The sequence below is a fragment of the Allobosea sp. 10N428 genome (genome assembly GCF_056394545.1).
In genome coordinates this window covers 110361-164214 of record NZ_JBFTIC010000007.1, presented here as the reverse complement: position 1 = coordinate 164214, position 53854 = coordinate 110361, and the positions used below count along the sequence as shown (strand labels likewise).

General features: G+C 66.9%; 57 protein-coding genes and 1 other RNA gene (2 of these 58 only partly in view). 35 read left to right on the top strand and 23 right to left on the bottom strand.

Annotated elements, in window-relative coordinates; translation table 11 throughout:
* The 5 genes from yidC to AC1DDA_RS20920 all read right to left on the bottom strand — a co-directional run.
* A protein-coding gene (yidC, locus tag AC1DDA_RS20940; protein WP_476797265.1) for a membrane protein insertase YidC crosses the window boundary here: on the bottom strand, positions 1-1838 show its 5' portion. 31 nt of this gene lie to the left of the window's left edge; only the first 1838 of its 1869 coding nucleotides appear in the window; it begins with the start codon at positions 1836-1838; its stop codon lies off the left edge, out of view.
* 50 nt (positions 1839-1888) lie between these two features.
* Positions 1889-2290 (bottom strand): ribonuclease P protein component, encoded by a 402-nt coding sequence (gene rnpA / locus AC1DDA_RS20935; RefSeq protein ID WP_441510021.1) that lies wholly within the window; start codon positions 2288-2290, stop codon positions 1889-1891.
* A gap of 54 nt (positions 2291-2344) precedes the next feature.
* The gene (rpmH, locus tag AC1DDA_RS20930) at positions 2345-2479 is read right to left on the bottom strand and encodes a 50S ribosomal protein L34 (RefSeq protein WP_038364779.1); all 135 of its coding nucleotides are present in this window, start codon (positions 2477-2479) and stop codon (positions 2345-2347) included.
* A gap of 197 nt (positions 2480-2676) precedes the next feature.
* Positions 2677-2892: a hypothetical protein gene (locus AC1DDA_RS20925; RefSeq protein ID WP_476797214.1), complete on the bottom strand. Its 216-nt coding sequence runs from the start codon at positions 2890-2892 to the stop codon at positions 2677-2679.
* Positions 2889-3635: a COG4280 domain-containing protein gene (locus AC1DDA_RS20920; RefSeq protein ID WP_476797213.1), complete on the bottom strand. Its 747-nt coding sequence runs from the start codon at positions 3633-3635 to the stop codon at positions 2889-2891. The genes AC1DDA_RS20925 and AC1DDA_RS20920 overlap by 4 nt, the downstream gene beginning before the upstream one ends.
* Before the next feature lie 126 nt (positions 3636-3761).
* Here AC1DDA_RS20920 and AC1DDA_RS20915 point away from each other — a divergent pair, with 126 nt between their 5' ends.
* From AC1DDA_RS20915 to recR, 5 genes are all read left to right on the top strand, one after another.
* Positions 3762-4328, top strand: a complete 567-nt coding sequence (locus AC1DDA_RS20915; RefSeq protein ID WP_476797212.1) for a Chromate resistance protein ChrB — start codon at positions 3762-3764, stop codon at positions 4326-4328.
* Between the two features lie 64 nt (positions 4329-4392).
* Positions 4393-4489, top strand: an RNA gene (gene ffs / locus AC1DDA_RS20910) — signal recognition particle sRNA small type.
* A gap of 121 nt (positions 4490-4610) precedes the next feature.
* Complete coding sequence (locus AC1DDA_RS20905; protein ID WP_476797211.1) at positions 4611-6476, top strand: DNA polymerase III subunit gamma/tau; 1866 nt, start codon at positions 4611-4613, stop codon at positions 6474-6476.
* 21 nt (positions 6477-6497) lie between these two features.
* Positions 6498-6818, top strand: a complete 321-nt coding sequence (locus AC1DDA_RS20900) for a YbaB/EbfC family nucleoid-associated protein (protein WP_441471122.1) — start codon at positions 6498-6500, stop codon at positions 6816-6818.
* 106 nt (positions 6819-6924) lie between these two features.
* The gene (gene recR / locus AC1DDA_RS20895; RefSeq protein WP_441510016.1) at positions 6925-7530 is read left to right on the top strand and encodes a recombination mediator RecR; all 606 of its coding nucleotides are present in this window, start codon (positions 6925-6927) and stop codon (positions 7528-7530) included.
* A gap of 130 nt (positions 7531-7660) precedes the next feature.
* On the opposite strand, the gene AC1DDA_RS20890 is transcribed toward recR, so the two are convergent.
* The gene (locus AC1DDA_RS20890; RefSeq protein WP_476797210.1) at positions 7661-8359 is read right to left on the bottom strand and encodes an outer membrane protein; all 699 of its coding nucleotides are present in this window, start codon (positions 8357-8359) and stop codon (positions 7661-7663) included.
* Positions 8360-8535: 176 nt separating this feature from the next.
* Here AC1DDA_RS20890 and AC1DDA_RS20885 point away from each other — a divergent pair, with 176 nt between their 5' ends.
* The 3 genes from AC1DDA_RS20885 to AC1DDA_RS20875 all read left to right on the top strand — a co-directional run bounded on the left by AC1DDA_RS20885 (position 8536) and on the right by AC1DDA_RS20875 (position 11807).
* Positions 8536-9585 (top strand): YihY/virulence factor BrkB family protein, encoded by a 1050-nt coding sequence (locus tag AC1DDA_RS20885; RefSeq protein ID WP_441510014.1) that lies wholly within the window; start codon positions 8536-8538, stop codon positions 9583-9585.
* Positions 9585-10820 carry an NAD(P)/FAD-dependent oxidoreductase gene (locus tag AC1DDA_RS20880; RefSeq protein ID WP_476797209.1) on the top strand — a complete coding sequence of 412 codons (1236 nt, stop codon included), beginning with the start codon at positions 9585-9587 and terminating at the stop codon, positions 10818-10820. The genes AC1DDA_RS20885 and AC1DDA_RS20880 overlap by 1 nt, the downstream gene beginning before the upstream one ends.
* A 117-nt stretch (positions 10821-10937) precedes the next feature.
* Entirely contained in the window at positions 10938-11807 is an 870-nt protein-coding gene (locus AC1DDA_RS20875; RefSeq protein WP_476797208.1) for a VOC family protein, read from the top strand.
* Positions 11808-11813: 6 nt separating this feature from the next.
* Here the strand turns inward: AC1DDA_RS20875 and AC1DDA_RS20870 are convergent, their stop codons facing one another.
* The 6 genes from AC1DDA_RS20870 to AC1DDA_RS20845 all read right to left on the bottom strand — a co-directional run bounded on the left by AC1DDA_RS20870 (position 11814) and on the right by AC1DDA_RS20845 (position 16075).
* Positions 11814-12266 (bottom strand): GNAT family N-acetyltransferase, encoded by a 453-nt coding sequence (locus AC1DDA_RS20870; protein ID WP_476780150.1) that lies wholly within the window; start codon positions 12264-12266, stop codon positions 11814-11816.
* A complete protein-coding gene (cysK, locus tag AC1DDA_RS20865; RefSeq protein WP_476797207.1) occupies positions 12263-13225 on the bottom strand; it encodes a cysteine synthase A in 963 nt (320 codons plus the stop codon). The genes AC1DDA_RS20870 and cysK overlap by 4 nt, the downstream gene beginning before the upstream one ends.
* A gap of 83 nt (positions 13226-13308) precedes the next feature.
* Complete coding sequence (locus AC1DDA_RS20860) at positions 13309-13761, bottom strand: RrF2 family transcriptional regulator (protein WP_441471129.1); 453 nt, start codon at positions 13759-13761, stop codon at positions 13309-13311.
* Positions 13758-14231, bottom strand: a complete 474-nt coding sequence (gene dut, locus AC1DDA_RS20855; RefSeq protein WP_476797206.1) for a dUTP diphosphatase — start codon at positions 14229-14231, stop codon at positions 13758-13760. The genes AC1DDA_RS20860 and dut overlap by 4 nt, the downstream gene beginning before the upstream one ends.
* 5 nt (positions 14232-14236) lie before the next feature.
* Entirely contained in the window at positions 14237-15514 is a 1278-nt protein-coding gene (locus AC1DDA_RS20850; RefSeq protein WP_476797205.1) for a phosphopantothenoylcysteine decarboxylase domain-containing protein, read from the bottom strand.
* A 93-nt stretch (positions 15515-15607) separates the two neighbouring features.
* On the bottom strand, positions 15608-16075 hold the full coding sequence (locus tag AC1DDA_RS20845; protein ID WP_149131741.1) for an Lrp/AsnC family transcriptional regulator: 468 nt from the start codon (positions 16073-16075) through the stop codon (positions 15608-15610).
* A 158-nt stretch (positions 16076-16233) separates the two neighbouring features.
* Between AC1DDA_RS20845 and AC1DDA_RS20840 the strand changes: the two genes are divergently transcribed.
* The 3 genes from AC1DDA_RS20840 to AC1DDA_RS20830 all read left to right on the top strand — a co-directional run bounded on the left by AC1DDA_RS20840 (position 16234) and on the right by AC1DDA_RS20830 (position 18771).
* Entirely contained in the window at positions 16234-17262 is a 1029-nt protein-coding gene (locus AC1DDA_RS20840; RefSeq protein ID WP_476797204.1) for an ABC transporter substrate-binding protein, read from the top strand.
* 73 nt (positions 17263-17335) lie between these two features.
* Positions 17336-18019, top strand: a complete 684-nt coding sequence (locus AC1DDA_RS20835; RefSeq protein WP_441510120.1) for an ABC transporter permease — start codon at positions 17336-17338, stop codon at positions 18017-18019.
* Positions 17995-18771 (top strand): ABC transporter ATP-binding protein, encoded by a 777-nt coding sequence (locus AC1DDA_RS20830; protein ID WP_476797203.1) that lies wholly within the window; start codon positions 17995-17997, stop codon positions 18769-18771. Before AC1DDA_RS20835 ends, AC1DDA_RS20830 begins: the two co-directional genes overlap by 25 nt.
* A gap of 13 nt (positions 18772-18784) precedes the next feature.
* Here AC1DDA_RS20830 and AC1DDA_RS20825 read toward each other — a convergent pair whose 3' ends face one another.
* Positions 18785-19633, bottom strand: a complete 849-nt coding sequence (locus AC1DDA_RS20825) for an SDR family NAD(P)-dependent oxidoreductase (RefSeq protein WP_476797202.1) — start codon at positions 19631-19633, stop codon at positions 18785-18787.
* 182 nt (positions 19634-19815) lie between these two features.
* Between AC1DDA_RS20825 and AC1DDA_RS20820 the strand changes: the two genes are divergently transcribed.
* Together AC1DDA_RS20820 and AC1DDA_RS20815 are read left to right on the top strand one after the other, a co-directional pair.
* On the top strand, positions 19816-21984 hold the full coding sequence (locus tag AC1DDA_RS20820) for a protein-disulfide reductase DsbD family protein (RefSeq protein ID WP_476797201.1): 2169 nt from the start codon (positions 19816-19818) through the stop codon (positions 21982-21984).
* A 29-nt stretch (positions 21985-22013) separates the two neighbouring features.
* The gene (locus tag AC1DDA_RS20815) at positions 22014-22649 is read left to right on the top strand and encodes a thioredoxin family protein (protein ID WP_476797200.1); all 636 of its coding nucleotides are present in this window, start codon (positions 22014-22016) and stop codon (positions 22647-22649) included.
* Positions 22650-22752: 103 nt separating this feature from the next.
* Here AC1DDA_RS20815 and AC1DDA_RS20810 read toward each other — a convergent pair whose 3' ends face one another.
* Entirely contained in the window at positions 22753-23949 is a 1197-nt protein-coding gene (locus AC1DDA_RS20810) for a penicillin-binding protein activator (protein ID WP_476797199.1), read from the bottom strand.
* A 183-nt stretch (positions 23950-24132) separates the two neighbouring features.
* On the opposite strand from AC1DDA_RS20810, the gene rsmI reads away from it, so the two are divergent.
* The 3 genes from rsmI to gshB all read left to right on the top strand — a co-directional run bounded on the left by rsmI (position 24133) and on the right by gshB (position 26556).
* Positions 24133-25041, top strand: coding sequence for a 16S rRNA (cytidine(1402)-2'-O)-methyltransferase (rsmI, locus tag AC1DDA_RS20805; protein ID WP_476797264.1), 909 nt, complete (start codon positions 24133-24135; stop codon positions 25039-25041).
* Positions 25038-25433 (top strand): YraN family protein, encoded by a 396-nt coding sequence (locus tag AC1DDA_RS20800; protein WP_476797198.1) that lies wholly within the window; start codon positions 25038-25040, stop codon positions 25431-25433. Before rsmI ends, AC1DDA_RS20800 begins: the two co-directional genes overlap by 4 nt.
* Before the next feature lie 184 nt (positions 25434-25617).
* Positions 25618-26556, top strand: coding sequence for a glutathione synthase (gene gshB / locus AC1DDA_RS20795; RefSeq protein WP_441509999.1), 939 nt, complete (start codon positions 25618-25620; stop codon positions 26554-26556).
* Positions 26557-26716: 160 nt separating this feature from the next.
* On the opposite strand, the gene AC1DDA_RS20790 is transcribed toward gshB, so the two are convergent.
* Positions 26717-27499 (bottom strand): HesA/MoeB/ThiF family protein, encoded by a 783-nt coding sequence (locus AC1DDA_RS20790; RefSeq protein ID WP_476780208.1) that lies wholly within the window; start codon positions 27497-27499, stop codon positions 26717-26719.
* A gap of 161 nt (positions 27500-27660) precedes the next feature.
* Here AC1DDA_RS20790 and AC1DDA_RS20785 point away from each other — a divergent pair, with 161 nt between their 5' ends.
* The 12 genes from AC1DDA_RS20785 to AC1DDA_RS20730 all read left to right on the top strand — a co-directional run bounded on the left by AC1DDA_RS20785 (position 27661) and on the right by AC1DDA_RS20730 (position 39341).
* On the top strand, positions 27661-28662 hold the full coding sequence (locus AC1DDA_RS20785; protein WP_476797197.1) for a BMP family lipoprotein: 1002 nt from the start codon (positions 27661-27663) through the stop codon (positions 28660-28662).
* 195 nt (positions 28663-28857) lie between these two features.
* A complete protein-coding gene (locus tag AC1DDA_RS20780) occupies positions 28858-30393 on the top strand; it encodes an ABC transporter ATP-binding protein (protein ID WP_476797196.1) in 1536 nt (511 codons plus the stop codon).
* Complete coding sequence (locus AC1DDA_RS20775; protein ID WP_476797195.1) at positions 30390-30818, top strand: VOC family protein; 429 nt, start codon at positions 30390-30392, stop codon at positions 30816-30818. Before AC1DDA_RS20780 ends, AC1DDA_RS20775 begins: the two co-directional genes overlap by 4 nt.
* Complete coding sequence (locus AC1DDA_RS20770; protein ID WP_476797194.1) at positions 30815-31918, top strand: ABC transporter permease; 1104 nt, start codon at positions 30815-30817, stop codon at positions 31916-31918. The genes AC1DDA_RS20775 and AC1DDA_RS20770 overlap by 4 nt, the downstream gene beginning before the upstream one ends.
* Entirely contained in the window at positions 31918-32892 is a 975-nt protein-coding gene (locus AC1DDA_RS20765) for an ABC transporter permease (RefSeq protein WP_476797193.1), read from the top strand. Before AC1DDA_RS20770 ends, AC1DDA_RS20765 begins: the two co-directional genes overlap by 1 nt.
* A gap of 1 nt (position 32893) precedes the next feature.
* Entirely contained in the window at positions 32894-33304 is a 411-nt protein-coding gene (locus tag AC1DDA_RS20760; RefSeq protein WP_476797192.1) for a cytidine deaminase, read from the top strand.
* Positions 33305-33342: 38 nt separating this feature from the next.
* Positions 33343-34152, top strand: coding sequence for a purine-nucleoside phosphorylase (locus AC1DDA_RS20755; RefSeq protein ID WP_476797191.1), 810 nt, complete (start codon positions 33343-33345; stop codon positions 34150-34152).
* Between the two features lie 3 nt (positions 34153-34155).
* The gene (gene deoC, locus AC1DDA_RS20750) at positions 34156-34917 is read left to right on the top strand and encodes a deoxyribose-phosphate aldolase (protein WP_476797190.1); all 762 of its coding nucleotides are present in this window, start codon (positions 34156-34158) and stop codon (positions 34915-34917) included.
* The gene (gene deoA / locus AC1DDA_RS20745) at positions 34918-36243 is read left to right on the top strand and encodes a thymidine phosphorylase (protein WP_476797189.1); all 1326 of its coding nucleotides are present in this window, start codon (positions 34918-34920) and stop codon (positions 36241-36243) included.
* Positions 36240-37184: a 2-hydroxyacid dehydrogenase gene (locus AC1DDA_RS20740; protein ID WP_476797188.1), complete on the top strand. Its 945-nt coding sequence runs from the start codon at positions 36240-36242 to the stop codon at positions 37182-37184. Before deoA ends, AC1DDA_RS20740 begins: the two co-directional genes overlap by 4 nt.
* Positions 37185-37424: 240 nt before the next feature.
* Complete coding sequence (locus AC1DDA_RS20735; protein WP_476797187.1) at positions 37425-38783, top strand: esterase-like activity of phytase family protein; 1359 nt, start codon at positions 37425-37427, stop codon at positions 38781-38783.
* Between the two features lie 195 nt (positions 38784-38978).
* Entirely contained in the window at positions 38979-39341 is a 363-nt protein-coding gene (locus AC1DDA_RS20730) for an SPW repeat protein (protein ID WP_476797186.1), read from the top strand.
* 44 nt (positions 39342-39385) lie between these two features.
* Here AC1DDA_RS20730 and AC1DDA_RS20725 read toward each other — a convergent pair whose 3' ends face one another.
* From AC1DDA_RS20725 to nth, 4 genes are all read right to left on the bottom strand, one after another.
* Positions 39386-40204: an ATP-binding cassette domain-containing protein gene (locus tag AC1DDA_RS20725; RefSeq protein WP_476797185.1), complete on the bottom strand. Its 819-nt coding sequence runs from the start codon at positions 40202-40204 to the stop codon at positions 39386-39388.
* A 10-nt stretch (positions 40205-40214) separates the two neighbouring features.
* Positions 40215-41543 (bottom strand): sugar ABC transporter permease, encoded by a 1329-nt coding sequence (locus AC1DDA_RS20720; protein WP_476797184.1) that lies wholly within the window; start codon positions 41541-41543, stop codon positions 40215-40217.
* Between the two features lie 84 nt (positions 41544-41627).
* Entirely contained in the window at positions 41628-42674 is a 1047-nt protein-coding gene (xylF, locus tag AC1DDA_RS20715) for a D-xylose ABC transporter substrate-binding protein (protein WP_476780126.1), read from the bottom strand.
* Between the two features lie 130 nt (positions 42675-42804).
* The gene (gene nth, locus AC1DDA_RS20710; protein WP_476797183.1) at positions 42805-43506 is read right to left on the bottom strand and encodes an endonuclease III; all 702 of its coding nucleotides are present in this window, start codon (positions 43504-43506) and stop codon (positions 42805-42807) included.
* A 20-nt stretch (positions 43507-43526) separates the two neighbouring features.
* Here nth and AC1DDA_RS20705 point away from each other — a divergent pair, with 20 nt between their 5' ends.
* Positions 43527-44069: a DUF2244 domain-containing protein gene (locus tag AC1DDA_RS20705; RefSeq protein ID WP_441509982.1), complete on the top strand. Its 543-nt coding sequence runs from the start codon at positions 43527-43529 to the stop codon at positions 44067-44069.
* Between the two features lie 5 nt (positions 44070-44074).
* Here the strand turns inward: AC1DDA_RS20705 and AC1DDA_RS20700 are convergent, their stop codons facing one another.
* Entirely contained in the window at positions 44075-44677 is a 603-nt protein-coding gene (locus tag AC1DDA_RS20700) for a class I SAM-dependent DNA methyltransferase (protein ID WP_476797182.1), read from the bottom strand.
* Positions 44678-44896: 219 nt separating this feature from the next.
* Here AC1DDA_RS20700 and AC1DDA_RS20695 point away from each other — a divergent pair, with 219 nt between their 5' ends.
* On the top strand, positions 44897-45793 hold the full coding sequence (locus AC1DDA_RS20695; protein ID WP_476797263.1) for a methylated-DNA--[protein]-cysteine S-methyltransferase: 897 nt from the start codon (positions 44897-44899) through the stop codon (positions 45791-45793).
* 76 nt (positions 45794-45869) lie between these two features.
* Here AC1DDA_RS20695 and AC1DDA_RS20690 read toward each other — a convergent pair whose 3' ends face one another.
* Positions 45870-47048 carry a fumarylacetoacetate hydrolase family protein gene (locus tag AC1DDA_RS20690; protein WP_476797181.1) on the bottom strand — a complete coding sequence of 393 codons (1179 nt, stop codon included), beginning with the start codon at positions 47046-47048 and terminating at the stop codon, positions 45870-45872.
* A 195-nt stretch (positions 47049-47243) separates the two neighbouring features.
* Between AC1DDA_RS20690 and ugpB the strand changes: the two genes are divergently transcribed.
* The 5 genes from ugpB to AC1DDA_RS20665 all read left to right on the top strand — a co-directional run bounded on the left by ugpB (position 47244) and on the right by AC1DDA_RS20665 (position 52208).
* Positions 47244-48569, top strand: a complete 1326-nt coding sequence (gene ugpB / locus AC1DDA_RS20685) for a sn-glycerol-3-phosphate ABC transporter substrate-binding protein UgpB (protein WP_441509979.1) — start codon at positions 47244-47246, stop codon at positions 48567-48569.
* A gap of 73 nt (positions 48570-48642) precedes the next feature.
* A complete protein-coding gene (ugpA, locus tag AC1DDA_RS20680) occupies positions 48643-49524 on the top strand; it encodes a sn-glycerol-3-phosphate ABC transporter permease UgpA (RefSeq protein WP_476797180.1) in 882 nt (293 codons plus the stop codon).
* Complete coding sequence (locus tag AC1DDA_RS20675; protein ID WP_441509977.1) at positions 49524-50273, top strand: creatininase family protein; 750 nt, start codon at positions 49524-49526, stop codon at positions 50271-50273. The genes ugpA and AC1DDA_RS20675 overlap by 1 nt, the downstream gene beginning before the upstream one ends.
* A complete protein-coding gene (gene ugpE / locus AC1DDA_RS20670) occupies positions 50273-51121 on the top strand; it encodes a sn-glycerol-3-phosphate ABC transporter permease UgpE (RefSeq protein ID WP_441509976.1) in 849 nt (282 codons plus the stop codon). The genes AC1DDA_RS20675 and ugpE overlap by 1 nt, the downstream gene beginning before the upstream one ends.
* A gap of 7 nt (positions 51122-51128) precedes the next feature.
* Positions 51129-52208 carry a sn-glycerol-3-phosphate import ATP-binding protein UgpC gene (locus tag AC1DDA_RS20665; protein ID WP_476797179.1) on the top strand — a complete coding sequence of 360 codons (1080 nt, stop codon included), beginning with the start codon at positions 51129-51131 and terminating at the stop codon, positions 52206-52208.
* Positions 52209-52365: 157 nt separating this feature from the next.
* Here the strand turns inward: AC1DDA_RS20665 and hemW are convergent, their stop codons facing one another.
* Together hemW and rdgB are read right to left on the bottom strand one after the other, a co-directional pair.
* A complete protein-coding gene (hemW, locus tag AC1DDA_RS20660) occupies positions 52366-53565 on the bottom strand; it encodes a radical SAM family heme chaperone HemW (RefSeq protein ID WP_476797178.1) in 1200 nt (399 codons plus the stop codon).
* On the bottom strand, positions 53562-53854 hold the final stretch of the coding sequence (gene rdgB / locus AC1DDA_RS20655; protein WP_476797262.1) for an RdgB/HAM1 family non-canonical purine NTP pyrophosphatase. The gene runs 355 nt beyond the window's last position; the window shows 293 of its 648 coding nt (coding positions 356-648); its start codon lies beyond the right edge, outside the window; its stop codon occupies positions 53562-53564. The genes hemW and rdgB overlap by 4 nt, the downstream gene beginning before the upstream one ends.

The following is a 53854-nucleotide window of genomic DNA, read 5'->3' as shown; positions in this document are numbered from 1 at the left end:
GGCGCCGGTGCGGCGGGCGCTGCAGCCTGCTTCTTGCCGAACATGCCCTTGATGTTATCGAACAATTCGATCTTCACCCCGTTCTTGCGCATGATGAAGCCCTGCTGGGTCACCGAGAGCAGGTTGTTCCAGCTCCAGTAGATCACCAGGCCAGCCGGGAACGAGCCGAGCAGGAAGGTGAAGAACACCGGCATCCAGGTGAACATCATCTTCTGCACCGGGTCCGGCGGCTCCGGGTTCATCTTCATCTGGATGAACATCGTGATGCCCATGATGATCGGCCAGATGCCGAGATGCAGATAGCTCGTCATGGCCGCTGGCAGGAAGAAGAAGATGTTCGTCGGATCGGGCGCGGCGAGATCGTGGATCCAGCCGAAGAACGGCGCGTGCCGCATCTCGATGGTGATGAACAGGATCTTGTAGAGCGCGAAGAACACCGGGATCTGCAGCAGCACCGGCCAGCAGCCGGCCACCGGGTTGATCTTCTGCGTCTTGTAAAGCTCCATCAGCACTTGCTGCTGCTTCATCTTGTCGTCGGCGTAGCGCTCGCGGATCGCCGTCATTTCCGGCTGCAGCGCCTTCATCTTCGCCATCGAGGCGTAGGACTTGTTGGCGAGCGGGAAGAACAGCGCCTTGAGCAGCACCGTGACGATCAGGATCGCGACGCCGAAATTGCCGACATGCTTGTAGATCCAGTCGAGCAGCAGGAACATCGGCTTGGTAATGAAATAGAACCAGCCCCAGTCGATCAGCAGGTCGAAGCGCGTGATCTGAAGATCGCGCTCATAGCCATTGATCGCCGCGACTTCCTTTGCTCCGGCGAAAAGCTTCGACTGCGACGCAGCACTCGCGCCCGGCGCCACCGCCACGGCTTCGCCGAGGAAGTCGGCCTGGTAGGTGCGCTCCGAACCGGTCTGGACCGAAGAAAAACGGCCTTCGAACTTGCGCTTCTGGTCGGGGATGACGGTAGCCGCCCAATATTTGTCGGTGATACCGACCCAGCCGCCGACAGCATCCTTCCAGTTCCGGCCGACGGTTCCGGGCGACAGCGCCGGCTCTTTATCGAGCTTATCGTAGGTCCATTCCTGCAGGCCGTGGTCGCCAACATAGCCGACGAGGCCTTCGTGGAGAACGTAATAGCCCAGCGTGTGCGGTCGGCCCTGACGGACGACCTGGCCGTACGGGAAGAGCGTGACCGCGGTGGCGCCCTTGTTCTCGACCTCGTCTTGGATCGTGAACATAGCGTTGTTGTCGACGCTGATAATGCGCTTGAAAATCAGGCCCTGGCCGTTGTCCCAGCTCAGCGTGACCGGCGTGGTCTGCGTCAGGGTCTGGTTATCCGCAGTCCAAACGGTTTTTGCGTTGGGCACCGCTACCGAGCTGCCGGGCGCTGCGACCCAACCGAAATCCGAATAATAGGCGTTGGGGCCGCCGGCGGGCGAAAGCAGGACGATGATCGGGCTATTGGGATCTACCGTCTCGCGGAATGCCTTGAGCGAGACGTCGTCCACGCGAGCGCCAGTGAGCGAGATCGAGCCAGCGATCCGGGGCGTGTCGATCTTGACGCGCGGGCTGGCGGCCAGTGCCTGCTCGCGCGTGCCGACGGCCTGCGTCGCGGGAGCGCCGGGCGCGGCGGAGCCGCCGGGCTGGCCCGGCGTGGCGGGCGTCGGGGTCGAGCCGGAAGCTGCGGGCGCCTGCTGGCTCTGGGCCTGCTGGTTCTGCCGCGCGGCCTCCTGCTGCTTCTCCATCTGCGGCTTGGCATAGAAGAACTGCCAGCCGAGCAGGATGACCACGGACATGACGATCGCGAGAAGCAGATTGCGGTTGTCTTCTTTCATCATGATCGGAAACGAATCTCGCTTGGTCCGGCAGGGGGCGGCGTGTCTGGTCAGCCTCGCGGCGCCGCATCGCGCTTCATGCGCGAGCGGTGCCGGTCAGCATGCGGCTTTTGAGGCTTCGCCCGGTCGATGGCAATGGACAGATCGGCCACGAGTGCGTGAAAATCTGCCTTCAGCACTTCGGAGCGGGCAACGACCACGATGTCGCAGGGCTTCGCGGTCTGGTCACGCAGCGCCTTGGCGGCGGCTGCGCGCAGGCGGCGGCGGATGCGGTTGCGCTTCACGGCATTGCCGGTCTTGCGCGAGGCGGTGAGCCCGAGCCTGAGCCCGTCCCGCTCTTCCTCGGGCATGCAGTCGCGCACCTGTGCCATGAAGGCAGGCGAACGAAAACGGCGGCCGTGGTCGGCCGCCGCCAGAAATTCTTTGCGTTGCGTCAGACGGGCGAGGCGCATGGCGGTTGGCCAGTCTTCCGGAACGGGCGCGCTATGGTCACGCGCCAGTGCTTGTCAGGCCGACAGGCGCTTGCGGCCGTGCGCGCGGCGAGCAGCGATGACCTTGCGGCCACCCTTGGTCGCCATGCGAGCGCGATAGCCGTGGCGGCGCTTGCGAACCAGCTTGCTGGGTTGATAGGTTCTCTTCACGGTCCGTCTCCGGGGCCTTTATGAGCACGACGGCCGCGGCTTTCCGGGGAAAGCATGGCCAACCGAGCCTGTCATGCGATAAGGGTCGGCGCGGCCTTTCGGCTGCGCAGGTGGCGGGCTTATGACGGATGGACGACACCGAGTCAATGCCGAATGATCCGCGAAGCCGCCATCTGCGGCGAAGCTCCGCGCATCATTCAGCGCGGCCGGCGCTTCGTGCCCTGGCGGACGCTGAAGGCCAGAACCAGGATGGAGCCGCCCGTCAGAGCCGCGGCCACGCCGGTCGGGCTGGCGTGCAGGCCGAAAGCGAGGCAGGCGCATAGCCCGACCAGTACAAGGATGGCGAGGGCGAGCCGTTCGTCATCGATGAACAGAGCGGCAATTTCGCGCAGGATCATGCCGATCGTCTTCATGCTGCGGTCTCCATGGAGTTCCGGCGAAAGGTTGCGGCGAGGGTGAGTCCGCTCGCCAGCAGGAGCGCCGCCAGCGCCGGGATCGCGATGTCGCCGCCAGGCCAATCGACGCCCAGCCCTTCCCCCGTCCAGTAGATACCGAAGGCCGATATCATCACGCCGACGGCGAATTTCAGGGTGTTCTCGGGAACGCGGGCGAGTGGCTTGCGCAGGGCGAGGCCGAGCGCCAGCACGAGCGCGCAGGCCGCGAGCGCCCCCAGGCTGGCGGGCCAGAGGAGGCCCCGGCCGGCGCCGACGGCGAGCACGATGAAGACGACCTCGATGCCTTCGAGCATGACGGCTTTGAAGGCGGTGAGCCCCGCTATCCAGTCGTGATGACCTGCCGTTCCGGCATCGCCGGCCTGCAAGGCCCCTGTTTCCTTGATGAAGGCTGCTTCCTCATCATGGAGCGCGATAAAGCCGGTGGCCCGCAGGATGGCCTTTCGCAGCCAGCGCAGGCCGAACATCATGAGCAGCACGCCGATGACGAGCTGAAGGGCTTGCAGTGGCACCCGTGTCAGGGCCGAGCCGAGCAGCAGCACCAGCAATGCGAGCACGGCCAGCGCGCAGCCCGTGCCGATGAGCGCCGGCCGCCAGCCGCGGACGGTCCCGACTGCGAGGACGATGGTAAAGGCTTCGACGACCTCGACCAGCGAGGCGAGGAAGGCAGCGGAAAGCGCTGGAGCGGCCATGGTCCACGTCATGAGCGACCTCTTGTGAATGGTCTGGTTGGCAGGCGACAATGGCGGCTTCTGCTGTCACTGCCGCTTCGGCCTTGAATAGCTATGATAAGATGCTATTTGTAACAGCGGTAACATTCAAGAGGTTCCATGGCGTCGCTCGAATGGTTGTTGCTGACCTACAAGGTTCCGGCCGAACCGGCGCGCAAGCGGGTCTCGATCTGGCGCAAGCTCAAGGGCATGGGCGCGGTCTATCTGCAGGGCGGCGTCTGCCTGCTGCCGAAGACCGACGACCATCTGCGGCGTCTCAAGATGCTCGAGAACGAGATCGCCGAGGCGGAGGGCGAGGCGCTGCTGCTGGCGACGGTCGGCCTCGATCAGAAGCAGCAGGAGAAGGTCGTCGCGCGCTTCAATGCCGATCGCGACGACGAGTACAAGGAGTTCATCGAGAAGTGTCTCGCCTTCGAGACCGAGATCGACGAGGAGACGCGGGTCTCGCATTTCACCTTCGCCGAGCTCGAGGAGAACGAGCAGGAGCTGATGAAATTCCGCAACTGGATCGAAAAGATCCGCAAGCTGGATTTCTACGGCGCCCCCCGTGCCGGCGAGGCGGCCGAGCGCCTGCAGCGTTCCGAAGCGATCCTCGACGCCTACGCGCACAATGTTTTCGCGGCGCAGGAGGAGAATCGCGCTCCCGAGGCGCCGAAGCGACCGTGACCGCGCTGGCGGATCTGGTGCCGGCAGGCTTGCGCTTCGCGCCGACATCCCCGATATAGCGCCCGGGAGGTTGGCGAGGGACGTCTCACTCGCCAACCGGGTCAGGTCCGGAAGGAAGCAGCCCTAACGAGACCGAACGGGTCTTCGTCCAGCCTCCCACCTCATGCGCCGCGTGAAAGCGCCGTGCACCCGCGCCATGCCTGGGCCGAGGTCGAACGGCGCGGCGCGCAAGTTGGCATAGCGCCATTGACCCTCGCCTCCCGATTGGCGAAACCAGTTTCCATGACCGACCAGATCGACGCCGCCTCTGCTGACGAACCGGGTTTCGCCGGTTTCGATCCGGCGCCTGCGCCGCAGGCGGCGTCCGGCGCGGCGCCGGCGCCCTATCGCGTGCTCGCCCGCAAGTATCGGCCGGCGCATTTCGGCGATCTAATCGGCCAGGAAGCGATGGTGCGCACGCTCACCAACGCCTTCGCCGCGGGCCGTATTCCGCAGGCCTGGATGCTGACCGGCGTGCGCGGTGTCGGCAAGACCACGACCGCCCGCATTCTGGCGCGTGCGCTCAACTTCCAGACGCCCGACGGACAGGGCGGCCCGACCACCGATTTGCGCGAATTCGGCGTGCATTGCCGCGAGATCATCGAGGGCCGCCATATCGACGTGATGGAGATCGACGCCGCCTCGAACAACAGCGTCGACAACATCCGCCAGATCAACGACGCCGTGCGCTATGCCCCGGTCTCGGCGCGCTACAAGGTCTATATCGTCGACGAGGTGCACATGCTCTCGACCGGCGCCTTCAACGCATTCCTGAAGACTCTGGAAGAGCCGCCGCCGCACGCGAAGTTCATCTTCGCGACCACCGAGATTCGCAAGGTGCCGATTACGGTGCTGTCGCGCTGCCAGCGCTTCGATCTGCGCCGAGTCGAGGCCGATGTGCTGGTCGGTCACCTCGCCGGCATCTGCAAGGCCGAGGGCGTCGATGCCGAGCAGGAGGCGCTCGCGGCCGTAGCCCGCGCAGCCGAGGGCTCGGTGCGCGATTCGCTTTCGATCCTCGACCAGGCGATCGCCCATGCGGCCGGGCGGATCACGCTCGACGACATCCGTTTCATGCTCGGCCTCGCCGACCGGGCGCGCGTCATCGACCTCTTCGAATCAGTGATGAAGGGCGACATTGCCGCGGCGCTGGGCGAGTTGCGGGCGCAGTACGATGCCGGCGCCGATCCGGCGGTGGTGCTCAACGATCTCGCCGAGTTCACCCATCTCGTCACCCGCCTCAAGCTCGTGCCCGAGGCGGTGAAGGATAACAGCCTCGCCCAGGCCGAGCGCGTGCGCGGCGGCGATTTCGCCCAGCGCCTCTCGGTCCGCGTGCTCGCCCGCACCTGGCAGATGCTGCTCAAGGGCATCAGCGAGGTGAAGCAGGCCGACCGCCCGGTGATGGCTGCCGAGATGGTGCTCGTGCGCCTCGCCCATGCCGCCGACCTGCCGACGCCTGACGAGGCGTTGAAGCTGCTGCGCGACGGTATGGGGTCGATCCCAGCCGGAAACGGCAATGGTGGCGGCGCGCCGCGCCCGCCTTCCGGCGGCGGCAACACCGCGCTCGCCGCCCGGCCGATCCTCGCCAGCGCCAATCCGGCCCCTGTGCCGGTAGCGCGCATTGCCGCCGCCCCCGCCGCGATCGTCGCCTCGATCGAGGATGTCGTCGCGTTGGCGTCGCAGAACCGCGACATCACGCTGAAGATCGCCCTGGAGCGCGATATCCGGCCGGTGCGTTTCGAGCCCGGCCGCATCGAGTTCTCGCTTGCCGAGGGCGCCTCGCGTACCCTCGCGCAGGATCTCTCGCGCCGCCTCAAGGAGTGGACGAACCAGACCTGGATGGTCGCCGTCGTCAACGAGGAGGGCGGCGCGACCCTGCGCGAGCAGGCGGTGGCGGCCAAGGACCGGCGCGAGAGCGACGCTGCGGCTCATCCCTCGGTCAAGGCCGTGCTGGAGCGCTTTCCCGGCGCGCGCATCGTCGACGTCCGTGATCCGCGCGCCATCGCCGCGGCCGAGAATGCAGCGTCGGCGCCGGCCGAGGACGAGTACCTGCCTGATTCCGAGCCGCTTTTCGATGATTCCGAGCCGGATTTCGACGGCATCGATTTCTGAGTTTTTTAAGGAGGATTTCCCATGCGCGACATGATGGGTCTGATGAAGCAGGCTCAGCAGATGCAGCAGAAGATGGCCGACATGCAGGCCGAGCTCGACGCCATCGAGGTCGAGGGCACGGCGGGCGGCGGCATGGTCACGGTCACGATGACGGCGAAGGGCGCGCTCAAGGGCGTGAAGATCGACCCGAGTCTGATGGTGCCGGACGAGCGCGAGATCCTCGAGGACCTGATCGTCGCCGCCGCGAACGATGCCCGGACCCGTGGCGAGCGCGTCATGCAGGAGCGCATGGCCGAGATCACCAAGGGCTTGCCGATCCCGCCGGGCATGAAGCTGTTCTGAGACAGGCCGTCATGCCCGGGCTCGACCCGGGCATCTCGTGCAGAAGGGCTCCGTCCTGAGATGGTCGGGTCAAGCCCGACCATGACGTTTCCATCGACGAGTCATCATGTCCCGCGCCATTGCCGGTCCCGAGATCGAAAGGCTGATCCAGCTCCTGGCCAAGCTGCCGGGGCTCGGGCCGCGCTCGGCCCGGCGCGCGGCGCTGCATCTGGTCAAGAAGCGTGAGCAGCTGCTCGGCCCGCTCTCCGAGGCGATGGCGGTGGCGCGCGAGCGCATCGTCGTCTGCTCGCGCTGCGGCAATGTCGACACCAGCGACCCTTGCGGCCTCTGCTCCGATCCGCGCCGTGACGACGGGCTCATCGTCGTCGTCGCCGATATTTCCGATCTCTGGGCGCTCGAGCGCTCCGGCGCGGTCTCCGGCCGCTATCACGTGCTCGGCGGCGTGCTCTCGGCGCTCGATGGCGTCAGGCCCGAGCATCTCTCGCTCGATGCCCTGGTGGCGCGCGCTTCCGATCCGGCGGTGAAGGAGATCATCCTCGCGCTCAGCGCCACGGTCGACGGCCAGACCACGGCGCATTTCATCACCGACCTGCTCGCGCATCTGCCGGTCAAGGTGACGAAGCTCGCCCATGGCGTGCCGGTCGGCGGCGAGCTCGACTATCTCGACGACGGCACGCTGGCCGCCGCGATACGCCAGCGCACGGGGTTTTGAGACGTCGCGCGTCATTCTCGGGCACAGCGACGCGCAGACCCGAGAATCGCTGGCCGGACGAGGCACGCGAGCGTTTTTGTCAGGGGATGCTCGGGTCAAGCCCGAGCATGACGGCCAAGCGGAAGCGTCCTCAGAACTTGTAGGCGATGCTGGCGCGGGTGCTGTGCGCCGTGAATTCCTGATCGCCTGTCAGGCCCGGAAAGGCGCCGGAGCTCGCGAAACGGTTCCGCCCGAAATCGGTGTAGCGGTACTCGGCGCCCAGGATCAGGTTGTCGGTGAAGGCGAAGTTGACGCCGGCGCCGAGGTTCCAGCCGGTGCGTGCGCTGGTCAGCCTTTCGCCGAAGCCGGCCGGATCGAAAACGCGCCGCTCATATTCGGTAAAGGAGGCGCCGCCTGCGGCATAGATCATCATGCGGTCGAAGGCATAGCCGATGCGGATGCGCGCCGCGCCCTGCCAGTCCTGCGAGACGCGGCCGTTGACGCCGATGCCGGCGAAGCGGCTGCGGCTGTTGACGGCTTCGGTATCGCCCTCGAGGCCGAGCACCACGCTGCCGAACTGATAGTTGAAGCCGGCATGGGCGCCGCCGAAGGCGGAATCGTCGTCGATGCGGAAGCTCATCGGCGCGAAGGGGCCGATCGGCGCGCCGATCCGCACGCGGTTGCTGCCCCAGGAGTAGCCGCCCTGGAGACCGGCATAGACACCGGTCCAGGAATAGAGCGCCGGCAGTTCAGGCGCGGGCGGCAGGGCGACGCCGCGCAGATCGGCCGCGGCGGACGCGCCGGACAGCAGCGCCACGCATCCTGCCAGGGCATATCTCAGCTTCGACATCGGGCTTTCCGAGGACATGTGATGCGCCCGAATGGTCGAACGCGCCCGGACATAACGAAGCATTAAGGTTAACAATCGGCTAAATTGGTGCCGGGGGAGGAAAGCGCGGGAACGATTGCGGCCGAGCGCGGTTCACCGCAAGCTGCGGCGAGGCAGGGCGGAGCGCGAAATCCGAGATGGCATTCCTGAAGCGGATCACCGGTGCGGCCGGCATCGGCGTCGCGCTCGGCTATCTGTCCGGGGTGCTTGCCAATCGCCGCGGCCGGCGCCGGCAAGAGGAGGCTCGAGGACGGCAGGCGCGCACGCCGCTGCAGATGACGTGGCTTGGCTGGAAGGACGTGCTGCTGCGCTTCGTCGGCAATGTCGCCGACAACCGGCTGACCTCCCTTGCCGGCGCGGTCGCCTTCTTCACCCTGCTCTCGCTGGTCCCGGCGCTGTCGCTGCTGGTGACGATCTACCGCTATTTCACCGATCCGGCGACCATCGCCGGGCAGCTCGACGCGGTGACGACCATGTTCCCGCAGGCCGCGCGGGAGCTCATCCACGAGCAGGCGATGCGGCTCTCGACCCAGTCGGGAGTCAGCCTGTCCCTGACCTTCTACATCAGCCTCCTCGTCGCGGCCTGGTCCGCCAACGCGGCGGTGAAGGCGATCTTCGACGCGCTCAACATCATCTATCGCGAACAGGAGAAGCGCAGCTTCCTCAAGCTCAACGCGATCTCGTTGTTAACCACGGTGAGCGGCGTCGTGCTGCTGGTCGCGGCGCTGGTCGCGATCGCCAGCTTGCCGGTCGTGACCGCGCTGTTTCCCTTCCATTTCGAGCTGGAACGGCTGATCCGGCTGGTGCGCTGGCCCGCCTTCTTCGTCATGGCAACGCTCTCGATAGCGGTTCTCTACTGGATCGGCCCGAGCCGCCAGCGCATGCGCTTCGTCTGGGTCATGCCCGGCGCCATCGCTGTGGCCCTTCTATGGGGCGCGGCCTCCTATGCCTTCTCCTGGTATGTCAGCACGCTCGGCAACTACACCGCCGCTTATGGCTCGCTCGCGACCGTCGTGGTGTTCATGACCTGGCTCTGGCTCTCGGCGACCATCGTGCTCGCGGGGGCGGAGCTGAACGCGGAGCTGGAACACCAGACCGCGCACGACACCACGACGGGCAAGCCGAAGCCTCTCGGCCAGCGCGGCGCCACTCTCGCCGACCGGGTCGGCCCGGCGAAGGCGGAGTGATGCTCGATCCCGAAACCACACGCCAGGACGATCTGCGCAGTGGGACCGGTCCCTGGCGCGCCGGCATCGACCGGCCGGCCGGGCAGCCGCTTGAAGCCGATACGCGTTGCGACGTGGCCATCGTGGGCGCGGGTATCACCGGCGCGCTCTTGGCCGAGCATCTGACGGCGATGGGGCTCGACACCGTCTTGATCGATCGCGAGCGCGAAGGGTTCGGCAGCACGGCGGCCTCGACGGCCATGTTGCAATGGGAGATCGATCTGCCGCTGCGCGAACTGGCGGCGCTTTATGGTTTCGAGCGGGCGGCCGAGATCTATCGGCTCAGCGCCGGAGCGGTTGCCGGGCTTAGCCGGCTTGTCGGCGAGCTCGAGCTTTCCTGCAGTTTCTCGCCGCGCCACACGATCTATCTGGCCGCCGGGGAGATTGGGCCGCGCGAGTTGCGCGATGAGGCTCAATTGCGCGGCCGCGCGGGATTGCCGGGCGAATTCGTCGAGCACGCAGCCCTGCTCGGCAGCTTCGGCTTCGACCGCAAAGCGGCGATTGTCTCCCCCGGCTCTGCCGAGGCCGACCCCGTGAGCCTCTGTCACGGCCTGATCGCGGTCGCCGCCCGGCGCGGCGCGCGCCTGATTCGCGACGAGGCGATCGGTTTCGATGGAGCCGCCCGTGGCGCGGCCGTCGGCCTGTCAGGGGGCCATGTCGTCGAAGCCGGGCATGTCGTGCTCGCAACCGGCTATGTCATGCCGGAGATCGTGCGCGACGACCTGCACCGCGTCGCGTCGAGCTGGGCGATCGCCACTGCCCCGCAGCCGCCTGGCGTTTTTTGGCCGGGTCCGGCTCTCGTCTGGGAAGCTTCCGAGGATTATTGCTACTGCCGGACCACGGCCGGCGGCCGCATCGTCTTCGGCGGCGAGGACGAGGATTTCGCGGACCCGGAGCGGCGCGAGGCGCTGGGAATGCTGAAGACGCAAGCCCTGCTGCACCGGCTTCAGGCATTGATCCCGCAGGCGCGCCTCGATGTCGACCGTGCGTGGTCCGGTGCTTTCGGCCAGACGGAGGACGGCTTGCCGCTGATCGGGCGCGTGCCGGGTCATCCGCGTCTCCTCGCCGCCTACGGCTATGGCGGCAATGGCATCACCTTCAGTTTCCTCGCGTCCCGCCTGATCGGCTCGCTCGTCCGTGGCCGGGAGGAAGGCTGGTTCGGGCATTTCGCGATCGACCGCTCGCGGCCTGGGTGAACGATCGCATTGCAGCGCTGCAATCTCGCCTTTGCCGGCGAAGGCGGCGACAAGCGGGGTGGGAAGCGCCATGTTTGATGACGGCGGCCAGTGCGGCTGCCGTGAAAGGATCCCGCCATGTCCGCGACCGCAGAGAAGACCGCGCCTCTCGCCATTCTGGAGGCGCATGACGCGCCCTATCATGTCGGGGCTGTCACCTTGCGCGTGCGCGATCTCCCCAAGCTGGTTGCCTATTATCGCGATGCGATCGGGCTGCGGCTGACCCGGGAAGACCGTGACAGTGCGGAGCTCGGCATCGGCGGGCAGGTGCTGGTCCGGCTTCAGGCCGGGGCGGCGCAGCCGAGCTCGGCGGCCGGCCTCTTCCATCTCGCCATCCTGCTGCCGTCGCGGCGCGATCTCGCCAACTGGCTGAAGCACGCCGCCGAAACCCGCATTCCGCTCGAAGGCGCATCCGATCACCTCGTCAGCGAGGCACTCTACCTTTCGGACCCCGAGGGCAACGGCATCGAGATCTACCGCGACCGCAAACGGGCGGAATGGCCGCGCCGTCCCGATGGCGGCATTGCCATGGCGACCGAGCGGCTCGACCTGGACAAGCTGCTCGCCGAGGCCGAGAGCGCCCCCTATGCGGGCATGCCCGAAGGCACCGGCATGGGCCATATTCATCTGCGCGTCGGCGACACGGTGGCGGCCGAGGCCTTCTATCGCGACCTGCTCGGCTTCGATCTGATGGTCCATTATCCCGGTGCGAGCTTCCTCGCCAGCGGCGGTTACCACCACCATATCGCCGGCAATATCTGGGGCAGCCGCGGCGCCGGGCCGCGCCGGCCCGGGGAGGCCGGGCTCGATCGCTTCGAGGTCGTGGCGCGGGGCGAGGTGGATTTCGCGGCGATGCGCGAGCGCATCCTTGCGGGCGGCGGCAGCGAGGCCGAAGGGGCGCCGACGATTGCCGACCCCTGGGGCAACAGGCTGGTCCTGGCCCGCTGAGCAAGCTCAGCGCGTCAGCAGGTGGGACCGACGACTTCCGCCCGCATCGTGCTTGAAACCGTTCGCCTCCCAGAACGCTGCGGCATGTAGATCGCCAGCGCGCAGCGATAAGCGCGGCGCCAGTGCCAGCCCCTGCTGAATGAGCGCCGCGGCGAGCGCGCGGCCGACACCGCTGCCGCGATGCAGCGGCCTGACATAGACATGTCTGACCCGCAGGAGGTCCGGCTCGGGATCGTAGGGATCGGGCGTGAGGGCGCCGATGCCGGCGAGTTCCCCTTGCTGAAAGGCCGCGAAGGCAGCGAAGCGGTCGTCGCTGCCGGCATAATGCCCTGCCAGCCATTCCTCGCGCAGGCCTTCGACGAAACGATAGCTTTCCGCGCTCGCCTCGTGGCGCAAGGCCTCGAAATCGTCCGGCAGGCTTTCGGCCAGCCGGACGATCTGAATGGCTGGCGGGTTCACAGACCCTCGAACAGGGCGCTGGAGATGTAGCGCTCGGCGAAGGAGGGGATGATCACCACGATGGTCTTGCCGGCGTTTTCCGGCCGCGCGCCGACTTCGAGCGCCGCTGCAACGGCGGCTCCCGAGGAGATGCCGGCCGGAATGCCCTCGCTTCTGGCGAGCGCGCGCGCCGTTTCGAAAGCGGTCTGGTTGCCGACGGTGACGACCTCGTCGATCACGCTGCGATCGAGCACGCCCGGCACGAAGCCGGCGCCGATGCCCTGGATCTTGTGCGGGCCGGGCTGTCCCCCCGAGAGGACCGGCGAATCCTCGGGCTCGACCGCGACCATCTTCACGCTGGGCTTGCGTGCCTTCAGCACCTGGCCCACGCCGGTGATGGTGCCGCCGGTGCCGACGCCCGAGATGATGATGTCGACCTGGCCGCTGGTGTCGTTCCAGATCTCCTCGGCCGTCGTCTTGCGGTGAATCTCCGGATTGTGCGGGTTCTCGAACTGCTGCGGGATGATCGCGCCGGGAATCTCGCTCTTGAGCTCCTCGGCCTTGGCGACGGCGCCGCGCATGCCGGCGGGGCCGGGCGTCAGGACGAGTTCGGCGCCGAGCAAGGCGAGCATCTTGCGCCGTTCCAGAGACATCGTCTCGGGCATGACCAGGATCAGGCGATAGCCGCGTGCCGCCGCGACGAAGGCGAGCGCGATGCCGGTGTTGCCTGAGGTCGGCTCGATCAGCGTGCCGCCCGGCTTCAGCGCGCCCGAGGCTTCCAGCGCATCAATCATGTTGACGCCGATGCGGTCCTTCACGCTGGAGATCGGGTTGAAGAATTCGAGCTTGGCGAGGATCGTCGCCTTGACGCCGCGGTCGGCCGGCAGGCGGTTCAACCTGACGAGAGGGGTGTCGCCGATCGTGTCGGTGATCGAGTTGTAGATGCGCCCGCGTCCGGGGGCCTTTGTCGCTTCAGCCATGGATGAATCCTCCTGGAGGGCCTGCCGGCGGTGAAGCTAGGTCAATTCACAGATTGTGTCGATTAAAGAAACAAATCACAATCTTAAATAGTGAAATCTGCTCCGGAACTACCTCTGCCGAAGACGGATTTAGCCTGCGCCCGCTGGCAGAGCTCTTCCACGGTCACCTTGTCGAGCATTGCCAGGAAGGCGGCCGACGCGGCCTCAACCTCCGGCCCGACGACCTCGTCGACGAGCCGCGATTGCGGCAGGGGGCCGAGCCCTTCTTCGCCGGATTCCTGCATCGCGGCGCGGGCGATGTCGCCGGCGGTGATCTTGCGCCTTTCGCGGGCGAGTTCATAGCCGCCGCGCGGGCCCCGCACGCCCTTGAGAATGCCGACGCGGACAAGCGTCTGAAGCAGCGTCTCCAGATGGCGCGGCGGCAGGGCATGGCGCGCGGCCAGAAGCTTTGCGGCGACCGGCGAAGGCCGGGCGTGCAGCGCGATGTCGACCACGGCTGCGATGGCAAGCAGGCTGCGGCGCGAGAGCAGCATCATGGCCGCTTCTCCCGGTTTTTGCCGCCGCCGACGCCGGTGGAGCCGAAGCCGCCCGCGCCGCGCGCGGTGGCATCGAGGCTTGCGACCTCCGTCAGCGTGGCATGCGTCACGGGCGCGATCACCAGCTGCGCGATCCGGTCGCCGCGCGCAATGGCGAAGGCCTCCTGCCCGAGATTGATCAGCGGCACCTTGACCTCGCCGCGATAATCGCTGTCCACGGTTCCCGGCGCGTTCAGCACGGTGACGCCGTGCTTGACGGCAAGGCCCGAGCGCGGGCGAACCTGCCCCTCGAATCCATCAGGCAGCTGCATCGCGAGCCCCGTCGGAACCAGCGCCCTCTCGCCGGGAGCCAGCACGAGCGGCTCGCCGATGGCGGCGCGCAGGTCGAGGCCGGCCGCGCCGGCCGTCTCATAGGCCGGCAAGGGCAGGTCTGCGCCATGCGGCAGTCGTTGCAGCGCAACCGTCACCATCGCGATCAGCCCGCCCGGTCGGTCGGGGCAAGGCCCGCGATATGGGCGATCAGCCGGCTCGCAACCTCGTCCTTCGGTAGGGTCGGCCAGGTTTCGACTCCCGCGGCCGTGACGAGATGGACCGTATTGGCATCGCCGCCCATCACGCCCGTGCCGCCGACGTCGTTGGCGACGATCAGGTCGCAGCCCTTCTTCGCGAGCTTCGCCTTGGCGTAGTCGATGACGCTCTGGGTCTCGGCGGCAAAGCCGACGACCAGCGGCGGGCGCCCGCTCTTGCGATGCGCCACGGTGGCCAGAATGTCGGGGTTCTCGACCAGGGCGAGCGGCGGCAGAGCCTTGCCGTCCTTCTTCATCTTGTCCGGCGCGGCATCGGCGACGCGCCAGTCGGCGACGGCGGCGGCGAAGATGGCGATATCGGCCGGCAGGGCGGTTTCGACCGCGGCAAGCATCTGGCGGGCGGATTCGACATGGAGAGTTTCGACTCCCGCGGGATCGGGCAGATTCACCGGGCCGCTGACCAGCGTCACCCGCGCGCCCGCCGCAGCCGCGGCCGCCGCGATGGCGTGGCCCTGCTTCCCGGAAGAACGGTTGGCGATGTAGCGGACGGGGTCGATCGCCTCATGCGTTGGCCCCGATGTGATCAGCACATGCCGGCCGGCAAGGGGCCCCGGCTTGGCGTGGTCGCCGCCGGGCAGCCGGCCGAGGAAGCCGATGGCACGGGTGGCCGCGGGCTTTTCGCCGGCCAGCGCGGCCTCGATCGCGGCCAGCAGCTCGGGCGGCTCTGCCATGCGGCCGGGTCCGCTCTCGCCGCGTTCGGCCATCGCCCCGACATTGGGGCCGACGACGAGGACACCGTCCTTCTCGAGCTGGGCCATGTTCCGGCGCGTTGCCGGGTGCTGCCACATCCGGGGATTCATCGCCGGCGCGATCAGGATGCGCTTGTCGGTGGCGAGCAGGGCGGTCGAGGCGAGATCGTCGGCGAGGCCGTGCGCCATCTTGGCGATGAGATCTGCGGTCGCCGGCGCCACGACAATCAGATCGGTCGAGCGCGACAGCTGGATATGGCCGATATCCGCCTCGTCGGTCAGGGAGAAGAGGTCGGTGAAGCAGCGCTCGCCGGCGAGCGAGGAGACGGCGAGCGGCGTGACGAATTGCTCGCCGGCCTTGGTCAGGATGCAGCGCGAGGCGATGCCGCGATCCTTCAGCCGGCGGATGACTTCGAGCACCTTGTAGGCGGCGATACCGCCGCCGATGATCAGGAGAACGGAGCGGGAAGCGGACAAGGCGGCTCCTCGGGCAAAGGCTTGCGGCGAACTGACCGCTTCCTAGCACCCGTGGTGCGGCGCTGTCATGCGCCGCGCAAGCTGCCGCCTTCGTCAGTCGCGCGGCAGGTCCGGCACCTTGTAGGCCGTCGTCGCCTTGATCCTCTCCATGGCGAAGCGCGAGGTGACGTTCTTGAGCGGGATCGTCTCGATCAGCTTCTTGTAGAAGCCGTCATAGGCGGCCATGTCCGCGACGACGACGCGCAGCATGTAGTCGACATCCCCCGCCATCCGGTAGAACTCCATCACCTCTGGCATCGCCGCGACCATCTGCGCGAATTTCTCCAGCCAGGGGCCGGAATGATCAGCCGTCTCGATCTGGACGAAGACGGTGAGGCCGAGCCCGATCTTCTCCGGCGCGACCAACGCGACGCGCTTCAGGATCACCCCGGCCTGTTCGAGCTTCTGGATGCGCTTCCAGCATGGCGTCTGCGACAGCCCGACCCGGTCGGCGAGCTCGGCAATGGAAATATTCGCGTCGGCCTGCAGGACAGTGAGAATTTTCCGGTCGATGGCGTCCATTCTCTCAAACTCGCTCTCTGGAGTGTTTTATGCTTCAATATCGCCATCATAGAGATAAAATATCTTTTTGAGGCTAATCTATTGCATTCAGATAGAAAATCCTTTTCTCAATCTGTCAATGGGGTGCCTTTCCGGCACCGTTCTGAAGGGTTTCGACGATGGATCGCCGCCAGTTTCTCATCGCCGGTTCGAGCCTGGCGGCAGCTTCAACTTTCGCCGGCGTTGCTCGCGCGCAGCAGAGCGTCACGGCCCGCGTCGGCTATATCCCGATCGTCGGTACGGCGCCGTTCTTCGTCGCCAATGGCGAGGGCTGGCTGAAGCAGGGCGGCATCGACGTCGCCGTCACAGTCTTCGAATCCGGCCCGAACATGATCCAGGCGCTCGCCTCCGGCACCATCGACGTCTATGTCGCCGGCGTAGCCCCGCTGGCCGTCGCCCGCTCGCGCGGCGTCGATATCCGGGTGGTCGCCTCGACGGCGATCGGCGAGAACGTGGTCGTCAGCGCGCCGTCGCTGACGAAGTTCTTCACGCCGGGTATCGGCACCGCAGCCGCCTTCAAGGCTTTCCGCGCCGCCAATGGAAAAGCTGCCCGCCTTGCGACCCAGCCGGCCGGCTCGGTGCCGAATACGACGCTGCAATATTGGCTCTGGGAGGTCGCGAAGGTCGACAGGGCGGATGTCGAGATCGTGCCGATGGGCATCGACGCCACCCAGCAGGCGATCCTGGCAGGCGCCGTCGATGGCGGCAGCGTCCGCGAGCCGGCACTGACGATCATCCAGAGCCGCAACCCGCAGATCAAGCTGATCGCCGGCGGCGAGGAGGTCTTCCCCGGCCAGCCCGGCACGGTCGTCGCCGTCTCCGGCGCCTTCGCCACCAAGAACCCGCAAGCCGTGCAGACGCTCGTCGACGGCCTCGTCAAGGCCGCCGCGCTGATCAAGGCGAACCCCGCCAAGGCCGCACCGCATGTCGGCGCCGCCCTGGGCAAAGGCATTGTCGACCCCGAGCTGATCCAGAAGGCGCTGGTCTCGCCCGCGAGCCGGTTCGAGATCGATCCGCGCAAGATCATCGAGCCCTCGCGCGCCATGCAGGCCTACCAGGTCAAGCTCGGCTCGCTCGAGAAGGAGCTGCCCTTCGACGGCCTGTTCGAGACGCAGTATTACGAGCGCGCGGTCAAGACGAACGGCTGACACGGTGGCACGGCTTCGGGCTCCGGCCCTCGCCCTAGTGGGCCTCCTCGCCTTCCTGCTGCTGTGGGAGGCGATGCCTTGGTTCGGGTTGGTGAATCCGGCCTTCCTGCCGCCGCCCAGTGCGCTGCCGAAGGCTTTCATGCGTGAGGTCTCGTCCGGCGCCTGGTTGACGGCCATACTGGGCTCCCTCTGGCATTACTTCGTCGGGCTCTTCGTTGGCGCGGGGCTCGGCATCGCGGCCGGCGTCCTCGTCGGCATGTCGCGGATCGCCGAGGAGGCGACGGCCTGGGTCGTGCGCGTGCTCCGGCCGATCCCCGGCCTCGCCTGGGTGCCCTTCGCCATCATCTGGTTCGGCGTCACGCCGGGCGCGGCGGTCTTCATCATCGCCATCGGCGTGTTCTGGATCGCCTTCTTCGCGGCGCAGGGGGCGATCCGCGGCGTCGATCGCGATCTCGTCGAGGTCGCCGACGCCTTCGGCTTCCGCTCGCCCTGGCAGCGCCTCTTCAAGATCCTCCTGCCGGCGGCGATGCCGGGGATCCTCGTCGGCTTCCGCACGGCGCTGGGCCAGGCCTGGATGGCGGTGGTCGCGGCCGAGATCTTCGGCGTCGCCGGCGTCGGCCAACGCATGATGCAGGCCTCAAGTCTGCTCGCGACCGACATCGTCGTCGTCTACATGCTGACCATGGCGGCGCTTTACGGCCTGCTCGACACCGGCTTCGTCGCCTTCCAGAAATGGGTGCTGCGTTGGAAAGCGTGATCGAGATCAAGGGTCTGTCGCTGACCTTCACCCGCGACGGCGAACAGACCGAGGTGCTGCACAAGCTCGACCTCAGCGTCGGGCGCGGCGAGTTTCTCGCCATCGTCGGGCCATCGGGCGTCGGCAAGTCGACGCTGCTGCGCGTCATAGCCGGCCTTGCGCAGCCGAGCGCCGGCGAGGTCGTCATCCACGCGAAAGATACGACGCGAAGGCCGGTTGCCCTTGTCTTCCAGGATTCGCGCCTGCTGCCCTGGCGCAAGGTGGTGTCGAATGTCGGCTTCGGCCTGGAAGGCCGGGTCTCACGGGCCGAGCGTCTCGCAAAGGCCGGCGAGATGCTCGATCTGGTCGGGTTGCGCCCGCTGGCGCAGCGCTGGCCGCATCAGCTCTCCGGCGGCCAGCGCCAACGCGTCTCGCTGGCGCGGGCGCTCGCCGTCGAGCCCGAGATCCTGTTGATGGACGAGCCCTTCTCGGCGCTGGATGCGCTCACCCGCGAAACCCTACAGGACGAGTTGATCCGCGTCTGGCAGCGCACCGGCAAGACCGTGCTCTTCGTCACCCACGACATCGACGAAGCCGCCTATCTCGCCGACCGGGTGGTGATCCTCTCCGGGGCGCCCGGGCAGATCATCGCCGAGCACCGCATCGACGCGGCCCGCCCCCGCCGGCGCGGTGCCGCGGCCGAGGCCGAGATCGTGCGGGCCGTCCGCCACGGGCTCGGCGCCGACATCGTCATGGACGGAGCGGCGATCTAAACAAGCGCGAAGCTCAGTCCTTGCCGAGAAAAACCTTGAACGCCTCGCTGTAGTCCTTGTGCCAACGCGAGAGCGGCGGGCGGTTCTCGATGATGTCGCCCATTGCCCAGGCCATCCGCTTTTCGTCGAGAGTGCGGGTCGTCTCGCCATCGGGGCACAGGATGTAGAAGTCCCCGGCACCGAGACGCTCCAGCATGAAGTCTACAGTCTGCTCCGGCGTCCAGGCACCGTCCGGCTTCTCGGCACGTCCGCGCGCCGTCAGCGGCGTGAAGACGAAGCCCGGGATCAGCAGATGGGCGGTCACCTTGCAGCCCTTGGTGCTGCGCAGTTCGTGCTGCAGCGCCTCGGTGAAGGCCTTCATTCCGGCCTTTGAGACATTGTAGGCCGGGTCGCCCGGCGGGGTGGTGATGCCCTGTTTCGAGCCGGTATTGATGATCAGCGCCGGCTCGCCATGGGCGATCATCTCCGGCCCGAAGAGCTGCGTGCCGGCGATGATGCCGCCGAGATTGACGGCGAGCGTGCGTTCCCAATTGTCCTGCGGCCCGAAGATCGCGCTGCCCGGCTGGGTACCCGCATTGTTCATCAGCACATGGACCTTGCCGAAGCGGGCGATGACCGCCTCGTGCAGATGGGCGATCTCGTCACGGCGCGAGACATCGGTCTGCACCGCAAGCACATTGGCGTCGCCGATCAGAGCCGCCAGAACCTGACCGGCTGCCTTGAGCGCCTCGGCGTCACTGTCTGCGATCACGATCCTCATGCCGCGCTCGGCGAAGGCGCGGGCAGCGGCGAAGCCGATCCCTGACGCGCCGCCGGTGATGACCGCGACATGCGAGGGAGCGAGAGCGGGGTGGCTTGTCATGATCTTCTCGGTCCAGGATTGGGGCGGTGGAGCTAAGGCGCGAGCCGCGGCGACATCATGGCACGCTGCCCGCCGCAAGCGCATGACGGAGAATGCGGCGAGACCCGCCTCACCGCCTTGTCATTGGTATGCGAGGCTGGATTGAGGCATGGGTCGGGATATTCGAGGACAGTGACGAGATCATGCAGCGCATTTTCGATGGGCGTTTCCTGGGCAAGGCCATGTTGGCGCTGGGGCTGTTGGCGCCCGGGCTGACGCTGGCGGGCGAGTCCGCCCCGGTGACCTCGCCGCGCGTTACCGCCACGCTGCTGTCTGGTCGCGATGCGGTGACGCCCGGCGAGCGCTTCAAGGTCGCGCTGTTCCAGAAGCTCGCGCCGCACTGGCATACCTATTGGCTGAACCCCGGCGATTCCGGCGAACCGACGGCGATTCAGTGGACGCTGCCCGCCGGTGCCACGGCCGGCGAGATCCAGTGGCCGGCGCCGAAGGCGATCCGGGTCGAGCCGCTCGTCAATTTCGGCTTCGAGGGTACGGTGCTGCTGCCGGTCGAGATCACGGTGCCCGCTGATGCCAGAGCCGGAGACAATTTCACGCTCAAAGCGGATGCGACCTGGCTGGTCTGCGAGAAGATCTGCATTCCCGAGGAGGGTTCGTTGACCCTCGATCTGCCGATTGCGGCTGCCGGCATCACCGACGAGGCGGCGCAGGCGCGCATCGATGCGGCCTTGGCAGCCCTGCCGAAACCGGCATCGTTCCGCGGCAAGCTCCGCGGCGAAGGCGACAAGCTCGTGCTGAATCTGCCGGGGCTTCCGTCCGGCGCGAGTGATCTGCGCTTTTTTCCGGTTCTCGATACGCTGATCGAGCATGCGGCCGACCAGCCGCTCGCCGCCGGCGCGAAGCCAATGTTGACGCTGGTGCGCTCGGGCGCCTTCAAGCTGCTGGAGCCGGAGGTTTCCGGTGTCCTGACCTTCAGCGAGAATGGCGAGGCCAAGGCGGTGACGCTCGCCGCCGATGCCGACCCCGCGCTGCTGACAGCGGCCGAAACAGCTACGCCGGAGGCTCGGCCCGCCGTGGTGCGGATTCCGGTCCCGGTCGAAGGCGCCGATCTGACGATCTGGGCGGCGTTGGCACTGGCCTTCGTCGGCGGGTTGATCCTCAACCTGATGCCCTGCGTACTGCCGGTGCTTTTCATCAAGGCGCTCGGCTTTGCGCAGCTCGCTCACGCCCATCGCAACGCGGTGCGTGAGCAAGGTTTGCTCTTCCTCTGCGGTGTGCTCATCGCCTTCACGGCGCTGGCCGGTGCGGTGATTGCGCTGGGAGCGGTCGGCAACAGCGTCGGCTGGGGCTTCCAGCTCCAGTCCCCGCCGCTCGTCATCGCGCTGGCGGTGGTGATGGTGCTGATCGGCCTGAATCTGCTCGGCGCCTTCGAGATCGGAGCCTCGATCGCCGGCGTCGGCGACGGCCTCGCCAGCCGTGGCGGCCGTGTCGGCGCCTTCATGACCGGCGTTCTCGCCGTGGTCGTGGCGACGCCCTGCACGGCGCCCTTCATGGGTGCGGCGATGGGTTATGCGGTGGCGCAGCCGCCGGCCGTCGCTTTCTCGGTCTTCGTGGCGTTGGCGCTCGGCTTTGCGCTGCCGGTGGTGGCACTCTCCTTCGCGCCCGGCCTGCTGCGCCTGCTGCCGAAGCCCGGCCGCTGGATGCTGGTGCTGAAGCAGGCCTTCGCCTTCCCGATGTTTGCGACTGCGGTCTGGCTGATCTGGGTCGCCTCGGTGCAGAGCGGCCCGCAGGGCGTTCTGGCGGCGCTCGTCGCCGTTCTGGCGGCGGCCTTCGTCGTCTGGCTTGTCGGCGTCACGCGCGGCTCTCTGCCGCGTCGCGTCTTCGGCTCGGTGCTGGCCGCGCTGGTCGTGCTCGGCGCCGGCTGGTTCACGGTCCAGAACGCCGTTCCCGGCGCGACGACCGAAGCGCATGCGGGCGATATCGAGGCCTGGTCGCCCGAGCGCGTCGTGGCGCTGCAGGCGCAGGGAAAGCCGGTCTTCGTCAACTTCACCGCTGCGTGGTGCATCACCTGCATCGCGAACGAGCGCGTCGCGCTCTCTCGCCAGGAGGTGAAGGATGCTTTCGCCAAGCTCGGCGTGGCCTATCTCAAGGCCGACTGGACGAATCGCGATCAGCGCATCGCCAAGGCGCTGGCCGAGCAGGGCCGTGCCGGCGTGCCGCTATACCTGTTCTATCCGGGTCGCAAGGACGGGCAGGCCGAGATCCTGCCGCAGCTCCTGACGCCCGATGCTGTGATCGCGGCCGCCCAGCGCGCGGCGGGCCGGGAGGCGAAGACCGCGGCGGCAACGCCTTAATCTTCCGGTGAACAGAGAGGGAGACAGACATGAAAAGCCTGACCAGACAGATTTTCATCGCTGGCCTCGCTATGGCCGGCCTCGCCTTCCCGGCGGTCGCCTTCGCTCAGGGAGCCGCCAAGGTCGGTGCGTCGGCCCCGGCCTTTCAGGCCGTCGATGCCGACGGCAAGACCCGCAACCTCTCCGAGTTCGCAGGCAAGACCGTGATCCTCGAATGGACCAACCACGAATGCCCCTATGTGCGGAAGCACTACAGCAGCGCGACCATGCAGACGCTGCAGAAAGACATGGCGAAGGAAGGCGTCGTCTGGCTCTCGGTCATCTCCTCGCCGCCGGGCGAGCAGGGCTATGTCGATGGTGCCAGGGCCAAGGAGCTGACGGTCCAGCGCGACGCGGCGCCGGCCGGCATTCTGCTCGATCCGAAGAGCCAGGTGGCGCGGGCCTATGGCGCGCAGACCACGCCGCATATGTACATCATCGATCCCAAGGGCACGCTTGCCTATATGGGCGCGATCGACGACAGGCCGTCTTCCGCAGCCTCGAGCCTCAAAGGCGCCAAGAGCTATGTCCGCCAGGCGATCGCGGAGCTGAAGGCCGGCAAGCCTGTTTCTGAGGCGAGCACCAAGGCTTATGGCTGCGTCGTGAAATACGCGCCGCTGAGCTGAGGCTCAAAGCAGTCATTCTCGGGCGGAGCGTAGCGCAGGCCCGAGAATCTCCGGTAAGAGTTGCTCGCGTCAGGCCCGGGCATGACGGCCTGCTGTCGCGTGGTTATTGCGAGCGCGGGCCGAGATCGCGCGGGGCTGCGTTGATCGTCACGATCTGGCCGTTGCGCAGCTCCAGCACGGCAAGCCCGCGTTCCACTTGCCCGTCCGGCCGGAAGCGGAAGACGCCGTCGGCGCCGGCAAAGCCGGAGGCATTGGTCAGAACGCTCTCGGAAAAGCGTTGCGAGCCCTGCGTGCGGGCCAGCGCCGCTGACAGCGAAACCGCGTCATAGGCAAGCGTCGCGGTGCGGGTCGGCGCGCTGTTGAAGCGCTGCTGGTAGCGCCCGGCGAAGGCGTTGAAGCCGGCAGTGTCGGGCGAGGCGAACCAGCCGCCCTGGATCGCCGGCACGCGTGCGATCCCGGCATCGTTCCAGACGCCGGTGCCGAGCGGCTTCACCTTCGCGGGATTGTAGCCGGCTTCCTGCAGGAACTGGCCGAGCGTCGGCATAGTATCGGCGGCGGCGGGCACGAACAGCGCGTCCGCCTGCTGCAGCGAGGGCATCAGCCGCTGGACCGCGCCGCGCATCGCCGCGGGATCGGCGCCGAAATGCTCGATCGCGGCGACACGGCCGCCTCTGCTGGCGACGGCCTGCTGGAAAGCTGCCTCGACGACCTTGCCATAGGCGGTATCGGGGAGGAGTGCAGCGAAGGATTTCCGGCCCTGCTGGCTGGCATAGGCGATGACGCGGTTGACGTCGTTCTCGGGCGGGAAGGAGAGCAGATAGACGCCGCGCGAGGCGACGCTGGTATCGCTCGAGAAGGCGATGATCGGACGATTCGCACCGCGTGCGACCTGCGCCGCCGCCTGCACCGAGGGGGCGAAGAGCGGGCCGATGATCAGTTCCGCCCCTTCCGACAGCGCTTCCTGCGTTGCCGCACGCGCGCCTTCCGGCGTGCCGCGGTCGTCCTTCACCAGGAGCGTGAGATCAGCGTTCGGAAACTCGGCCAGCGCCATCTCGGCGGCGTTCTTCAGCGAATTGCCGACGACCGCGCCCTGCCCTTCCGCCGTCAGCGGCAGCACGAGGCCGACCTTGACCTTGCCGTTGCCGATGGTCTGCCCGGTCGGTGCCGCGCCCGGCGCGGAATCGAAGCCCGGCAGGCCCGAGGTGCCGCCGCCGCAGGCGGCCAGCGTGAGCGGTAGAAGGACCGCGAGAGCCCGTGCCTTGAACCGCAGGACCGGCGCGACATACCGATGATGCAACACGGGCGATCTCCAGTCGTGGCCGGGCAGGCAGGCGCTCGCCCGGCGATGAGTTCCAGCGGAAGAATCGCCCCGCCGGACACGTGCCAGTGCGGAATCTTATTTTCAAGTTGTTAACTATGGGTTGCACACGCAGCGCGACGTTGTGCCATGGCGCGGCGGCTGCCGCTGTGGCAGCGTGGCGCGATGTCGAACGATGCCGCCGCCCGCCCTCCCAGCTACACTGCCTTCGGCCTGCGCGCCGAGGCCGAGCCGCTGGCGCCGGGCCTGCACATCGTCGCCACCCCGATCGGCAACCTGCGCGACATCTCGTTCCGGGCGCTGGCGACGCTCGCCGCCGCCGACGCGATCCTGGCCGAGGATACCCGCACGTCGAAGACGCTGCTGGCGCATTACGGTATCTCGACGCCGCTCCTGCCCTATCACGAGCACAATGCCGCGCAGATGCGGCCGAAGGTGTTGGCAAAACTGCGCGAGGGGGGCAAGCTCGCCCTGATTTCGGACGCCGGCACGCCGCTGGTCTCCGATCCCGGCTACAAGCTCGTGGCCGAGCTGGTGGCTGAAGGCCTGCCGGTCACCGGCATTCCCGGCCCTTCCGCGGTGCTGGCGGCGCTGGTGCTGGCGGGGCTGCCGACCGACCGTTTCTTCTTCGAAGGGTTCCTACCGCCGAAATCGGGGGGACGTCGCACGCGGCTGACCGAACTTGCTACCATTCCCGGAACGCTGGTCTTCTTCGAATCGCCCCGCCGCCTCGCCGAGATGTTGGCCGATGCAGCCGCCGTGCTGGGCGCGAGGCCGGGGGCTGTCGCGCGCGAACTCACCAAGTTCTACGAGACGGTCAGGCGCGGCACCCTTCCAGAGCTGGCCGCCCATTATGATGGCGAGGAGGAGGCGCGCGGCGAGATCGTCGTGATCATCGGCCCGCCCGGCGCCACCGAGCTCGTCCCGACCGATGATGTGATCGACGAAAGGCTGCGCGTGGCGCTGGCCAGGGTCTCGCTGAAGGAGGCCGTCGCGCAGGTCGCAGCCGAGACCGGCCAGCCGCGCCGGAAAGTCTACGCGCGCGCCCTCGAACTCACCCGCGACCATCCGTGAGCGGAGCGGCGGCCGATCCGGGCAAGCGCAGCCGCAAGGCAAGACGCTCCGGGCTTACCGGCCACCGCGCCGAATGGCTCGCCATCCTCTGGTTGACCGCGAAGGGCTACCGGCTGCTCGAACAGCGCTTCGGCGGCAAGGGCGGCGAGATCGATCTCGTGATGAAGCGTGGCCGCACCGTGGCCTTCGTCGAGGTCAAGGCACGTGGCCGGCTGGAGGATGCGCTGACTTCGGTGACCCCGGAAAAGCGCCGTCTCGTCGAGCGGCGCATCCGGCACTGGCTCGCGCGCAACCCCTGGGCGAACGATCATCATCTGCGCGCCGATGCGGTGTTCCTGGCGCCCTGGCGACGGCCGCGCCATGTGCCGGCCGCCTTTGCGCTCGTCCTGTGACGCAAGAGCATTGCGCAAAAAAGTGGGTGCCGGTTTTTGCTGCAGAAATGCTCTAAGATTTTAAGATCGATCACGTTTTTCGAATTTTGACGATTCCGTCAGAATGCGACGTGATCGATGCCACCCACTTGCAGGAACCCCGCCCGCGGCCCGATAAGAACCGGCCGCAACAGGAAGGCCTGCCATGACTCTCTCCGTCGCTATCCAGATGGACCCGATCGAGCGCATCCGGATCGCCGGGGACACCGGCTTCTCCCTGATGCTGGAAGCGCAGGCGCGCGGCCACACGCTCTACACCTACACCCCCGACAAGCTCTCGATGCGCGACGGCAAGGTCACGGCGCCGATGCGCCCGGTCACGGTGCGGGATGCCGAGGGCGATCATTTCACGGCGGGAGCCGAGGAGAAGATCGATCTCTCGACGCTCGATGTCGTCCTGCTCAGGCAGGACCCGCCTTTCGACATGGCCTATGTCACCACGACGCATATGCTCGAGCGCATCCATCCGAAGACGCTGGTGGTCAACAACCCGGCCGAAGTCCGCAACGCGCCGGAGAAGATCTTCGTCACCCATTTCCCGGAGCTGATGCCGCCGACGCTGATCACCCGCGACAAGGCCGAGATCGAGGCCTTCCGCGACGAGCATGGCGAGATCGTCATGAAGCCGCTCTACGGCCATGGCGGCGCGACGGTGTTCAAGACCAGCAGGACCGACCCCAATTTCGGCTCGCTCTTCGACCTGTTCAGCAATCTCTTCCGGGAGCCCTGGGTGGTGCAGGGCTTCATCAAGGAGATCACCGAGGGCGACAAGCGCATCATCCTGATCGACGGCAAGGCGGCGGGCGCGGTCAACCGCGTCCCGGCGGTGGGCGACCTGCGCGCCAACATGGTCCGCGGCGGCGCTGCCCGGCCGACCGACCTGTCGAAGAAGGAGCTTGAAATCTGCGAGGCGATCGGCCCGGCGCTCCGCGAACGCGGCCTTTTGCTCGTCGGCATCGACGTCATCCACGGCAAGCTCACCGAGATCAACGTCACTGCGCCGACCGGCGTTCGCGCCATCAAGAAGCTCGGCGGGCCGGATCTGGCGGCGCAGCTCTGGGACGTGATCGAGTCGAAGCGCTGAGCCACGCCTGGCTTCTGATGGAGTGAACCCTCATCCTGAGGGCAGCCTCAGGCTGCGTCTCGAAGGATGATCTAACTTGCTCCGGAGCTTCCTGCATCCTTCGAGACGCTATTCCTTGGGAATGGCTCCTCAGGATGAGGGCTCGGAGGGCTGGATTAGACTAAGCCGCGACGCTGCCGCCGCTCAGCGGGTTCATCTCGTCCCAGCCATAGCGCAGCGTCTCGAAGCGCATCGTCAGCGCGTCGAGCAGCAAGAGCTTGCCGACCAGTGGCTCGCCGAAGCCGGTGATGGCGCGGATCACCTCCAGCGCCATCAGCGAGCCGAGGACGCCCGGCAGGGCGCCGAGCACGCCGGCTTCCGCACAGGTCGGGATCGAGCCGGGAGGCGGGGCCTCGGGGAAGAGGCAGCGCCAGGTTGGATTCGGCACGCCGTCCGGGCCGGTTTCATGGGCGCGGATCGTGGTCAGCGAACCGTCGAAGCGCCCCAGCGCCCCCATCACGACCGGCCGGTGCTCGTGGAAGCAGGCGTCGGAGACGGCATAACGCGTCGCGAAATTGTCGGAACCCTCGGCCACCACGTCGTAGAAGGCGATCAGCGCGCGGGCATTGTGCGGGTCGATGCGGGTGACATGCTCCTCGACCACGACGTTCGGGTTGAGATTGCGCACGAAGCGGGCGGCTGCGACAGCTTTGTGGGCGCCGATATCCTCGGTCGTGAAGATGGTCTGGCGCTGCAGGTTCGAGAGCGAGACGATGTCGTCGTCGACGATGCCGATCTTCCCGACGCCGGCTGCGGCGAGGTACTGGATCAGCGGCGCGCCCAGTCCGCCGGCGCCGATGACGAGCACGCGCGCATTCTTCAGCTTCTGCTGCCCCGGGCCGCCGATCTCCGGCAGCACGATATGGCGCGCATAGCGCTCGATCTCGTCGTCGCCCATCATCATCACGGCAGCGTAAGACCACTGCCGAACTTCGGCAATCGGCATGGTCGATTGCGGCATCGCCGAGCATGAACTTTGGCTGGCTTGGCCGCGCCGCCGAGCCATGCCATCGTGTCGCCATCGAGGGCCGGACAACGGCGCCCGGCTTCAAAGGGGATCGGTTCATGCGTCTGGGTTCTTTTGCGGCGGCACTGGCCGGTGTTGCGCTTTCGGCTGTGGCGGCGCTGGCGCAGCAGGCGATCAAGCCGGCCGTGGTCTATGACAAGGGCGGGAAATTCGACAAGTCCTTCAACGAGGGCGTCTTCATCGGCGCCGACAGGTTCAAGAAGGAGACCGGCGTCGATTTCCGCGATTTCGAGCCGACGAACGATGCCCAGATCGAGCAGGCACTGCGCCGCTTCGCCCGCGACGGCCATTCGCCGATCATCGCGGTCGGCTTCTCGCAGGCAACTGCGCTGCAGAAGGTCGCAGCCGAATTCCCCAACCTGAAATTCACCATCATCGACATGGTGGTCGACCTGCCGAACGTGCAGTCGATCGTCTTCAAGGAGCATGAAGGCTCCTATCTCGTCGGCCTGCTCGCCGCGATGGCCTCGAAGACGGGCAAGGTCGGTTTCGTCGGTGGCATGGATATTCCGCTGATCCGCAAATTCGCCTGCGGCTATGTCCAGGGCGTCAAGGCGGGCAAGGCCGATGCCGAGATCTACCAGAACATGACCGGCTCGACGCCCTCGGCCTGGGCCGATCCGGTCAAGGGCGGCGAACTCGCCAAGTCGCAGATCGATCGTGGCGCCGACGTGATCTACCACGCCGCCGGCGGCACCGGCATCGGCGTGCTCAGGGCCGCGGCCGATGCCGGCAAGCTCGGCATCGGCGTCGATTCCAACCAGAACGCGCTCCATCCCGRCAAGATCCTGACCTCGATGCTCAAGCGCGTCGACGTCGCCGCCTACAACTCCTTCAAGGCTGCGCAGGACGGCTCGTGGAAGCCGGGCATCTCCGTGCTCGGCCTCAAGGAAGGCGGCATCGACTGGGCGCTGGACGACGCCAACAAGGCGCTGATCACGCCCGAGATGAAGGCCGCGGCCGACAAGGCAAAGGCCGACATCATCGCAGGCACCGTCAAGGTCCACGACTACATGTCGGACCAGAAATGCACGATGTGAGCGAGGGATCGTGCCGACGGGACCGAATGATGCGCGGGGAACCCTTCTCCCGTGTGGGAAAAGGGCAGGGATGAGGGCCCGCCCTATCCGTAGAAGGTGCAGCGGCGGTCGCCTCGCCCCAACAATCAGCGGCGGTCCCTCACCCCTACCCCTCTTCCATCCAGGAGAGGGGTTCTACGTCGTGGTTCCCGTGCGATGATGGAGACCGTCTCGCCACCCGCCATTGAGCTCGTCGGGATCTCCAAGCGCTTCGGCCCGGTCGCTGCCAACAGGGACGTGTCCCTCTCGGTCGCGGCCAGCTCGATCCACGGCATCGTCGGCGAGAACGGCGCCGGCAAATCGACGCTGATGTCGATTCTCTACGGCTTCTACGAGGCCGATGACGGCGAAATCAGGATCGCCGGCACACCGCGCCGCATCCGTTCCTCGGCGGATGCGATCGCGGCCGGGATCGGCATGGTCCACCAGCACTTCATGCTGGTTGAGACGCTGAGCGTGGTCGAAAACGTGGTGCTCGGCGCCGAAGGCGGCACCTTCCTCACGGGCGGACTCTCGCAGGCGCGGACCGCTCTGGCCAGGCTCTCGCAGGACTATGGCCTCGTCATCGATCCCGATGCGATCGTCGGCGAGCTTTCGGTCGGCCTGCAGCAACGCGTCGAGATTTTGAAAGCGCTCTATCGCGGTGCGGAGATCCTCATCCTCGACGAGCCGACGGCGGTCCTGACGCCCGCCGAAGCCGATCAGCTCTTCGCCCTGCTCCGGGCCCTGAAGGCGCAGGGCAAGACCGTCATCCTGATCACCCACAAGCTGCGCGAGATCATGGATGTCACCGACAGGGTTTCGGTGATGCGCCGTGGCGAGATGGTTTCCCATGTCGCCACTGCCGAGACCTCGCCGCCGGAACTCGCCGAGGCGATGGTCGGCCGGCGCGTGCTGCTGCGGGTGGAGAAGCCGCCGCGCGAGCGCGGTGCGCCCGTCCTGGAGGCGGTCGGCCTGTCCTGTCGTGATGCGCGCGGGGCTGACACGCTTCGGGACGTTGGCTTGACCCTCCATGCCGGCGAGATCGTCGGCATCGCCGGTGTCGCCGGAAACGGCCAGAGCGAACTCCTTGAAGTGCTGGCCGGGCTGATCCAGCCGACGCGCGGTGTCATCCGCCTTGGCGGCGAGATCCTCTCGGGGACCAATCGCCATCCGGCGCGGCTGCGTGAACTCGGGCTGATGCATATCCCCGAGGATCGCCATCGCAGCGGCCTCGTCACAGCCTTCTCGGCCGCCGAGAACGCGATCCTCGGCTATCAGCACGATCCCGTCTTCGGTCCCGGCCCGCTGCTGTCGCCCGCCCGGATCGAGGCGCACGCGCGCGATGCCTTCGCCGCCTATGACGTGCGCCCGCCCGATCCGGCGCTGAAGACGGCAAAGTTCTCCGGCGGCAACCAGCAGAAGATCGTCCTCGCTCGCGAGATCGAGCGGCATCCCAAGGTTCTGCTGGTCGGGCAGCCGACGCGGGGCGTGGATATCGGCGCGATCGAGTTCATCCATCGTCGTCTGATCGAACTGCGCGATCGGGGCGTCGCGATCCTGCTGGTGTCGGTCGAACTCGAGGAGGTGATGGCGCTCTCCGACCGAATCATCGCCATGTGCGGCGGCCGGATCACCGGCGAGCGGGCTGGGTCCGCCGCTGATGAGCGCGAACTGGGCCTTCTGATGGCTGGCGTCGAGGAGGCCGCATGATGGAACAGAGGCTGACATTGGTGACGCTCGGCGTCGCCGATCTGGAGCGCTCGCGGCGATTCTATGGCTCGCTGGGTTGGCGCGAGATCGAGCCGCGGCAGGGCAGCGTCGCCTTCTTTCAGCTGAACGGCATCGGCCTGTCGCTGTTTCCGCGGGCCGAGTTGGCGAATGACGCGCATGTCGCCGACGGACCGACCGGCTTCTCCGGCATCACCCTTGCCCACAACCTGCGCAGCGAGCACGAGGTCGATGCGCTGTTCGCGGAAATGGTTGCGGCGGGAGCTACGGCGGTGAAGACGCCTCGGAAAGTGTTTTGGGGCGGCTATTCCGGATATGTCGCCGATCCCGACGGCCATCTCTGGGAGCTCGCCCACAATCCCTTCTTTCCGCTCGACTCCGCTGGCAACGTGACGCTCGCTGGATGACCGCGGCCCCGCTCGACCTGCCGCGCTGGGCCGATGTCGCGCTGGTGCCGCTGGTATCGGTCGCTGCCGCGCTGCTCGTGGCCGGGCTCGTCGTGCTCGGCATCGGCGAGAACCCGCTGGAGGCGACGACGCTGCTGTTGCGCGGCGCGCTGGGCAGCGCTGAGGGCATCGGCTTCACGCTGTATTACACGACGAATTTCATTTTTACGGGGCTTGCCGTTGCGGTCGCCTTCCATGCCGGGCTGTTCAACATCGGCGGCGAGGGGCAGGCGACAATAGCCGGCGTCGCGATGGCCGTTGCTTGCCTCGGCCTCTCCTGGGCGCCGGGCATCCTCGCGGTCCCGCTCGCGGTCCTGGCGGCGGCGGCGGGCGGCGCGTTCTGGGCTTTCATCCCGGGCTGGCTCCAGGCGAAGCGCGGCAGCCATATCGTGATCACCACGATCATGCTGAATTTCGTCGCGGCGACGCTGATCGTCTACCTCCTGCGCGAGGTGATCGGGAAACCCGGCTCGATGCAGCCGGAGACGCCGGATTTTCCGGCCCAGGCGGTGCTGACGCCGATGCATCAGCTTCTTGCTCCGCTCGGGCTGAGCCTCCCTTCGACCCCGCTCAACAGCGCCTTCCTGCTGGCGTTGATGGCGCTCTTCGCCGTCTGGCTGCTGATCTATCGCTCGCGGCTCGGCTACGCGATCCGCACCGTCGGAGCCAATCCGCGCGCCGCTGCCTATGCCGGCATCTCGCCGGCTGCCGTCACGATGGTCGCGATGGCGATCTCGGGCGCGCTCGCTGGCGGCCTCGCGGTCAATGAGGCGCTCGGCGTGCAGCATCGGCTGGTGCTTGATTTCACCGCCGGCTACGGCTTCGTCGGCATCGCCGTCGCCTTGATGGGGCGCGGCCACCCCGTGGGCGTCGCGCTCGCGGCCCTGCTCTTCGGCGTCCTCTACCAGGGCGGGGCGGAACTCTCCTTCGACAAGCCGGCCATCACCCGCGACATGGTGGTGGTGATCGGCGGCGTGCTCATCCTCTTCGCGGGAGCGCTCGACGGGCTCTTTCGTCGGCTGGTTGCGGGTGTGCTGCGCATCGGCCGGGGTGCCGTCTGATGGATTGGCTCCAGACGCTCGCCGTCGTGCTCGATTCGACGATCCGGTTGTCGATCCCGCTGATCTGCGCGGCGATGGCTGGCCTCTGGTCGGAGCGGGCCGGCGTCGTCGATATCGGCCTCGAAGGCAAGATGCTGATCGGGGCCTTCGCCTCGGCAGTCGCGGCCTTCGTCACCGGCTCGGCCTGGATCGGTCTTGGCGCCGGCATCCTCGCGGCAGTGGCGCTGGCGCTGGTCCACGGCTTCGCCGCCATCACCTGGCGCGGCAACCAGATCGTCTCCGGCGTCGCCATCAACATGCTGGCTGCGGGTCTCACGGTTGTCCTCGGCAATGCCTGGTACGGGCAGGGCGGGCGCACGCCCTCGCTGGAGGGTGCCGCACGCTTCGGCGAGTTGACGCTGCCCGTCGCGCCCTGGGCGCGGGAGCACGTCCCGATTCTCGGCCAGCTCTATGACGAGGTCGTCTCGGGCCATGCCGCGCCGGCCTATCTTGCCTTCGCCTGCGTTCTCGTGACGGCCTTCGTGCTGGGCCGGACGCGCTTTGGCCTGCGCATCCGTGCCGTCGGCGAGAATCCGGCTGCGGTCGATACCGCCGGTATCTCCGTTGCCGGTCTGCGCTATGGCGCGGTCGCGATCTGCGGCGTACTCTGCGGCATCGGCGGCACCTATCTCGCCGTCGCGCAATCGGCCGGCTTCCTGCCGCATATGACGGCTGGGCGCGGCTTCATCGCGCTTGCCGCCGTCATCTTCGCGAATTGGCGGCCCTGGCCGGCGCTTGGCGCCTGCTTGCTCTTCGGCGTGCTCGACGCGGTCGCGATAAGGCTTCAGGGCGTGACATTGCCAGGTATCGGCCTCGTGCCGGTGGAAGCGATCCAGGCATTGCCTTATCTGATGACCATCGTCCTGCTCGCGGGCTTCATCGGCAAGGCGACGCCGCCCAAGGCCTCCGGCCTGCCCTATGTCAAGGAACGCTGATTTGCCGGCCGCGCCCGATTTCGACACGCTCTTTGCCGCCGCCGCTGCGATCCAGCCGCGCGCCTATGCGCCCTATTCGCGCTTCAGGGTCGGAGCCGCGCTCCTCGGCGATGACGGCGCCGTTTATGCCGGCTGCAATGTCGAGAATGCCGCCTATCCGGTCGGCACCTGCGCCGAGGCCGGCGCCATCGCCGCGATGGTCGCCGGGGGTGGGCAGGCGATCCGCGCAATCCTCGTCTTCGGCGACGGCGCTGAACTCGTGACGCCCTGCGGTGCCTGCCGCCAGCGCATCCGCGAATTCGCCGCGCCCGAAACGCCGGTGGCGATCGCGGGGCCCGAAGGCATCCGCGCGCGTTTCACCCTGGCGGAGCTGTTGCCAGCCTCCTTCGGACCGGCCAATTTGCCGCGGTGATTTGCGACGGCTGCTGCGGTGGCCGGGGAGAGGGACTAATGGCGGCCGATCCGGTGTTCGATGAGGCGGCATCCGTGCTGGCCGCGCGTGGCATAGACACGATCGATTGCGCGCTTGTGCTGGGCACCGGCCTCGGCTCCATCGCCGAGGATGTGCAGGATGCAGTGCGGATCCCCTATGCCGAACTGCCCGGCTTTCCGCGCGGCGAGGTGTCCGGTCACGCCCGCCAGCTTTGCTACGGCACGCTGCATGGCCGCAAGGTTCTGATCTACCAGGGCCGCGCCCACTATTACGAGGGCGGCGATCCGGCCGTCATGCGCGTTCCGCTCGGTGTTCTCACGGCCTTCGGCTCGCCACCGCTGATCCTGACCAATGCGGCGGGATCGCTGTCCCCCGCCATGCGGCCGGGCAGCCTCGCCCTCATCACCGACCATATCAATCTCAATGGGCCCAATCCGCTGGTCGGCGACAAGGGCGACGGCCGTTTCGTCCCGATGGTCGATGCCTATGACCCGCATCTGCGCGGCCGGCTGAAGCGGGCTGCGCAGAAGGTGGCGCTGCCGCTCGGCGAGGGCGTGTACATGTGGTTCTCCGGTCCGAGCTTCGAGACGCCGGCAGAGATCCGCATGGCGAAGACGCTCGGCGCCGATCTCGTCGGCATGTCGACGGTGCCGGAGGTCATCCTGGCGCGGCGCCACGACATCCGCGTCGCCGGGCTCTCCATCGTCACCAATATGGGCGCCGGCCTGCAGGGCGGCGCGCCGCACCATGCAGAGACACGCGATGTCGCGGCTGTGGCGGCCGGCGCGCTGCGGCGCCTGCTGCGCGCCTTCCTTTCGGAGCTCTGAGCTATGTCGGACGCGGATATCGCCAGGCGCGCGCTCGCGCTGCTCGATCTGACCGATCTCGCCGACGACGCGACCGCCGACGGCGCGCGCGACCTGTGCCGGCGCGCCGTCTCCGGCCCGGTGCCGGTCGCTGCCGTCTGCCTCTGGCCGCGCTTCGTCGCCGTGGCGCGCCAAGCGCTCGGCGACAGCCCGGTGCGCATCGCGACGGTGGTGAATTTCCCGGAGGGCGACACCCCGATCGCGCCCGCCATCCGCGAGACCGAGGAGGCGCTCGAGGCTGGCGCCGACGAGATCGACCTCGTCCTGCCCTGGCGCGCCGTGCTGGCCGGGCAACTCGCCACAGCGGCCGCCATGGTCCGCAACGTCAAGATGCGCTGTGGCGACAAGCTGCTGAAGGTCATCCTCGAATCCGGCGAATATCCCGATCTCGACAAGGTCAGGGTCGCGTCCGAGCTCGCGATCGCGGGCGGCGCCGATTTCATCAAGACCTCGACGGGCAAGACGGCGCACTCGGCCAGCATTCCGGCGGCGCGTGCCATGCTCGGCGTGATCGGCATGACGGCGCGCCCGATCGGGCTCAAGCCCTCGGGCGGGATCCGCACCCTGGCTGATGCGAAGAGCTACCTTGCTCTCGCCGATGCGATGATGGGGCCGGATTGGGCAACGCCCGCAACCTTCCGTTTCGGTGCGAGCGGTCTCTACACCGCGCTCATCGAGGAAATCGGCGGCGCTGCGCCCGGAGCGCCGCCGCGTGGGAGCTACTGAATGCGCCTGACCCAGGAGATCATCGCCGCCAAGCGCGACGGTGCCGAGCTGCCCGATGCCGATATTCGCCAGATCATCGCCGGTTTGACCGATGGCTCGGTGAGCGAAGGACAGGCGGCCGCCTTCGCCATGGCGGTCTATTTCAACGGCATGAACGAGAAGGAGCGCGTCGCGCTCACCCTCGCCATGCGCGATTCCGGCACCGTGCTGCGCTGGGACGACCTGCCCGGCCCCGCCCTCGACAAGCACTCGACCGGGGGCGTAGGCGACACGGTGAGCCTGCCTTTGGCGGCCGCGGTGGCGGCCTGCGGCGGCTACGTCCCGATGATTTCCGGTCGCGGCCTCGGCCATACCGGAGGCACGCTCGACAAGCTGGATGCCGTGCCGGGCTATGTCACCCAGCCGGGCATCAATCTGTTCCGCAAGGTCGTGCGGGAGGTCGGCTGCGCCATCATCGGCCAGACCGCCGATCTCGCCCCGGCCGACAAGCGGCTCTATGCCATCCGGGACGTGACTGCGACGGTCGAAACGATTCCGCTGCTGGTCTCCTCGATCCTGTCGAAAAAGCTCGCCGCCGGGCTGCACGGCCTCGCCATGGATGTGAAGTTCGGTTCCGGCGCTTTCCTGCCCGACTACGCCAAGGCACAGGCGCTGGCGCAGGCTCTCGTCGCCGTCGCCAACGATTCCGGGCTGCCGACACACGCGCTCTTGACCGATATGGACGAGCCGCTCGCCTCGGTCGCCGGCAATGCGCTCGAGGTCGCCTATGCGCTCGACCATCTGACCGGCCGCCGCCGCGAGGCGCGCTTCCATGAGGTCACGGTCGCGCTGGGCGCCGAGATGTTGCTCCTGGGCGGGCTTGCCGCCGATCTCGATGCCGCGCGCGAAAAGATCGAGAATGCCTTCGCCTCGGGTGCGGCGGCCGAGCGCTTCGCGCGGATGGTGGCGGCACTCGGAGGACCGGCGGACCTGCTGGAAAAGCCGGCAAATCATCTCGCCGTTGCGCCGATCGTCAAGCCGGTCTTCGCCGAAACGGCCGGGTCGGTCATCGCGGTCGACACGCGCGCGGTCGGGCTTGCGGTCGTCGCGCTCGGTGGCGGCCGCGTCCGCCCGCAGGACCCGATCGACCATGCCGTCGGCATCGTCGAACTGGCTGGCATTGGAACCGAGATTGGCGCGGAGCGTCCGCTCGGGATCATCCACGCGCGCGACGAGGCGCAGTTCGCCGCGGCGAGTGCGCGCTTGCGCAAGGCCTATCGGATCGGTGAGGGTGCGGCGCGCGGCCGGCTCGTCGCGGAACGGATCACGGAGAGGGTGTCGGCATGAGTTTGCTTCTGGCCATGACGGGCTGGCATGTCGAGGACTGGCGCGCCAGGTTCCAGGCGCTGCTGCCGGAGATGCCGATCGTGGTTCTCGGCGAGCCCTTCGACCGCCGCGCCGTCCATTATGTCGCGAGCTGGAAGCACCCGGCCGGCAGCCTGACCGGCCTGCCCAACCTCGCCGCCATCTTCTCGCTTGGCGCCGGCGTCGATTTCCTCTTCGCCGATGACAAGCTGCCGGCGGTGCCGATCGCCCGCGTCGTCGATCCCGATCTGACCACGCGGATGAGCGAGTACGTCGTGCTGCACTGCCTGATGTATCTGCGCCAGCAGCACCGCTACCTCAGCCAGCAGCGCGAAAGGCTCTGGGAGGACGATCGCAACCAGCCAGCGGCCCGTTCGGTTCGCGTCGGCATCATGGGGTTGGGCGAGCTCGGGCAGGATGCCGCCGCCAAGCTCAAGGTCATCGGCTTCGACGTGGCCGGCTGGAGCCGCTCGCCGAAGAGCATCGAGGGGCTGCGCACCTTCTCGGGTGAGGAGGGCATGAAGGAGTTCCTGGCGCGGACCGACATCCTCGTCTGCCTGGTGCCCCTGACGCCGGAGACGCGCGGCATCATCAACGCCGGGCTGATCGCAGGGCTGGCGCAGGATGGTCGCCTCGGTGGTCCATGCGTGATCAATGCCGGGCGCGGCGGCCTGCAGGTGGAAGAGGACATCCTGGCGGCGCTCGAAGCCGGGACGCTGAAGGGCGCGACGCTCGATGTCTTCGAGACCGAGCCGCTGCCGCCCGCCTCGCCGCTCTGGACCCATCCGGGCGTGACGATCACGCCGCATAACGCGGCGATGTCGGAGCCTGAAGCGATCGCTTCGCTGATCACGGCGCAGATCAGGCGCCTGGAAGCCGGCGAGCCCCTGCAGCATGTGGTCGATCCGGCCAGGGGGTATTGAAGGATCGGCCGCTTCTGCGGCTGTTCAGCTCCAGTCCTCATCCTGAGTGCCGCGAGAGCGGCGTCTCGAAGGATGGTTCGAGCGTACACTGGAACACCCTTCGAGACACAGGCTTCGCCTGTTCCCCAGGATGAGGGCTGGTGAGTTCAAATGCCCCGTCACCGAACGGTCGCAGCGCTGTCGTTGGGGCGCAATCCCGGCGCGCGAAGCGGGTTGGTCATTTCCAGCCCGGAGAATTTCATGCGCTCGTCGCTCGTCATTGCCCTGCTCCTGTCCTCGACCGTTCTCGCCGGGGCCCAGGACGCCCAGAAGGAGTTTCCGTCGAAGCTCGTCGGTCACGCCCTGCTGCCGGCGAACACGATCATCCCGGCTCCTGCCGATGCGCCGGCCGATCTTAAGGTGTCCGGCAAGTTCGTAACCCCGGGCAAGCGCGTCGAAACCGTCGGTTCGGTGATGGGCACCTCGGGCGGCCGCCCGACAGGTCTTTCCACGCCCTTCGCCGGCCAGCCCGTGCAGGGCTTCTCCGGCATCCGCTCGCTCGGCAATGGCGAGTTCCTCGTCCTGACCGACAACGGCTTCGGCTCCAAGGTCAATTCGCCCGACGCGATGCTGTTCTTCCATCGTCTCAAGGCCGATTTCGACAAGGGCGCGATCGAGCGTCTCTCGACCACCTTCCTGCACGACCCCGACAAGAAGGTGCCGTTTCGCATCGTTCATGAGGGCACCGAGAAGCGCTATCTGACCGGCGCCGACTTCGACCCGGAATCGATTCAGCCGATCGGCGGCAAGTACTGGATCGGCGAGGAGTTCGGCCCCTATCTCATCCGCGTCGATGCCAACGGCAAGGTCGAGGCGGTGTTCGAGACCACGGTCGATGGCAAGCCGGCCCGCTCGCCTGACCATTACGCCGTGACGACGCCCGGCGCACCGAACCAGTCCGTCGAATTCAATGTCCGCCGCTCCAAGGGCTATGAGGGCATGGCGCAGTCTCCGGACGGGCGCTTCCTCTACCCGCTGCTGGAGGGTCCGCTCTGGAACGCCGAGACCAGGGGCAATGAAGAGGTCGACGGCAAGGAAGTGCTGCGCATCCTCGAATTCGATGTCGCCAACGAGAAGTGGACCGGCCGCTCCTGGTTCTTCCCGCTGGAGCAGAAGGGCCTCGCCATCGGCGACTTCAACATGATCGACGCGACGACGGCGCTGATCATCGAGCGCGACAACGGCGAAGGCACTGCCGACAAGGCCTGTGCCGCGGGCCAGAAGGGCCCGGATTGCTTCCACGACCTCGCCAAGTTCAAGCGCATCGTGAAGATCGAGATGACCGACGCCAATGTCGGCAAGCCCGTGCGCAAGATCGGCTTCATCGACCTGATGAAGATCGCCGACCCCGACAAGAAGGCGAAGCAAGGCGCCATCGACGGCGTGCTACCTTTCCCGTTCTTCACCATCGAGAACTTCGACGTCGTCGATCTCGCCAAGGGCATTATCGTCGTCGGCAACGACAACAACCTGCCGTTCTCGTCCTCGCGTGATCCCAAGAAGGCGGATGACGACGAGCTCGTCCTGCTCTCGGTGAAGGAACTGCTCGACGCGAAGTGAGAACACCCGCATCGCCGGCTCGATTGGCGCAGCGATGCGGCTCATGTCGTCTTGCCCGGCAGTCGGATTCGATCGGCCGCCGGGTGTTCCTACTCTGTTCTTGAGCCGTTGCTGTCCTGAGCGTATAATAAAAACGACCAAGCGCCTCATGCGCGAGGCGTAGTGGTTGGATGATCGTCACCGATGGAGGTGATCATGTTGACCGCGAATACAAACGTCAGGCGACCGCAGGACTGGTGTAATCTGATCCTGGCCGGGCTGCTGTTCTTCTCACCATGGTACATGGGCTTCGTCGGCGACTTCGTGCCGACGCGCAATGCCTGGATCGTCAGCGTGGCTCTCGCCGTGATTGCGGTCGCTGCGCTTTCGGCTTTCGCCGAATGGGAGGAATGGCTGAATCTCGCGCTCGGACTCTGGCTGGTCGCCTCGCCCTGGATGCTGGGCTTCACCGGTAACCTCCGCGCCTTCTGGCCTCACATGATCGTCGGCCTGCTGACTGCGGCGATCTCGGGCTGGGCAGTCTGGGATTATCGGCACGAGCCGCACGCGGCGGCGTAGGGAGCTTCGCGTTTCCCGCCGCTCCAGAATCGACCCGGCGCGATCTAGCTGCGGAGCGCGCCGGGGCCGGCCACCGCGGCCGGCGGGCATTTGCCCGAGATGATCATGCCCAGCACCTCGTCCTGGGTGACGTCGGCAGTGCGCGCCGTGCCGACGACCTTGCCATTCTTCATCACCGTGACCCGGTCGGCGAGATCGAAGACGTCGTGCAGGTCGTGGCTGATCAGGAAAATGCCGATACCCTGCTTCTTCAACTGCAGGATCAGCTCGGCGACCTGCTTCGTCTCGGCCGGGCCGAGGGCCGCTGTGGGCTCGTCCATGATCAGCACGCGGGCGTTGAAATAGATGGCGCGCGCGATCGCGACCGACTGGCGCTGGCCGCCGGAGAGCGCCTTCACCGGCTCCTTGAAGCGGCGGAAATGCGGGTTGAGCCGACCCATCACCTTGCGAGTCTCGGCCTCCATCGTCGCATCGTCGAGCGTGCCCCAGCCGGAGAGTAGCTCGCGCCCGAGAAAGATGTTGGCGGCGGCATCGACATTATCGGCGAGTGCCAGCGTCTGATAGATCGTCTCGATGCCCTGCTGCTTGGCGTCGCGTGGGCTCGTGATCGTTGCTTCCTCGCCATTCACGCGGATCGTGCCGGCATCGGCCCGGTAGGCGCCCGACAGAATCTTGATCAGCGTCGACTTGCCGGCGCCGTTATGGCCGAGCAGGCCGACGACCTCGCCCGGCATCAGGTCGACGCTCGCACCATCGACGGCCTTGATGCCGCCGAAGGCGATCGAGATGTCGCGCATCTCGATCAGCGGCGTGCCCTGGCCCGGATGGGTGTCGGCGAGACCAGCCGATTCCGTGATGCTCATCGCTCCCTCCTCAGCTCAGCCGCTTGCGGTAGACCCCGTCGAGCCAGACCGCGAGGACGAGGACGATGCCGACGACGATGTTCTGTAGCGGCGCGTCGACGCCGATCAGCACCATGCCCGATTGCAGCGACTGCATCACCAGCGCGCCGAGCATGGCGCCCGCGATGGTGCCGACGCCGCCCGCCAGTGAGGTGCCCCCAATGACAGCGGCAGCGATGACATAGAGCTCGTCGAGCGTGCCGGCGGCGTTGGTCGAGGCGTTCAGGCGCGCCGTCGAGATGCAGGCGGAGATGCCGACGAGCACACCCATCAAACCGAACACCAGCATCAGTACCTTGCGCGTGTTCACGCCGGAGAGCTGGGCGGCCTCGGGGTTGCCGCCGATGGCGAAGACATAGCGGCCGAAGCGCAGGCGGTTGGCGATGAAGGTGATGATGACGCCGACCGCGAGCGCGATCAGCACGGGAACGGCAAGCCCGTGGCCGATGGTCAGGCCGCCCTCAGGCCATATGCCGCCTTTCGCCTCGGTGAGGCGCCGGGCGATGCCGGCGGGCAGCGCATAGGCGTTCGCCACCATCACCGTCGCCAGAACCGTGGCGCAGCCGAGCCCGGCGATCGTGATCTCGGCCCAGAGCGGGCGCAGCAGGAAGCCGAAGCGCTTGCGGCGGCGCCGGATCAGCGCTGCGCCGATTGAGATCGCGGCGCAGAGCGCGATGCCGATCGCCCAGGAGGCGCTTGTGCCGATCGCGCCCTCGACGCCGCCGCCGAGCGGTCGGAAACGCGAATCCATCGGCGCGATCGTCTGGCCCTGCGTCACCCACCAGGCCGCGCCGCGCCAGATCAGGAGGCCGCCGAGCGTGACGATAAAGGAGGGGATGGCGAGATAGGCGATCAGCGCGCCCTGCAGCAGCCCGACGAGCCCGCCGAGCGCCATCGCGAGCAGCAGGCTGACGACCCAGGTCAGCGGGTGCTCGAAGCCCCAGAGCTCGGGCAGGAGCCGGACCTGCACGAGCCCGACCACCATGCCGACGAAGCCGAGCATCGAGCCGACGGAGAGGTCGATGTTGCGGGTGACGATGACCAGCACCATGCCGCAGGCCATGATCGCGATCGAGGCGGTCTGGACCAGCAGATTCCAGAGATTGCGCGGCGTCAGGAAGGCGCCGTCCGACAGCCAGTTGAAGCCGAGCCAGATCACCGCGAGCGCGGCGACCATGCCGATCATGCGCGGATCGAACTCGATCTCGCGCAGACGATCGGCAAGGCTGCGCTCATCCTGCGCCGAATTGGCCGGCGCGGGTGCCACGTCAGAGCCGGACGATGTCAGATGGGATCGCATAGCGACCCCATCTGACATCCGAATCCGTCTCTCATCAAAAATCTGGAGCGCGAAAAACCGGTTCCCAATTTATCGCAGCCTGCTCTAGTCACAGGCCTTGACCTTGCCGGACGCGACGCCCTGGCAAACCGCCGATTTCGGTGCCCAGCCGGCCTCGATCACGACGGCGAGGTTGTCCTTCGTCACCGGCACGGGCTTGAGGAAGAGCGCCGTCATCTTCTGCTTGGAAGGGCCCTGGTCCCAGGCAGCCGAACCCGGGATCTCCGAGAGCTTGGCGCCGCCGGCGAGCTTCAGTGCAATCTCGGCGGCGTTGCGACCGAGTTCGCGCGCATCCTTCCAGATCGTCACGGTCTGGGTACCCAGCGCCACGCGGTTGAGCGCCGCGCGGTCGGCGTCCTGGCCGGAGACGGGCACGGAGCCGGAGAGCCCCTGTGCATCCATCGCCGCAATGGCACCGCCCGCGGTGCCATCATTGGCGGCGATGACGGCATCGACCTTGTTCTGGTTGCGCGTCAGGATCTGCTCCATGTTGCGCTGGGCGTTCGCCGGCAGCCAGCCATCGGTGAAGGCTTCGCCGACATTCTTGATCTTGCCGCCGTCGATCGCCGGCTTCAGCACCTCGATCGAGCCCTGATAGAGGAAATTGGCGTTCGGGTCGGAGCTCGAGCCCTTGATGAAGACGTAATTGCCCGCCGGCTTCGCCTTCTGGATCTCGCGCGCCATCATCCGGCCGACCTCGACATTGTCGAAGGTCAGATAGAAGGCCTGCGGAATCTCGATCAGCCGGTCATAGCCGACGACGCCGATGCCCTCGTTCACCGCCTTCTCGACGGCGGGACGAATGGCCTGCGCGTCCTGCGCCAGCACGATGATCGCCTTGGCGCCGCGCGCGATCAGGCTCTCGACATCGGTGAGCTGCTTGGCCGGCGATGACTGCGCATCGGCGGAAAGATAGGTGCCGCCGGCTTTCTCGACCGCCGCCTTGATCGCGGCCTCGTCGGTCTTCCAGCGCTCTTCCTGGAAATTCGACCAGCTGACCCCGATGACCGGGCCTTTCGATTGCCCGAAGGCGCTTGCGTGAACGGATAGGGCGGCAACGGCGATGCTCGCCGCGAGGACGAAACGCTTCATCACACTGACCTCCTGAGCTTCCTCTGCCGCAGACTCTCAGGCTTCTCCGAGCCCCCAAGGCGTCCGGCGCACGAAGCTCAGCCTAGCCGCCGGAGACTGTCAAGCAGGCGAAGGGACGGCTCGGGCAGCGTCAGACGACGCGCTTGTCGGGAGAGTCGCAGAGGTCGTTCTGGATGCAGCGCCCGCATTCTGGCCTCAGCGCCTTGCAGGTGTAGCGCCCATGCAGGATCAGCCAGTGATGGGCATGGCGGCCGAACTCCTCCGGGATCGCCTTCTCCAGCCCGAGCTCGACCTGCAAGACGTTCTTGCCCGGCGCGATCCTGAGCCGGTTCGAGACGCGGAAGACATGGGTGTCGACCGCATGGGTGATCTCGCCGAAGGCGATGTTGAGCACGACATTCGCGGTCTTGCGGCCGACGCCCGGCAGGCTTTCCAGCGCCTCGCGCGTGGTCGGCACCTGCCCGCTGAACTCCGCGATCAACTTCTCGCAGAGCGCGATCACGTTCCTTGCCTTGGTGCGGAAGAGGCCGATCGTCTTGATGTAGTCGCGCACCTTGTCCTCGCCGAGCGCCAGCATCTTCTCCGGCGTGTCGGCGATGGCGAAGAGCGGGCGCGTCGCCTTGTTGACGCCGGCGTCGGTCGCCTGCGCCGAGAGCACGACGGCAACCAGCAGCGTGAAGGCGTTCACGGATTCCAGCTCGCCTTTCGGCTCGGGATTGGCGGCTTGGAAACGCGCGAAGATCTCGCGGATTTCGGCCGGCTTGCGGGCGCGCGGCAACGTGATGCGCTTGACGGGGGCGCGGGGGCGGGCGGGCCTGTTCTGCGGGTCCATGACGGCGTTATAATGCCGCCATGGACCCCGGCAAGAGCCCTGCCAGCGAGATTCCTGCCAGCGGTAGCACCGACGCCATGAGGCGCCCGGTCTTCGACGCGACGATCACGCCGCATCGCTCGCTCGGCCAGAACGGCTTTCGCATCGTGATGACGCTGGTCTGCCTGGCGAGCCTGATCTCCTCGATTCCCTTCGTCGTGCTCGGCGCCTGGCCGGTGGCCGGCTTCTTCGGCCTCGACGTGCTCGCGCTATTCGTCGCCTTCCACGTCAATTTCCGGCATGCGCGTGCCTTCGAGCGCATCGTGGTGACGCCGCTGGAGGTCTTGCTGCGCAAGGTCTCGCATCACGGCCGCGAGGCGATCTGGCGCTCCAACCCCGCCTGGACGCGGCTCGAACGTCAGACCGATGAGGATTACGGCCTGCTCGGCCTCACGCTGGTCTCGCGGGGCCGGAGCGTCGCGGTCGCCACCGCGCTCTCGCCGCGGGAGCGCGCCGGCTTCGCGGATGCGTTGGGAAAGGCGCTGGCGAGCGCCCGGCGCGGCCCCGATTATGGCGCATCCTGAGACGATCAGCCCCTGCGGGCGAGCCAGATCGTGCGGCCGCCGCAGCTTGCGTCCTCGACGACATGCGCGACCACGGAGAAGCCGTTCTCCGCCAGAAGCGCGCGATACTCCTCCGGCGCCAGGCTGCCATGATAGAGCGGCTCGCCTTCGAAGGAGCCGATCGCTTCGCCATGCGAAGGTCCGCTGGTGAACATCAGCGCTGCGGTCGCGGTGGCGTGTTCGGCAAAGACCGGGAACATCGCCCGCTGATCCTCCGGCGTCAGGTGGAAGAAGCTGTCCCAGGCGATCAGTCCGTCGAAGCGGCGGCCGAGCACAAGGCGGCGCATGTCCTGCACATGCCATTCGGCCTGCGGGAAACGCTGGCGGCACAGTTCGATCAGTGCCGCGGCAGAGTCGATCCCGGTGATGGCGCGGTTCCTGCCGAGGAAGTAGCGGGCGATCGGCTCGCCCGAGCCGCAGCCGATATCGAGGATGGCGGCATGCTCCGGAACAAGCGCGAGGAAACGGTCGAGCCACGCGCCTTCGAACAACGTCTTGCCGCGCAGCCGGTCGAAGGCAGCGGCGTGTCGCTCGTAGAGATCGATGATAGCGCTGGAGGCGGTCGCCATTGTCCGTCCAAAATATGGGGGTCTCTTGGGCTCGGAAACTATAGCGGCTGCAAGCCAGCCCTTGTCAGCTTTCGGGTGGGAACGGCATGGTTGGCGCCCTAGATTCGCATCATGACGAATGATGCGAGGTTTCAAGCCATGAACGCTCACGCTCCGATGAAAACGGCGATGACCCCGACGCGTTTTTCCAATGCGGTGCTGGCGCGCGCTGCCGAAGCCATGCCGAGCGAGGCCGATTTCCCCGCCGTGGCGCCGGGCTCGGACTACGATACGGTCCGCCGCATCCTGGCCTTCATCACGCATAACTGGCGCGAGCAGCCGACCATCGAGGCCATCGCGGATGCGGCCGGCGCAACGCCGACCGATGTCCACCATCTCTTCCGGCGCTGGTGCGGCCTGACGCCCAAGGCCTTCCTGCAGGCGATCACGCTCGACCACGCCAAGGGCCTGCTGGCCTCTTCGGCCAGCATCCTCGACACCGCGCTTGAAGTCGGGCTTTCCGGCCCCGGCCGGCTGCACGACCTCTTCGTCACGCATGAGGCGATGTCGCCCGGCGAATGGAAGCTCGGCGGCGAGGGGCTGAAGCTCTCCTACGGCTTCCATGCCTCTCCCTTCGGTGAGGCGCTGATCGTGGTCACGGATCGCGGTCTCGCCGGGCTGGGCTGGGTCTCCAACAGCGTCGACGGCGGCAAGGTCGTCGGCGGGCGCGCCGAGGCTCTGGCCGACATGATGCGTCGCTGGCCGCATGCCGGTTATCACTACGATCCGGTGCTGACGGCACCCTATGCCGCCCGTATCTTCGAACCCAAGGCCTGGACGCCCGAGACGCCCTTGCGCGTCGTGCTGATCGGCACGGATTTCGAGGTCCGGGTCTGGGAGACTCTGCTCCGGATCCCGGTCGGCTGCGCCACGACCTATGGCGACGTCGCCAGCCATATCGGCAAGCCCAGTGCCGCGCGCGCCGTCGGCATGGCGGTAGGCAAGAACCCGATCTCCTTCGTGGTGCCCTGCCACCGCGTCATCGGCAAGTCGGGTGCCCTCACCGGCTATCACTGGGGCCTGACGCGCAAGCGCGCCATCCTCGGCTGGGAGGCGGGTCAGGCGATCACTGGCTGAGCTTGCTGCCTACTTCGGAGATACATGTCCCAGAAGAGCGCGAGCGCGATCCGCCCGCGCTCTTTGCCTGCTCCGCCTAAAGCAGCCCGCGCTTCGCGAGGTGGCGCATCAGATGCGAGGCGCCGAAGGTCCAGGGCTCGCAGGCGTCGGTGCGCTTCATGCGGTTGACGAGGCTGCCGAGCTCGGGCGCGGCGATGGTGACGATGTCCCCGTATTTATGGGTGAAACCGCCGCCCGGTGCGTCGCGATCCTTGATCGGCGCGAACATGGTGCCGAGATAGAGCGCCGCCCCGTCCGGGTACTGGTGATGCGGGCCGATCATCTGTGCCGCGAGATCGGCCGGGTCGCGGCTGATCTTGGCGATCGAGGACGAGCCCTCCAGCGTGAAGCCGTCCTCGCCCTCCACCGTCAGGGTCACGGTCGTCTTGCGGATGTGATCGAGCGTGAAGCCGGCGTCGAAGAAGCGGATGAAGGGGCCGACGGCTGCCGCCGCGTTGTTGTCCTTGGCCTTGCCGAGCAGCAGGGCCGAGCGGCCCTCGACATCGCGCAGATTGACGTCGTTGCCGAGCGTGGCGCCGACGATGCGCCCGTCCGAGGCGACGATCAGGACGATTTCGGGCTCCGGGTTGTTCCAGCTCGACGCCGGATGCAGGCCGGCATCGGCGCCTGTGCCGACCGTCGACATCGCCGGCGCCTTGGTGAAGATCTCGGCGTCCGGCCCGATGCCGACTTCGAGATACTGGCTCCATGCCCCCTGCTTGATCAGCACCTCCTTGAGATGCATCGCCTCGGGCGAGCCGGGCTTCAGCTTGGAAAGGTCGTCGCCGATCAGTTTTCCGATCTCCGTGCGGATCGTCGCGGCGGCGGCCGGGTTGCCGCGCGCCTTCTCCTCGATGACGCGTTCCAGCATCGAGACGGCGAAGGTGACGCCGGCCGCCTTCACCGCCTGCAGGTCGAGCGGCGAGAGCAGCCAGGGGCGCTTCGGATCGCGGTCGTCGACGGGCGTATTGGCCAGGATGTCGGCGAGCGAGCCCAGACCTTCGCCTTTCGCGGTGCGCAGCGCGGCCGCCGGATCGGCGCTCTCGCAGAGGTCGCGGCTGGTCGGGAATTCGGCTGTGATGTCGACGAGCTGTCCGTCGCGCAGCGTGACCACTGCCGGGCCGCCGAGATCGGGCCGCCAGACGCGGCCGGCCAGCGCGGCGCCGCCGGCATCCTGTGGCAGGGTTGTCGAGGCGGAAAGGACGAGGCTCGTCATGATGCGGTCCGGAAAAGGCGAGGCAGGACGCGCAGATCAGCCGTTTATGCGTGAATGCGCAAGCCGGCCGCGGCCATAAGTGCCTTGCAAAAACTGTCGTCGTTTTGTCATTGAACTGTCGCCTGCGCTTCATGCTAGCTTGCGCACCAACGACAAGAACCGCGGCGGCGGCCGCCCGCGGAAGGGAGACACTCCATGAGCATCAAATCGCGCATCCTGATGTCGGTCGCCGCCTTTGCGCTCGCCGGCGCTTCGCCGGCTCTGGCGCAGACCGAGATCCAGTGGTGGCATGCCCTGACGGGCGCCAACAACGACGTGGTCGTCAAGCTCGCCGAGGACTTCAACGCCTCGCAGAAGGACTACAAGGTCGTTCCCGTCTACAAGGGCTCCTATCCCGACACGCTGAACGCCGGCATCGCCGCTTTCCGCGCTGGCCAGGCGCCGCACATCCTGCAGGTCTTCGAGGTCGGCACCGGCACGATGATGTCGGCGAAGGGCGCGATCAAGCCGGTTCATGAGGTGATGAAGGAAGCCGGCGAGAAGTTCGATCCGAACGCCTATCTCCCCGCCATCACCGGCTATTATTCGACGGCTAAGGGCGACATGCTCTCGATGCCGTTCAACTCGTCCTCGATGGTGATGTGGTACAACAAGGACGCCTTCAAGAAGGCGGGCCTCGACCCGGCGAAGCCGCCGAAGACCTGGCCCGAGACCTTCGAGGCCGCCAAGAAGCTGAAGGCCGCCGGCTACGACAAGTGCGCCGTCTCGAACGCTTGGGCGACCTGGGCCAATATCGAGCAGTTCGGCGCCTGGCATAACATCCCGCTCTCGACCAAGGTCAACGGCATGGCCGGCTTCGACGCCGTGCTGAACTTCAACAAGAGCCCGGTTTTCCTCAAGCACTGGACCAATCTGGTCGAGCTGCAGAAGGACAAGACCTACGACTACTCCGGCCGCACCAACAATGGCGAGGGCCGCTTCACCTCGGGCGAATGCCCGATCTTCCTGACCTCCTCGGGCTTCTTTGGCAACGTCAAGGCGAACGCCAAGTTCGACTGGGGCAACGCGCCGATGCCGTATTATCCCGATGTGCAGGGCGCGCCGCAGAACTCGATCATCGGCGGCGCCTCGCTGTGGGTGATGGGTGGCAAGAAGGCTGACGAATACAAGGGCGTCGCCAAGTTCTTCACCTTCCTCTCGGATGTCGATCGTCAGGTAAAGCTGCACACCGAGTCCGGCTATCTGCCGATCACCAAGGCCGCCTATGAGAAGGTCAAGGCGTCGGGCTTCTACAAGGACAAGCCCTATCTCGAGACCCCGATCCTCGAGCTGACCAACAAGACCCCGACCGACAACTCGAAGGGCCTGCGTTACGGCAGCCTCGTCCAGATCCGCGACATCTGGTCGGAGGAGCTGGAAGCGGCGCTGAACGGCCAGAAATCGCCGCAGGCGGCGCTGGACGCGGCGGCCGAGCGCGGCAACCAGATGCTGCGCCAGTTCGAGCGGACAGCCTCGCGCTGAGCGGATAGCCCTTGCATCTTCAGGCCATCCCGGACAAATCCGTCCGGGATGGCCGTCTTGTTCAAGGAAGCCGATGCAGAAGAACGCGTACTTCCGGGGGCTGACCATCCCCTTCCTGCTGCTGCTGCCGCAGCTCGCGATCACCGTCGTGTTCTTCTATTGGCCGGCGAGCCAGGCGGTCTGGCAGAGCTTCCTGCTCGAAGACGCCTTCGGCACTTCGACCGAGTTCGTCTGGTTCGAGAACTACCAGCTGCTGTTCGCCGATCCCGGCTATCTCAAGGCCTTCATCAACACTGTCATCTTCTCGACCTTCGTCTGCGTGTTCTCGCTGTCGATCGCGCTGCTCTTCGCGGTGATGGCAGACCGGCAGATCCGCGGCGCTGAAATCTACAAGACCCTGCTGATTTGGCCCTATGCGGTGGCGCCCGCCATTGCCGGCGTTCTCTGGATCTTCATGTTCGATCCCTCGCTGGGCATGCTCGCACGGGGTCTGCAATCGCTCGGCATTCCCTGGAACCCGCGGCTCAACGGCAATCACGCCATGCTGCTCGTCATCCTCGCGGCGACCTGGAAGCAGATCAGCTATAATTTCCTGTTCTTTCTCGCCGGCCTGCAGTCGATCCCGAAGAGCGTGATCGAGGCTGCCGTCATCGACGGTGCCCGGCCGATGCGTCGCTTCTGGACCATCGTCTTCCCGTTGCTCTCGCCGACGACCTTCTTCCTGCTCGTCGTCAACATCGTCTACGTCTTCTTCGACACCTTCGGCATCATCGACACCGTCACCGGCGGCGGGCCTTCGGGCGCGACCGAGACGCTGGTCTACAAGGTTTTCTCCGACGGCAAGGGCGGCTCCAATCTCGGCGGCTCGGCGGCGCAGTCGGTGATCCTGCTGATCATGGTCATCGGAATGACCGCGATCCAGTTCCGCTTCATCGAGCGCAAGGTGAGCTACTGATGGCGTCCGTGCTCTGGATGGACCTAACCGCCGAGGAGCTGCGCGCCAAGGCGGCGAAGGACGCGATCGTCGTTCTTCCCGTCGCCTCGATCGAGCAGCACGGGCCGCATCTTCCCGTCGGCGTCGACACCATCCTTTGCAGCGGCGTCTGCAAGGCCGCGGCTGAGCGTGCTGATGATGTCGACGTCGTCGTCGCGCCGACGCTGTGGTGCGGCATGGCCGAGCATCACATGGCCTTCGGCGGAACCTTCACCTTCGATATCCCGACCTATCGGGCAGTGCTGCTCTCGCTCCTGAAGAGCATCGAGCGCCACGGTTTCCACCGCGTGCTGATCGTCAACGGCCATGGCGGCAACATCGCCGCGCTGACCGCCTTTCTGCCCGACTTCGCCCGTGAGACGCGGCTGCATGTCGAGGCGACCACCTATTTCCTGCTGGCCGAGGCCGCGCTCCCGGCGCTGCTCGAGGACCAGAAGGGTGTGCAGCACGCTTGCGAGGTCGAGACCTCGATGATGATGGTGCTGGCGCCGGGCTGCGTTCGCGAGCCGCGCCTGTCGGAAGCGTTCGGTGCGCGGGGTGGGTCGTCTGGACGCCCGGAGGTTTCTCGCCACCGTTCCTTCCGGGACATGACCGAAACCGGCGTGATCGGCGATGCACGCCGCGCGACGGCTGAAAAAGGTCAAGCCTGTCTCGATGCCTGCGCGGAAGCGCTGGCCGGCCTGCTGCGCGAGATGGGGAAGGGGATCTGATGGTCGAGGACCGCCGCCTGGGCGACATCATCGCCTATGTCATCCTGACGATCGGCGTGCTGATCGTCGCCTTCCCGGTCTGGCTGACCTTCGTCGCCTCGACCTGGGATGCCTCGACCGTGATCAACGGCCAGATGCCGCTCTATCCCGGCCCGTATTTCCTGGAGAACTACAACCGCATCCTCTTCATCGGCACGTCGAGCACGACGCGCGAGCCGGTGATCCACATGATGCTGAACTCCTTCATCATGGCGATGGCGATCGCGCTGGGTAAGATCTTCATCTCCGTGCTCTCGGCCTATGCGGTTGTCTATTACCGCTTTCCGTTCCGCATGGCCGCCTTCTGGATCATCTTCATCACGCTGATGCTCCCGGTCGAGGTCCGTATCTTCCCGACGTTCAAGATCGTCTCGGACCTGCGGATGCTCGACACCTATCAGGGTCTCGCCGTCCCGCTCATTGCCTCCGCGACGGGCACGTTGCTCTTCCGCCAGTTCTTCATGACGATCCCGGATGAGCTGCTCGAAGCCTCCAAGATCGACGGTGCCGGCCCCTTCAAGTTCTTCAAGGACACGCTACTGCCACTCTCGATCACCACGATCGCGGCGCTGTTCGTGATCCAGTTCATCTATGGCTGGAACCAGTATCTCTGGCCGCTTCTGGTGACGACCAAGGACTCGATGCAGACCATCGTCATCGCCATCAAGAAGATGATCGTCACCGCCGACGCGCTGACCGAATGGCAGCTCGCCATGGCCACGGCCATGCTCGCGATGCTGCCGCCCGTCCTCGTCGTCATCGCCATGCAGAGGCTCTTCGTGAAGGGCCTGGTCGAAACCGAGAAGTAATCCGCGAATGGCCCAGGTCACTCTCAGCAACGTCAAAAAGGTCTATGCCGGCGGCGTCGAGGCCGTGAAGGGCGTCTCCTTCGACATTCCCGACGGCGGCTTCTGCGTGCTCGTCGGCCCCTCCGGCTGCGGCAAGTCCACGCTGCTGCGCATGGTCGCCGGTCTCGAGACGATCTCGTCCGGCGAGGTCGCGATCGGCGAACGCGTCGTCAACCAGATCGAGCCGGCCGACCGCGACATCGCCATGGTGTTCCAGAACTATGCGCTCTACCCGCATATGAACATCTACGACAACATGGCCTACGGCCTGCGCAACCGCGGCACGCCGAAGGACGAGATCGACAAGCGCGTGAAGGAAGCTGCGCGCATCCTCGCGATCGAGCCCTTCCTGGAGCGCCGGCCGCGCCAGCTTTCCGGCGGTCAGCGCCAGCGCGTCGCCATGGGCCGCGCCATCGTGCGCAAGCCGCAGGTCTTCCTGTTCGACGAGCCGCTCTCGAACCTCGACGCCAAGCTGCGCGTCCAGATGCGCGTCGAGATCAAGAAGCTGCAGCGCGCGCTCGGCGTCACCGCGATCTACGTCACGCATGATCAGGTCGAGGCGATGACGCTCTCCGACAAGCTCGTGGTGATGAATGCCGGCCAGGTCGAGCAGATCGGCCTGCCCGCCGAGGTCTACCGCAAGCCGGCGAGCAAATTCGTCGCGACCTTCATCGGCTCGCCACCGATGAACATCCTGCCGGGCGTGGTCGACGGCCACGGCATCGTTGCGCTCGGCGACACCGTGTTGCAGGCGCACGACCTGCGCGAGGATCTGCCGCCCCAGATGCCGGTCGAGGTCGGCCTGAGGCCGGAGGATGTCGAGATCGTCTCCGATGACGATGCCGGCTCGCTGCCCTTCGATGTCGAGTTCATCGAGGAACTCGGCGCGACCCAGCTCTTCCACGGCAAGCTCTCCGGCCAGCCCTTTGTGATGCAGGCGGCGACCGGCGACGTTCCCGCTCAGGAGGGCCGGCTCTGGATCACGGTCGATCCCGCCAAGGTCCATGTCTTCGACCCGAAGACGGGCGCGCGGCTGGGGAAGGACTGAGCGGGGCGCTGCGGAAGCCGCAGGCGCTGGTACCTCGTCATGGTCGGGCTTGTCCCGACCATCCACGTCTTCGCTGGACGAGGCTCGTGCTCAGGACCTGGATGCTCGCCACAAGGGCGAGCATGACGGCGGTGACGCCCGCGAACGACGGCGACCCTCAAGCCGCCAGATCGGCCACCAGCGCATCGAGTAGCAGCGCGCCGTCCGGCGTCGCCGCAAGCCTGCCGCCCTGCCTATGCATCAGCAGCTTCTCCTCGATCAGGCTGGCGATGCGCTTGGCATTGAGCTCGCGGCCTGCGAGCGCCTTGAACACTGCGGGATCGATACCTTCGACCAGACGTAGGCCCATCAGCAGATATTCGTCGCCCTGCGATTCCTCGCTCAGGCGCTCGTCTTCGACGAGGGCGTGACCCTCGGCCTCGACCCGTTCCAGCCAGATTTCCGGCCGCTTCTCGGTCGAATGCGCCATGCGCCCCTGCGCCGTCACCAGCCTGCCATGGGCGCCGGGGCCGACGCCGGCATATTCGCCATAGTGCCAGTAGACAAGATTGTGGCGGCATTCCGCGCCCGGCCGGGCGTGGTTGGAGATCTCGTAGACCGGCAGGCCGTGCTTGGCCGTGATCTCCTGCGTTGTCTCGTAGAGCGCCGCACCCGCATCATGGTCGGGGATGGCGAGCTTGCCGGCCCGGAACAGCCGCTCGAAGGCGGTGCCGGGCTCGATGGTGAGCTGGTAGAGCGAGAGATGCTCGGCTGCGTGGCTGATCGCCAGTTCCAGCTCGGCGCGCCAGAGTGCCGGCGTCTGGGCGGGCGAGCGGGCATAGATCAGATCGAAGGAATAGCGCTCGAAATACTTGCGTGCGATCGCGACGGCCGCCAGCGCTTCCTCGGCCGAATGCATTCGGCCGAGCGCCTTGAGGTCGGCATCGTTCAGCGCCTGCACCCCGAGCGAGACGCGGTTGACGCCTGCCGCCCGGAAGTCACGGAAGCGGCCGGCCTCGACGCTGGTCGGGTTAGCCTCCAGCGTCACCTCGCAATTCGGATCGACCGTCCAGTGCTCGCCGATCGCGTCGAGGATCGCCCCGACCGTGCGGCCCTCCATCAGCGAGGGCGTGCCGCCGCCGAAGAAAATCGAGGAGACCGTGCGGCCCGGCGCCAGCGCGGCGCGATGCGCGATCTCACGGCGGAAGGCGGCGATGTACCGGGCCTGATCCGGCGGCTGCAGGCGTACATGCGAGTTGAAGTCGCAATAGGGGCATTTGGCCAGGCAGAATGGCCAATGCACATAGACGGCAAAGCCCGCATCCGCAGTCGGATGCGAGGCGGTGGGCCGCTCCGACAGGGCGGCCGCCGCGCTCACGCCGGTTTCCTCAGACACGCGGCGGCAAGCACATGGAACGCGCGCGCCCGATGCGACAGGCCGGGCGAGCCATCGGCCGGGATGCCGTGCTTCTCGTCCGCCGTCATCTCGCCGAAAGTCTTGCCCTGGCCATCGGGGAGGAAGATCGGGTCGTAGCCGAAGCCGCCCGCGCCACGGATCTCATGAGTGACCGTGCCGAAGACGCGCCCCTCGAACAATTCCTGATGGCCGTCCGGCCAGGCGATGACCAGCGCCGAGACGAAATGCGCCTTTCGCTTGTCGGGCGTGT

Bases quoted from the DNA above. Each gene is read 5' to 3' on its own strand.
- rnpA (WP_441510021.1), bottom strand. From the start codon at position 2,290: ATGCGCCTCGCCCGTCTGACGCAACGCAAAGAATTTCTGGCGGCGGCC.
- AC1DDA_RS20925 (WP_476797214.1), bottom strand. From the start codon at position 2,892: ATGAAGACGATCGGCATGATCCTGCGCGAAATTGCCGCTCTGTTCATC.
- AC1DDA_RS20920 (WP_476797213.1), bottom strand. From the start codon at position 3,635: ATGACGTGGACCATGGCCGCTCCAGCGCTTTCCGCTGCCTTCCTCGCC.
- AC1DDA_RS20915 (WP_476797212.1), top strand. From the start codon at position 3,762: ATGGCGTCGCTCGAATGGTTGTTGCTGACCTACAAGGTTCCGGCCGAA.
- AC1DDA_RS20905 (WP_476797211.1), top strand. From the start codon at position 4,611: ATGACCGACCAGATCGACGCCGCCTCTGCTGACGAACCGGGTTTCGCC.
- AC1DDA_RS20900 (WP_441471122.1), top strand. From the start codon at position 6,498: ATGCGCGACATGATGGGTCTGATGAAGCAGGCTCAGCAGATGCAGCAG.
- recR (WP_441510016.1), top strand. From the start codon at position 6,925: ATGTCCCGCGCCATTGCCGGTCCCGAGATCGAAAGGCTGATCCAGCTC.
- AC1DDA_RS20890 (WP_476797210.1), bottom strand. From the start codon at position 8,359: ATGTCGAAGCTGAGATATGCCCTGGCAGGATGCGTGGCGCTGCTGTCC.
- AC1DDA_RS20885 (WP_441510014.1), top strand. From the start codon at position 8,536: ATGGCATTCCTGAAGCGGATCACCGGTGCGGCCGGCATCGGCGTCGCG.
- AC1DDA_RS20880 (WP_476797209.1), top strand. From the start codon at position 9,585: ATGCTCGATCCCGAAACCACACGCCAGGACGATCTGCGCAGTGGGACC.
- AC1DDA_RS20875 (WP_476797208.1), top strand. From the start codon at position 10,938: ATGTCCGCGACCGCAGAGAAGACCGCGCCTCTCGCCATTCTGGAGGCG.
- cysK (WP_476797207.1), bottom strand. From the start codon at position 13,225: ATGGCTGAAGCGACAAAGGCCCCCGGACGCGGGCGCATCTACAACTCG.
- AC1DDA_RS20860 (WP_441471129.1), bottom strand. From the start codon at position 13,761: ATGATGCTGCTCTCGCGCCGCAGCCTGCTTGCCATCGCAGCCGTGGTC.
- dut (WP_476797206.1), bottom strand. From the start codon at position 14,231: ATGGTGACGGTTGCGCTGCAACGACTGCCGCATGGCGCAGACCTGCCC.
- AC1DDA_RS20845 (WP_149131741.1), bottom strand. From the start codon at position 16,075: ATGGACGCCATCGACCGGAAAATTCTCACTGTCCTGCAGGCCGACGCG.
- AC1DDA_RS20840 (WP_476797204.1), top strand. From the start codon at position 16,234: ATGGATCGCCGCCAGTTTCTCATCGCCGGTTCGAGCCTGGCGGCAGCT.
- AC1DDA_RS20835 (WP_441510120.1), top strand. From the start codon at position 17,336: ATGCCTTGGTTCGGGTTGGTGAATCCGGCCTTCCTGCCGCCGCCCAGT.
- AC1DDA_RS20830 (WP_476797203.1), top strand. From the start codon at position 17,995: ATGGGTGCTGCGTTGGAAAGCGTGATCGAGATCAAGGGTCTGTCGCTG.
- AC1DDA_RS20825 (WP_476797202.1), bottom strand. From the start codon at position 19,633: ATGACAAGCCACCCCGCTCTCGCTCCCTCGCATGTCGCGGTCATCACC.
- AC1DDA_RS20820 (WP_476797201.1), top strand. From the start codon at position 19,816: ATGCAGCGCATTTTCGATGGGCGTTTCCTGGGCAAGGCCATGTTGGCG.
- AC1DDA_RS20815 (WP_476797200.1), top strand. From the start codon at position 22,014: ATGAAAAGCCTGACCAGACAGATTTTCATCGCTGGCCTCGCTATGGCC.
- rsmI (WP_476797264.1), top strand. From the start codon at position 24,133: ATGTCGAACGATGCCGCCGCCCGCCCTCCCAGCTACACTGCCTTCGGC.
- gshB (WP_441509999.1), top strand. From the start codon at position 25,618: ATGACTCTCTCCGTCGCTATCCAGATGGACCCGATCGAGCGCATCCGG.
- AC1DDA_RS20790 (WP_476780208.1), bottom strand. From the start codon at position 27,499: ATGATGATGGGCGACGACGAGATCGAGCGCTATGCGCGCCATATCGTG.
- AC1DDA_RS20780 (WP_476797196.1), top strand. From the start codon at position 28,858: ATGATGGAGACCGTCTCGCCACCCGCCATTGAGCTCGTCGGGATCTCC.
- AC1DDA_RS20775 (WP_476797195.1), top strand. From the start codon at position 30,390: ATGATGGAACAGAGGCTGACATTGGTGACGCTCGGCGTCGCCGATCTG.
- AC1DDA_RS20770 (WP_476797194.1), top strand. From the start codon at position 30,815: ATGACCGCGGCCCCGCTCGACCTGCCGCGCTGGGCCGATGTCGCGCTG.
- AC1DDA_RS20765 (WP_476797193.1), top strand. From the start codon at position 31,918: ATGGATTGGCTCCAGACGCTCGCCGTCGTGCTCGATTCGACGATCCGG.
- AC1DDA_RS20755 (WP_476797191.1), top strand. From the start codon at position 33,343: ATGGCGGCCGATCCGGTGTTCGATGAGGCGGCATCCGTGCTGGCCGCG.
- deoC (WP_476797190.1), top strand. From the start codon at position 34,156: ATGTCGGACGCGGATATCGCCAGGCGCGCGCTCGCGCTGCTCGATCTG.
- deoA (WP_476797189.1), top strand. From the start codon at position 34,918: ATGCGCCTGACCCAGGAGATCATCGCCGCCAAGCGCGACGGTGCCGAG.
- AC1DDA_RS20740 (WP_476797188.1), top strand. From the start codon at position 36,240: ATGAGTTTGCTTCTGGCCATGACGGGCTGGCATGTCGAGGACTGGCGC.
- AC1DDA_RS20735 (WP_476797187.1), top strand. From the start codon at position 37,425: ATGCGCTCGTCGCTCGTCATTGCCCTGCTCCTGTCCTCGACCGTTCTC.
- AC1DDA_RS20730 (WP_476797186.1), top strand. From the start codon at position 38,979: ATGTTGACCGCGAATACAAACGTCAGGCGACCGCAGGACTGGTGTAAT.
- AC1DDA_RS20725 (WP_476797185.1), bottom strand. From the start codon at position 40,204: ATGAGCATCACGGAATCGGCTGGTCTCGCCGACACCCATCCGGGCCAG.
- AC1DDA_RS20720 (WP_476797184.1), bottom strand. From the start codon at position 41,543: ATGCGATCCCATCTGACATCGTCCGGCTCTGACGTGGCACCCGCGCCG.
- xylF (WP_476780126.1), bottom strand. From the start codon at position 42,674: ATGAAGCGTTTCGTCCTCGCGGCGAGCATCGCCGTTGCCGCCCTATCC.
- nth (WP_476797183.1), bottom strand. From the start codon at position 43,506: ATGGACCCGCAGAACAGGCCCGCCCGCCCCCGCGCCCCCGTCAAGCGC.
- AC1DDA_RS20705 (WP_441509982.1), top strand. From the start codon at position 43,527: ATGGACCCCGGCAAGAGCCCTGCCAGCGAGATTCCTGCCAGCGGTAGC.
- AC1DDA_RS20700 (WP_476797182.1), bottom strand. From the start codon at position 44,677: ATGGCGACCGCCTCCAGCGCTATCATCGATCTCTACGAGCGACACGCC.
- AC1DDA_RS20695 (WP_476797263.1), top strand. From the start codon at position 44,897: ATGCCGAGCGAGGCCGATTTCCCCGCCGTGGCGCCGGGCTCGGACTAC.
- AC1DDA_RS20690 (WP_476797181.1), bottom strand. From the start codon at position 47,048: ATGACGAGCCTCGTCCTTTCCGCCTCGACAACCCTGCCACAGGATGCC.
- ugpB (WP_441509979.1), top strand. From the start codon at position 47,244: ATGAGCATCAAATCGCGCATCCTGATGTCGGTCGCCGCCTTTGCGCTC.
- ugpA (WP_476797180.1), top strand. From the start codon at position 48,643: ATGCAGAAGAACGCGTACTTCCGGGGGCTGACCATCCCCTTCCTGCTG.
- AC1DDA_RS20675 (WP_441509977.1), top strand. From the start codon at position 49,524: ATGGCGTCCGTGCTCTGGATGGACCTAACCGCCGAGGAGCTGCGCGCC.
- ugpE (WP_441509976.1), top strand. From the start codon at position 50,273: ATGGTCGAGGACCGCCGCCTGGGCGACATCATCGCCTATGTCATCCTG.
- AC1DDA_RS20665 (WP_476797179.1), top strand. From the start codon at position 51,129: ATGGCCCAGGTCACTCTCAGCAACGTCAAAAAGGTCTATGCCGGCGGC.